Origin of the sequence: Flavobacterium sp. YO64 (assembly GCF_004119505.1) — a bacterium.
Lineage (GTDB): Bacteria > Bacteroidota > Bacteroidia > Flavobacteriales > Flavobacteriaceae > Flavobacterium > Flavobacterium oncorhynchi.
Genome location: NZ_NRQV01000001.1, coordinates 57672 through 115342, shown reverse-complemented (window position 1 = coordinate 115342; position 57671 = coordinate 57672). Strand labels below are relative to the sequence as shown.

Here is a 57671-nt window from a genome sequence, read left to right as displayed (position 1 = left end):
TACAACCGATTTTGAATATGCGATGTACAATTGTCAAAGCGACGAAATGGTGTATGGAAATTATATTTCTTTGTCTCAAAAAGCAAAAGCAAAAAAAACAGTTTCTTTTCCTAAACATAAAAATCTTGTTTACTACTTTGCAGTTCGTTTTCCTAACGAAACGACCTATTTATTCAGTTCAATGCGTTTTTGGTTTGTGCTTTCAACTGCTTTAATTTTGATTTTATTAATTTACGTATATTCAATTTTTAAACTTTTGCAACAAAAAAAATACTCTGAATTGCAGCGTGATTTTATCAATAATATGACGCATGAATTTAAAACCCCATTATCTTCTATTTTAATTGCATCGAAATATTTAATAGAACAAAATCCAATTAAGGAAATAAAAAACTGCATACTTATACTGATATTATAATCAATCAGAGTAATAAACTGAATAATCATATTGAAAAGATTTTAAATATTGCAAAATCAGATTACAAACCTTTAGAATTAAAAAAAGAAACTGTTTTAATTGTTCCAATTATTGAAGAAGCAATTGAAAACATTCAGCTGAAATACCCAGAAGCGGTTATCAAAATTGAAACCCTTTCAAAAGAGTATTTATTAGAAACAGATGTATTTCATTTCTCTAATATCATCTATAACCTTTTAGATAACGCGGTAAAATACTGCAATAGAAAACCAGAAATCACAATTAGAATATCTGACGAAAAGTCAATTTTAAAGATTGAAGTTATTGATAACGGAATTGGAATTTCTTCTAAAAAAATATCCTTTATATTTGATAAATTTTATCGAGTTCAAAATGAAAAAAGTAATGAAGTTAATGGTTTTGGACTTGGTTTATATTATGTAAAAGAAATTTGCGGACTACAAAACTGGAAAATTAAAGCCGAAAACAATACAACAAACGGAGTTACTATAACTTTATCTATTCCTTATAAAAAATGAAACATTACAAAATACTTTATACCGAAGATGATGAAACATTAGCCTTTTTAACCAAGGATAATTTAGAACAAAATAATTACGAAGTTGTTCATTGTATTGATGGTAAGTCTGGCTTGGAAACTTTTAAAAAAGAGAGTTTTGACATTTGTATTTTTGATATTATGATGCCAAAAATGGATGGTTTTGAATTGGCTTCGGAAATAAGAAAAATAGATTTAGATGTGCCTATTATTTTTCTATCGGCAAAAACCTTAAAAGAAGATCGTATAAAAGGACTGCGTTTAGGAGCCGATGATTATTTGGTAAAGCCTTTTAGTATCGAAGAATTAATGCTTAAAATTGAAATTTTTCTAAAACGTTCACAGCGAAATATCACGGTTGAGAAATCGATCTACGAAATTGGAAAATACCAATTTGATACTAAAAACTTCATTCTCTTTAATGATGATGAAAAAATTGGACTTACACAGCGCGAAGCCGAATTATTAAAACTATTCCTCGATAACAAAAACTCCGTATTAAAAAGAGAACAAATCTTAACATCTCTTTGGGGAACTGATGATTATTTCATGGGACGAAGTCTTGATGTTTTTATTTCTAGATTACGTAAAATTCTATCAAATGAAAAAGGTATTTCGATTGAAAATCTTCACGGAATTGGCTTTAGGTTTTCTATTGAATAAATTGTCAAAAATTCATATCACAATCAATAACAATCCTATTAAAAATAAAGAAAAATCTATAAATCAAATTTGAAAAATCTTTGTATTTTTAATATCTAATTTTCCAGATATGAAAATACATCATTTGCGAAATGCGACTTTAGTTATTGAAACAGAGAAGCATGTAATTTTGGTTGATCCAATGTTAGGAAAAAGAAAAACGATTCCTCCATTTACAATCTTTCGATACAAGCCAAAAAGAAATCCCTTGGTTTCTCTGCCCAAAAACAGCCGAGAAATTTTGAGCAAAGTAACTCATTGTTTAATAACTCATTTGCATCCTGATCATATAGACAAAGCTGGCGAAGTTTTTTTAAGACGAAAAAGCATCCCTGTAATTTGCAGTGCAAAAGATGAAAAAGTGCTTACAAAAAGAGGTCTTAACATTGTTCAAACTTTAAATTACTGGGAACCGCAATCTTTTCTAGATGGAAAAATTATTGGTATTCCGGCACTTCATGGTTATGGTTTTGTTGCAAAATTAATGGGAAACGTAATGGGATTTTACATTGAACTCGAAAATGAGAAATCTGTTTACATAAGCGCTGACACCATTTTTACCAATGATGTGCAAAAAGCGCTCATCGAGTTAAAACCTGATATTGCAACTGTTGCCTGTGGAACTGCCAGATTAGATTTTGGTCAGCCTTTATTAATGCGAATGAATGATATTTTGAAATTTACAACACTTGCTCCTGGAAATGTTTTTGCAAATCATCTTGAAGCTTTAAATCATTGTCCAACAACTCGTGAAGAACTCAAAACGGCTCTTGCTGAAAACAATCTTCTCTCTAAAACTGCAATTCCAAGCGACGGAACTTTTGTGGAATACTAATTTATAAAACCAACAATCCGAACTCGCGTAAAGTGTTTATTGGTTTTGAATACCAAAACAATTCAAAATCTTCTAAAAGAGTTTCAAAATCGTTTTTTACTTCGTGAAAAGTATAACTTTTAGAATTTGAAACTGAGATTTTAGTTAAAATTTCGATTAGCCATTTACCTTCTTCATTACTAGTTTGAATACTGAAACTTTGTTTTTTATCATGAAAAGTCAGCATCATCATTTCCCAGCTTCTTCCTTTTTTTGATTTAGTAAAAATCTCCGTTGAAGGTTTTCCGCCAAGCCAAACTACTTTTGCATTTGGTTTTGTGCTGAAATCATTTTGCTCTTCAAGTGCATTAAATATAAAATCGGGATGAATTTTTGTCTTCGGAATTTTGAAATCAAACCAATCTTGAAGTTCGTAATCAAAACAAATTCCGTGCATGAAATTAAAAAGCGATTTCTTTAATCCAAAACTAAATTTATCGTGATTGATTCCTGTCGAATCTGTATATTCAATATCATTATTAGCAAAAGTTCCAATAGTTTCAGAAGCCTTAGTTACACCAAACTTTTCAGGATATAATCCAACTGGACTATGAGCCGTTAATGCAAACTGATGCCAAAATCCAGACTGTAAAACTCCAGCTTCAAACAATTGACGAACCATTTCAAGACTATCAACTGTTTCTTGGATCGTTTGTGTCGGATATCCGTACATTAAATAGGCATGAACCATAATTCCTGCTTCGGTAAAATTGCGAGTTACTTTTGCAACTTGCTCCACCGTTACACCTTTGTCTATTAATTTCAATAATCGGTCTGAAGCAACTTCTAAACCACCTGAAACCGCAATACAGCCGGACGCTTTTAAAAGAAGACAAAGATCTTTAGAAAAACTTTTTTCAAATCTAATATTCGTCCACCAAGTAACTGCAAGTTTTCGCTTCAGAATTTCAAGTGCTAAAGCCCGCATTAAAGCCGGCGGCGCAGCTTCATCGACAAAATGAAAACCATTTTGACCTGTCTGCAAAATCATTTCTTCCATTCGATCGCAAAGTAAACTTGCCGCAACTGGTTCGTAAACTTTAATATAGTCTAATGAAATATCACAAAAAGTACATTTTCCCCAGTAACAGCCGTGTGCCATGGTAAGTTTATTCCAGCGTCCATCGCTCCACATTCTGTGCATTGGATTTACAATTTCAATTACCGAAATGTATTTATCCAAAGGCAGATCTGAGTAATCTGGAGTTCCTACTTGTGATTGTTTATAATCGTGTTTTAAAGAGTTATTTTTATAAACTACTTCTCCGTTTTCTAATAAAAAGGTTCTTTTATAATGCTTCTCGTCCCTCGACTCCGCTCGGGATGACATATTTTCAATAAGTTCTTCTATTGGAACTTCTCCATCGTCTAAAGTGATGAAATCGAAAAATTCAAAAACACGTTTATCAGAAAGGGATCGCAGTTCTGTATTTGGAAAACCGCCTCCCATTGAAATCTTAATTTCGGGGTGATTTTGTTTTACCCATTGTGCACATCTAAATGCGCTGTATAAATTTCCTGGAAAAGGAACAGAAATCAAAAAGAAAGTAGGCTTTACAGCTTCAATTTCTTCTTTTAAAATAGAAATTAAAACAGAATCAATATAAGTTGGTTCTTGTTGTAAAGCATTGTACAATTCATCAAAAGAATTGGCGCTTCGGCCTAAACGTTCTGCATATCGGCTGAAACCAAAATTTTCATCAACACATTCTACAATAAAATCCGAAATATCTTCAAGATATAAAGTCGCCAAATGTTTGGCTTTATCTTGGGTTCCCATTGTTCCAAAAGCCCAATCAAGCTCTTCCAACTGCGCAAAACGAGAAGCTTCGGGCAGAAAATCTTCCTGACAAATCTGCAAAGCCAAAGTTGGATTTTTTCCCTGCAAAAACTGAATTACAGCATCAATCGTTTTGATGTATTCGTCCTGCAAAGCAAAAATACGTTTAGAGTTATCTGAGATTTCAAAACCAGAAATCTCAAACTTAAAACTTGAAGTTTTAAACAAATTATTTAATCCTTTCTTTGAGAACAATTCCAAAATCACATCAATACCCAAATCTGCCTGAACCGATTCGATACTTTTAGTATTCAAAAAACCTTTTATATAAGCCGTTGCCGGATACGGAGTATTCAGTTGTGTAAATGGCGGTGTAATTACAAAAAGTTTCGTTTTCAAAGGGAATTATTTTTTGCAAAAATACGAGATATTTAGAGATTTTTATGGGAAAGATTTTATAAGCAGTCGTTTTAGATTTTTGATTTTGTTTTGTAAGATATTTAATTAATTTTACTGCTATCCAAAACAAACCTATGAAACATAAATTACTTTTATTTTTTTTGTTCATTGCAATTCAATTATATTCTCAAAACAAAAACCAATCCATTGGTTTTAAAGAAAATAAAGGTCAAATTGTAGATCAAAAAGGAAAACCCAATACCGCTGTAAAATATTTATTGAATTCTAATGGATTAAATGTTCAATTAAAGAAAAATGGATTCTCATATGATATTTACGAAGTAAAGAAAACACCTATTGTTTGTTCTAAAACAGCAAAAACACTTCCAGATTTAACTTTTGACAAAGAAAATAGCGAAAACCAAGAGTTTAGTTTAGAATATACATACCATAGAATCGATATTGAATTTGTAAACTCAAATTCAAAAGTAGAATTAGTTACTAAACAAAAGTTAACCGATTTTGACAACTACTACAATATCCCTAATAAACCTGAGGGAATTACCAACGTATATCAATTTAAAGAAATTACGTATAAAAACATCTATCCAAATATCGATGTTGTTTTTACAATTCCTGCCGATCCTCAAAAAACAGTCGAATATAATTTTGTAATTCATCCAAAAGGAAAAATTTCTGATATTCAATTAAAATTTACTGGAGCTGAAACTAATTTAGTTGATAATAAAATCCAAATGAATGTTCGTTTTGGAAAAATGGAAGAAACACTTCCCGCGAGTTGGATTGAAGACGGAAATAGTAAAAGGGAGATTGAGGTTGGATATAAAAAAATAAATAAAAACACTTATGGATTTAATTCAATTGATTCTTCTAATGAAAAAACGATTGTAATTGATCCTGTGCCAATAAGATTGTGGGGAACATACTATGGTGGTGCAGAGTTCGATTATGCGACCTCAATTTTCACAAAAGACGATTTTGTCTATATGGCTGGAGTAACCTACAGTATCAGCAATATTGCTTCTTCTGGCTCCTTTCAAACATCTTATAATTTAAGCACAGACTATGATGCTTTTTTTGTTAAATTTAATCCTGATGGTACTCGTATTTGGGGAACTTATTTTGGCGGTAATTTTGCTGATCAAATTATGAAAATTAAAGTCTCAAATAATGACAACATCTATATAGCTGGTAAAAGTCTAAGCCCTACAAATATTTCAACTTCAGGAACTCATCAACCAGTAAAAAATCGTTATTTTGATGGTTTCGTGGCCAAATTTGATTCGAACGGCATTAGAAAATGGGCTACCTATTACGGAGGATCAGACAACGAATCTATAAATAGTATTTTAATTGACTCAAATGAAGACTTTTACATTTTTGGAGAAACTAATAGTACCGCAAATATTGCGACACCCAATTCTCATCAAAGTAATGTTGGAAACACATCGGATGGTACACAAGATGGCTTCATAGCTAAATTTAATATTGCAGGTGTTCGTCAATGGGCAACATATTATGGAGGAAGTAAAGCAGATGCAATTTTTGATGCCGGATTTGATTCAGATGGAAATATTATTATTCTTGGCTCTACAGGAAGCAGCAACAATATATCAACCGTAAATTCTTATCAAGAAACAAATCTTAAATCAGATGGCTTCTTAGCAAAATTCACACCAAATGGAAATATACTATGGGGAACCTATTTTGGCGGAGAAGGTGATGATTATTTTTTCAACATAGGAGTAGACTCAAATCATAACATTTATTGTTTTGGAAAAACAAACAGTATCCAAAACATAAGCACTTCAGGTGTTTTTCAGGAAACCTATCTTCGAACTCAAATTTCAATTAATCAAAATACTAGTAATGGTTGCATTTTTAAATTCAACGGTAATGGTCAAAAGATCTGGGGATCTTACTTTTTTCCAGAAACATTAGGAGGATCTGTTTCAAAAAATGGCTCTATTTACTTTACAGGACGAGCTGAAAATGGGTTTTCACCTACAATAAATGCTTACCAAGAAACCCGTAATCCTGGAACAGAGTCTTATCTTGTAAAATTCAATACAAATGGACAAAGAGAATGGGCAACATACTTTGGCGGAGAAATGGCAGATAATGCATTGATCACAGATATAGATAACAAGTCAAATATTTATTTGGCAGGAGCAACAAATAGCACAACAAATATTGCAACCCCTGGTACATATCAACTAAATCTATATCCTAAAATTAATAGTTATACACCAAATATTGGAGATGCTTTTCTAGTAAAATTTAAAGATTGCCAATCGAACTTAACAGCCTCTAGTAACTCACCTGTATGTATTAGCAAAACATTAGAACTTACAGCCTCAGGAGGAACAAACTATTCTTGGACGGGACCAAACGGATTTGTATCTACTGATCAAAACCCAAAAATTACAAATGCAACAACTTCAAACTCCGGTGAATATTCATGCACAATTACGGGAAGTGGAGACTGTGATGACATTAAAAAAATCAATGTTATCATTGGTGATATAGAAGCTCCAGTTCCTAACATGAATATTTTACCAATAATAACTGGAGATTGCAACACTGTAATAAATACAATCCCAAGTGCTATAGATGCATGTGCCGGACAAATTACTGGAACAACTACAAGTCCATTATCTTACAGCTTATCTGGAACTTATACAATTGTTTGGAATTATAACGATGGAAATGGAAATTCATCAACTCAAAATCAAGTTGTAGAAATTACAAATGCTCCTATTCCTACAGCAAATTCTACTCAAGACTTCTGTATACAACAAAATGCAACATTAAACAATATTCAAATTACAGGAAATACTATAAAATGGTATAATGCCCTAACTGCTGGAACACTTTTACCAGATACAACTTTACTTCAAAATGGAATAACGTATTATGCATCGCAAACTATTAATGGATGTGAGAGTGAAAGAGTTCCAGTAACAATTACAATTCAAAATACTCTAGCACCAACAGGAACTGCAAATCAGCCTTTTTGTACAAGTCAAAATCCTACAATTACTAATATTCAAGTTATCGGAACTTCAATAAAATGGTACGATGCATCAACTAATGGTTCTTTGTTAGCAGAAACAACAAATTTGATTAACGGAAAAACTTATTATGCTTCACAAACAATTAATAATTGCGAAGGTCCGAGATTTGGAGTTACTGTTTCAATTGTAAATACACCTTCTGCTCCAACAGGAAACGAAAATCAGTCTTTTTGTAAAAACGAAAATGCAACCTTAAACAGTATTCAAATTTTAGGGCAGAATATAAAATGGTACGATACAAATATGTCTGCAGCCACTTTACCAAACACTACTTTATTAGAAGATAACAGAACATACTACGCTTCTCAAACTATTGGATGCGAAAGTGATAGAACTCCCTTTTTAGTTAGAATTTACGACACATCATTACCAACAGGAAGTAGTAATCAACAATTTTGTATAGACGAAATTGCTACTATCGAAAATTTAAATATAAATGGTACCAATATTAAATGGTATGATGCCGCAACAAACGGAAATATATTACCCGAAACAACTTTATTACAAAACAACATCTATTACGCATCGCAAACATTGAACAATTGCGAAAGCCCACGATTTGCCATAACTGTAAAAATTCAGGATACTCAAATCCCACTTGCTGATTCACCACAAGCATTTTGTATTCAGAAAAATGTAACCATTAATGATATTGATATTACAGGGCAAAATATAAAATGGTTCGAAAGTGCTTCTTCGACAATTGTATTATCGGAGTCAACTCCTTTAGAAAATGGAAATACTTATTATGCCACTCAAACCTTAAATAACTGCGAAAGCGACAGGATTCCTGTTACCATAAATATTCTTGAAGCGACACATAAAAATTGCATTAATTTAGTTGATGAACTTCCTTTTCCTAAATTTTTCACTCCAAATGATGATGGTTACAATGACACTTGGTCCATTAATTTTGATTATCTCGCACCAAATAGTAATATCAAAATATATGATCGTTATGGAAAACTCCTTAAACAACTAAGCAAAAATACTTCTTGGAACGGAACTTTCAGCGGTCAGGATTTACCTGCTTCCGATTATTGGTTTACGGTTACTCGAGCAAATGGAACAGAATTTAGAGGTCATTTTAGTTTGAAACGATAAAAAAATAACCGCAAAAGTATATTTTGCGGTTATTTTTAATTTACAACATTTTTTAATCTTATTTCGTTTGCAATAAAATCCAGCTTGAAATTTCTTCTAAAGCTATTGGAGAAAAAGTCTGTTCAATTTTTTCATATTCATCTGGCGAACCTGTTTTACACTCCTGAAACAAATGATTTAAATTAGGTAAAATTTTAGCCGTCACTTTTTTATTTCCCGCTTTTGCTAAAGTCTTTTCTATAACTTGTAAATTAACTTCTGCAGGAACTTGCAAATCTTTACTTCCATTTAGCGCTAAAACTGGGCATTTTACTTTTGCTAAAGCAACTGCTGGGTCCATTTTTATAAAAGTGTACCACCAATTACTTGTAATTTGGTGCGTCGCCGCTTTTGCTTGATTCTCATCAAATTTTGCATTAAAATAAGTGCCTACACTCTTTTTGAAATTTTCATCATTTGCAGAAGAAGCCAAAACAAGATCGTAAGCCCCTTTTAAAATTTCTTGTCTCTTTTTAATTTCCTCGTTAGAAACACCACTTTGTCTCTCTATTAATTCAGTTTGCAAAAGCAATAATGCATCGCCGCGCAGACCTGGACCTGCCAATAAAACAATAAAATCGATATCTTTAGAATTTCCAGCTATAATAGGTGCAATTAGTCCACCTTCACTATGACCAATTAATCCAATTTTCTTTTTATCAATTTCTTTTCTTGTTTTTAAATAATCAACTCCAGCCTGAACGTCTTTTGAAAAATCAATCGTGGATGCTTTGGAAAAATCTCCTGTTGATTCGCCTGCACCACGATCATCAAAACGCAATACGGCAATCCCTTTTTTAGTCAAATAATCAGCTAAAACAAGAAACGGTTTATGTCCCAAAAGTTCTTCATCTCTATTTTGTATGCCGCTTCCTGTAATTAAGATCACAGCCGGAAAATTACCCTCTTTTTTAGGAAGACACAAAGTTCCTGCTAAAACTACATTATCTGTTTTATTCTCGAATTTAACTTCTTCAGTATAATATGAATAATGCTTTTGCGGTTCCTGAGGTCTTGCATAAACTTGTTCTTGAATAGTTTCCCTAGATAAATCCAGTTCTAAAGATTGTCCGCCTTGCGTAAATTTCCCAACAACAATATTGTCTTTATTCAAGGTGCCCTCGTAAGAAATTTGAGCACTTGGAATTTCCAATTTCAAAATCGAATTTTCAAAAGCAACTTTTCCCAAAGGAATTCCTGTGACTTTCTGATCCGGACTATCCATTGTCCCATTATATCCATTTTCTGCTTTGTTGACATGAAAAATAACTCTTAACTGCCCGTTAGGAACTTTCAAAAGTCCATTCCATTGTCCTGTAATTTCTTGTCCGTTCATTATAAAAGAAATTAAAGCTGTAATTATAATAAGTACTGTTTTTAACATTTTTATTTGAATAAGTTATTGATTTAATTGATTTTCAACCTTTACAATTTTTCTTCTTTTTTCTCTAATTGCTTGAATTTGATAAAAGAATATGCAATCGGTACGAATGCTAAAACAACTCCGATAGCAATGAAAGCTTTAGCGAAAATAGGGCCTGAAAAAATAAGTGCCCCTAAAATGATAATTAGCCCCCCGCCAAACCAAAGCTTACCTGCAAATACGTGCGTAGCTTTCCAAACTTCAGGATTTTCTAATGTCCATGGTGTTCTAATTCCGATAAAATAATTGGGCTGAATTACTTTAAAATAATTTCCTAATGCCATTAATAAAGTACCAATCAAAATATACATTAAATTCGGGTTTGAAAAAGTTTGATTTTTTGAGATGTATACTATAAACAATGCAAGCAAAGACATAATCAAAACCAGAAAAAACTTCAATTGATAAAATTTAGAACCCATTAAAGAAATCCTTTTTTTAGGATCAAACTTTACAGCAGCAATCGTAATAAGATACATTAAGCCCGGCAGCATAAAAACCAGTACAATCAAGAAAGATTTATTTCCCCAATCGTCAATTTGTCCATTAATATTCCAATGTATCGGAACTCTTTCGGGAAGACTGTTCCAAATCATACCTAAATACACAAAAGGAGCCAAAACAATTCCAATAATTGGAAGCTCTTTTTTAAATTCTAAATTCATTTTTTATTTTTTAAAAGTTAATATCCATTGCAAGACGTCCTCCATTATGGTGGTATTGATGGAATAAATGATGAATTGCCCTTTTTTTTCGGATGTAATTAAATCCGCTCGTCTTAAAATATCTAAATGATGCGAAATACTTGGTTTTGAAATATTAAATGCATCTGCAATTTCGCCTGCAGACATATCTTTCTGTCTTAAAAGCTCAAGAATTTCTCTTCTTGTTGCATCATTTAATGCTTTAAAAATATCATTCATTCTATTTATATATTTAGACAAATATCTAAATACTTTTTAAACTGACAAAAAAAAGCAGTAATTTTTAAATTACTGCTTTTCTATATCTTTAGAAATATCCTAAAACTTATGTTCCTCTTTACTAATTACCAAAAATGAAAATAATGAAATACAAGCAGCAGCTGTTAAATACAACCCTACATAACTTACACTATATGTAGAAGCCAAATAAATGGCAATCATAGGCGCAAAAGCAGCACCAAGAATTCCCGCCATATTAAAAGTTAAAGAAGCACCTGAATAACGAACATTTGTTGGAAACAACTCTGATAAAAATGTTCCTAAAGGACCATAAGTGAATCCCATTAACCCCATTCCGATACAAGCAAAAGTGGTAATTAAAGCAATGTTTCCGGTACTTAAAAAATACGAAAAGAAAAACCCAAAAACTGCAATAGCTCCTGTGGCAACAATAAGCATTTTACGACGGCCAATTTTATCAGCAACTACCGCCGAAACTGGAATAAAAGCCGCAAAAAACAGCACCGAGAATAACTGCACTAATAAAGCATCTCTCTTTACAATTCCTAAATCTGAAGTAGCCCAACTCAATGTAAAAACAGTCATTAAGTAAAATACTAAAAAAGTTGTAATGGCAGCAAACGTTCCAAAAATCAACTGATTTTTATATGATTTTACCAATACTAAAAAAGGGATTTTAACTTCTTCTTTCTCTTTTTTAGAATTTTCGAACGAAGGTGTTTCAGTAATTTTTGTTCGAATATAAAAGCCGACTACTACCAAAAGTGAACTGGCAATAAATGGAATTCTCCATCCATAATCCATAAAATCCTCATTACTCATTGAATCGGTTAATAGTAAAAATGTTCCTCCCGAAAGTAATAATCCAATTGGAGCACCTAATTGCGGAAACATTCCGTACCAAGCGCGTTTATTTGGCGGTGCATTTTCTATAGCCAGCAAAACTGCTCCTCCCCACTCGCCTCCTAAACCAACACCTTGTCCAAAACGACACAGCATCAACAATAATGGCGCCGCAACACCTATACTGGCGTAACTTGGTAGAAATCCAATCGTAACTGTAGAAATACCCATTGTTAGTAAAGCTGCCACTAATGTAAATTTACGCCCGATTTTATCACCATAATGTCCAAAAAAAGCAGAACCTAAAGGACGTGATAAGAATGCAATTGAAAAAGTAGCTAACGATTCCAGAGTCGCCATAGTCGAATCTGAACTGGGGAAAAATAATTGTGGAAAAACCAATACAGCGGCATTGGCATAAATATAAAAATCAAAAAATTCAATTGTAGTACCAATTAGGCTTCCAAAAAGAACGTGTTTTAATGAGTTCTTCTTTTTTGGGTTAGTTTCCATGTAAAATAGATATATTTATTTCTGCTACAAAAATAGGTTTTCACCTCTAATAATTCAATGATACATAAATTAGTTTTAAACCATTTACACATTATTAACAAATTTAATACGTTTTTACATTTTTACAAACTCTTAAAAAACTTAATTAAAAAACTGATTTTAAGACATTTATCTTAAAATTTAAAAATCAATTCTTAAGCAATCGTTAAAACCAATTTTGACTGTATATTTTCATTAAATTTACAGCTGTCAAAAATAAATTTCAAATTATGCCTACAGACTGTATCAGCTACCAAACTTCAGGATATTTTTCTAAACTAATACAAGATTATTTAGATCAAAAATCAGAATTAAAGCCGCTGTACAATCATTTTCCTACTTTAGAAAATTTTCAGAAACAAATCACTGAAAAAACGGTCAACTTTGACAATAACAATCGAATTCCTTTAGTAGAGACATTAAAAAAGCAATATCAAAACATAGAAGTTTCGAATTCTACAAAACAGAACATTGAGCTTCTTGCACTCGACAACACCTTTACCATTACAACTGGGCATCAATTAAACTTGTTTAGTGGTCCATTGTATTTCTTATATAAAATTATTTCGACCATCAATCTTACTAAAGAATTAAAAGCGAAATACCCATCGCATAATTTTGTTCCGATTTACTGGATGGCAACAGAAGATCACGATTTTGAAGAAATTAATTATTTTAATTTTAAAGGAAAAAAATTCAGATGGAACAAAGAAAGTAGTGGTCCAGTTGGAAGACTTTCGACCGAAGGTTTGGCAGAATTTTTTGAAATTTATGCATTAGAATTAGGCTCAAGTACAAATGCCAATACATTAAAAAAGCTCTTCGCTGATGCCTATTTAAAACACGATAATCTAGCCGATGCAACTCGATTTTTAGCCAACAGCTTATTTGCAGACTACGGTTTAGTAATCTTAGATGCTGATGATGCGCACTTAAAACGTGCCTTTATTCCGTATGTAAAAGAAGAATTAGAAAAACAAACTTCATACAAAGCTGTTCAAGAAACAATTGAACATCTTACAGCATATACTGTTCAAGTAAATCCGCGCGAGATTAATTTATTTTATATTGAAGATAACATACGCGAAAGAATCATTTTTGAAAATGACAAGTATTTTGTAAACAATACTAAAATCTCGTTTTCAAAAGAAGAAATTCTTAAACTTTTAGAAAGCAATCCAGAAAAGTTCAGCCCAAATGTGATAATGCGTCCGCTTTATCAAGAAATCATTTTACCTAATTTATGTTATATTGGCGGAGGCGGAGAAATTGCCTACTGGCTTGAATTAAAATCTTTTTTTGATGCGGTAAAAGTTACATTTCCAATGCTTTTAGTTCGTAATTCAGTTCTTTTAACAACCGAAAAACAAGCTAAAAAAGCAGATCAGCTAAATTTAAGCTGGAAAGATTTATTTACCAAACAAGAGAATTTAGTTAACACTATCACACATAAAATTTCTACATTCCCTATTGATTTGACGCCGCAAAAAGATATATTGAAAACACAATTTCAATATCTTTACGAACTGGCAGATCAAACTGACAAATCATTTTCGGGAGCTGTTAAAGCACAGGAAATAAAACAGACAAAAGGTCTTGAAAATTTAGAAAAGCGTTTATTAAAAGCACAAAAACGAAAATTACACAATCAATTACAGCGTGTTATTGATTTACAATGCGAATTGTTCCCAAATAATAGTTTACAAGAACGTCAAACCAATTTTTCTGAGTTTTATTTAGAAAAAGGCGAAGAATTAGTACCACTTTTATTGGAGAATTTGAAGCCCTTAGAAATGAATTTTAACATCATAACAATATAAAAAAATAAAGTAATAATTCTGAGAACCAAATAACCACCTTCCTCTCGAAATTATTGCCTCTCTAAACCAAATAGAAAAATTTTATAAAAGCAAAAATTAACCTATTTACCAAAAACTATGACCAGAGAGCGCTTGATTTCGTTAGATGTCTTTAGAGGACTCACTATTTTATTGATGACTATTGTAAACAACCCCGGTGATTGGGGCAATGTTTATCCGCCTTTATTACATGCCGATTGGAACGGATGCACACCAACTGATTTAGTATTTCCGTTTTTCATTTTTATAATGGGAGTTGCCGTCCCTTTAGCGATGCCGGATAAATTTTATGACGGCTCCACTTTCAATAAAATTCTAGTTCGCTCTTTGCGAATGCTTTGTTTGGGAATTTTCTTTAACTTTTTTGGAAAAATTCAGTTATTTGGGCTGGAAGGAATTCCGCTTTTAATTGGCCGATTAGCCATTACAATTGCCGTAGGATATGCTTTAATGGGAAGTTTCAGCTCCAAAATTAAAAACATACTAGCCTTTTCAATTCTTTTTATTTATCTATTTCTAGCTTACAGCGGTATTGAAGCTTACAGCAGCGTAAGACTTCCGGGAGTTTTACAAAGAATTGCGATCGTTTATTTTGTCGTTTCTCTTTTGTATTTAAAAACCTCTCAAAAAACACAAATCATAACTGGAGTTATTCTACTATTAGGTTATTGGGCAATTATGACTTTAATTCCTGTGCCGGGAATTGGTGAAGCTAACCTTGAAAAAGGAACAAATCTAGCTTCTTGGATTGACAGTGTTTTACTAAAAGGACATATGTATCGCGGCACCATAACTTGGGATCCTGAAGGAATCTTAAGTACAATTCCGTCAATCGTAAACGGAATTATCGGTTTATTAATTGGGCAGGTTCTACAAACCAATAATATTAAAATTCAAAAAGCGCAGAAAATGGGTATCATCGGTACGATACTTATCTTTTTTGGTTTAATCTGGGACATCGTTTTCCCAATAAACAAATCACTTTGGACAAGCAGTTACGTGCTGTACACGACAGGATTAGCAACAGTATTTCTAACGATTTTATACTATATAATTGATATTAGCAATTACAAAAAAGGCTTCAAACCTTTCTTAATTTGGGGAGTAAATCCTATGATTGTTTTCTTTACTTCGCAGATTATTCCGCAGGCTTTAGTAATGATCGAATTTCAAAATCCGCACAATACCTCAGAGAAAATCAACTTATTAAATTACTTATATAGTTTCGGGATCGCACCATTTTTCAGCAATCCTATGACCGCTTCGCTGGCTGGTGCACTTACCTATGTTTGTATCTGGACTTTTATTTTATGGATCTTCTACAGAAACAAATTAATATTCAAAGTATAAAAATGTTCCACCATACAAGTAATATAAGTTCATTTTAGAAAATGGCAAAACTTCCTGAGCTATTTCCCACACAGATTTAAATGAACTTACATTAATTATATGGTTTAAAAGAGCTTTTATTCACCGAAACATCATTCTAACGTGTTTTAATTACGAATTAATTAAAATCAATTCATAAAAAAAGTATACTTTTGCACAAAATTTAATAAAATAAAAAATGGCAACAAATAGAACTTTTACAATGATTAAACCAGATGCTGTTGCAAACGGACACATCGGGAATATCTTAGCAATGATCACTAATGGTGGTTTTAAAATCGTTTCATTAAAATTAACTCAATTAACTGTAGCTGATGCTCAAGCATTTTACGCAGTTCACGCAGAAAGACCTTTCTACGGAGAATTAGTTGAATTTATGTCACGCGGACCAATTGTTGCTGCAATTTTAGAAAAAGACAACGCAGTAGAAGATTTTAGAACTTTAATTGGAGCTACAAATCCTGCTGAAGCTGCTGAAGGAACTATCCGTAAAGCATACGCTACTTCAATTGGAGAAAATGCTGTTCACGGTTCTGACAGCGACGAAAATGCTGCAATTGAAGGTGCATTCCACTTTGCTGGTAGAGAGCAATTCTAATTTATGACTTTAGGTTCAGTGCAATAATTACTGTACTTTGCACATAATAAAAAGCCGTTTCAAATTTGAAACGGCTTTTATTTTTATTTATATATCTGTACAACTAAGTGTTCGCTCTTTTTAAATTATTTTCCATTTCAACTAAATCGACTAAATTACTTTTCAAGTTTAACTTTAAAGCATCGAAATTGCTATGATAAAAACTAGAAATACAACCAACTCTCTTCCCTTCTTCGAGAACAAATACCGACTCATAAAGACTACCTTTTCCAGACTCGAACAAAGTAGCAAAACCATCTAATTCAGCATATTTATATACTTTAGATTTTCCTAATCCAAAATAACGCTTCACTAGTATACCATCTTCATACATTGTTATGCTGTTTGCCCGAGTTTTCAATATGGTTAGCCAGAAAACAACAACAAACAATAAAAACAAAACGGCTAATATTATATTTTCTTTTAGCGATATAAAACATAAATAAACAGCCAAAAGAGGCAAAGCACTCAAATATGAAATTAAAACAATTGGAAAAATTTTAAACTTCGATTTTATGATTATCATAATTTAACTATCAAGAATTCCAAATAAGTTTATCTTAAAACGACATCCTTCACAACCTCACGACCCAATTCTTCATTAATCATCTTAACGATTTTAGATTTTCCATGACTTAACTCTTCCCTTAAAACGGCTGACCCAAGTTCAACATAAAGCGTGCTTCCTTTTAAAACAACATTTCTAGTGTATGTGTTTACTCCATTTCCCATCAACTGTCTCCATGCCTCTTTTACATCAATTTGATCCATTCCAGGCTGCAATTTATTCACCTGAATAATTTGCTGTAAAACATCGCCAATTGTACTTTGATTATTTAGTCTTTTTGCCATTTTCTAAAATATTAACTGGTCCTGCTTTTTTATAATGATATTCTTTATTTTGATCGTTCTTTACAACAAAAGTTTCATCTGAAACAGAGATCAACTCCTCACTCCATTTGGCATAATCTGTTTTATAATCCAAAAAAATTCCTTTATCTGTAAATCTTACTGCAACATTTTCAAAAGTGTTTGTAGTTAAAAAAGTACCATCTAACTGCGCCATAACTTTCGTACGAGTACCCTTATTTCCTTTTATTTGAAAATAATCAAAGTTCTCATTCATTCCATATGCCTTTTCTTCACCTTTATCAAAAACTACTTTTTCAATTTCCCAGTAACCATTAAGTTTTTCAATATCTGCGGGTTTTATTTCTTGTTTACAGCTTATAAACAAAAGCGACAAAACCAAAATCATAAAAGTGTTTTTCATAATAATTTATAATATTAATTTGGAGCTGATTCCTGCTGTCTGCTATATCTTTTCCTGCCTAAAGAAGCCAGAAAAAGGATACCGCTCCCATCAGGGCTAGGGCTCCTATTTTCAAAAGAAGTTCATTGAATCACAAAGGTAACTTTATATCATTCAAAAGAGACAAAAATCTATAAAAACAAAAAACATTATCAAATTTAAATTTGACAATGCACTTTTGATACTTTTTAATTTAAAAAGTTAAATTTTACTGTTTAGTACGCAGTCTTTTAAGAACCCCCATAAAGAAGAAACCTATTCCTAAAACTAATAAAACGTAATAAAAAGAAAGACTATTGTCTCTTAAAACATTTGCTAAAACAAAACACACCACACTTGCAAAATAAAAAACAACTGCCGATATATTTTTTAAAGAAGAAAAACTCATTATTATTTTATTTAAAGAAACTGTCAACGAATTCATATTTATTAAAGACTTGTAAATCTTCAATTCCTTCGCCAACACCAATATATTTTACAGGAATTTGAAATTGGTCTGAGATACCAATCACAACACCGCCTTTTGCTGTTCCGTCTAATTTTGTAACTGCCAATGATGTTACTTCTGTTGCTGCAGTAAACTGCTTAGCTTGTTCAAAAGCGTTTTGACCTGTTGAACCATCTAAAACTAAAAGCACATCATGTGGAGCATCTTCAACCACTTTTTGCATAACACGTTTCACTTTAGAAAGCTCATTCATCAAATTAACTTTATTGTGTAAACGTCCAGCAGTATCAATAATTACAACATCGGCATTTTGAGCTACTGCAGATTGCAAAGTATCAAAAGCTACAGAAGCAGGATCACTCCCCATATTTTGTCTTACGATTGGAACATCAACACGATCAGCCCAAACTTGTAACTGGTCTATTGCAGCAGCACGAAATGTATCTGCAGCACCTAAAACCACTTTATAACCCGCTTTTTTAAACTGATAAGCCAGTTTACCTATTGTAGTAGTTTTTCCAACACCGTTTACTCCAACCACCATTAAAACGTATGGTTTTTTATCTTTTGGAATATCAAACTCTGTTCCTTCGCCTGTATTGGTTTCAGATAATAAACCACCTATTTCATCACGAAGAATTTGATTTAATTCGGCTGTACCTAAATATTTATCTTCGGCAACGCGTTTTTCAATTCTTTCGATGATTTTCAATGTAGTATTTACACCAACGTCTGAAGCTACCAAAACTTCTTCAAGATTATCTAAAACATCGTCATCAACTTTAGATTTTCCTGCAACAGCTTTGCTTAACTTAGAGAAAAAAGTAGTTTTCGTTTTTTCAAGACCTTTATCTAAAGTCTCTTTTTTTTCGGTAGAGAATAATTTTTTAAAAAAACTCATTTTTTATTTATTGTTAGTTGTAGATTGTTTCTTTAGGGCTTTAAAACAATCCTAATGCTTATAGAATACCTTTTGCTTTTAATTTAATCCCTACAGGAACAATATTCTTTACTTATCTTCTTTAGACGAGTAAAGATAAAGAGTATGACGGGAACTAATGTTTAAAAAAAACACAAATTGTATGGTTTCTACAAATTTTTAAACAAATATAAAAAATAAAAAAGCTACTTCCGAATGAAAGTAGCTTTTCTATATATTGTAAATGTAATTATTTCTTTTTCAAGAAATTATCAACTTCTTCAGGAGCCATAATAGATTCTACGAATGTATATGCACCAGTTTTAGGAGATTTCACCATTTTGATGGCTTTTGATAATCTCTTAGAAGATGTTTGTAACGATGCTACGGTTTTCTTTGCCATGATTCAAATGTTATTTGAAGTTTTATAAAACTCAAATGGCCAAACCACTGAGACTTATAAATCTCTAATTATTACTTAATTTCTTTATGAACAGTTACTCTTTTTAAGATTGGATTAAATTTTTTAATCTCTAATCTGTCTGGAGTATTTTTTTTGTTCTTAGTTGTAATGTATCTAGAAGTTCCTGGAACACCAGAAGTCTTGTGCTCAGTACATTCTAAAATTACTTGGATTCTATTACCTTTCTTTGCCATCTTGCTATATATTTATTTAGGAAAAGATTATTTGATAAATCCTTCTGACTGCGCTTTTTTCAAAACAGCAGTGATTCCATTTTTATTAATTGTTTTTATCGTAGATGCTGCTACTCTAAGAGTAATCCATCTATCTTCTTCTGGAAGATAAAAACGCTTTTTAACTAAGTTTACAGAAAATTTTCTCTTAGTTTTGTTCATAGCGTGAGAAACGTTATTTCCTACCATCGCTCTTTTACCTGTAAGGTCACAAACTCTTGACATTATACTTATCTTTTATCGTTATTCAAAATCAGGGTGCAAAGAAAAGAAAAATAAACCATTGTAGCAAAAAATTATTGCACAATTTTTAAAATTTCTTTCTGTAAAATTTCCAAACTCTTAATCGTGGCTCTATCTATCACTTTTTCACGTGGTTGACCAAAGTTAAATTCTTCTACAATTATCTCTGTTGGGGTAGCCAAAGCTATAAAAACAGTGCCAATTTCAGCATCTGAATCCCCTTTTGAGGGTCCGGCATTACCAGTTGTCGCAATTGCATAGTCCGTTTTCAGCATCTCTTTCACATTCAAAGCCATAGCTGATGCAACCTCAGCACTAACTACCGAAAATTGATCAATTAAACCTTGTGAAATCCCCAAAACATTGACCTTAGCCTCTGTTGCATATGAAACAACACTTCCTTTAAAATATTTCGAAGAACCTTCTACCGAAGTTAACAACGAAGCAATTCGTCCTCCTGTACAACTTTCTGCCGTTGAAATCGTTTTATTTTGTCGAGAAAGAAACTTAGCAATTACAGCTTCTATCGTTTCATTTTCTTCGTAACCAACTATTATATCATGAATTATAGCATCTAAAGATTTTACATTCTCTTCTATTGCTTTTTCTAACTCGGCTTTATCCGTTCCTCTGGCTGTTAATCGCAAACGCACTCTGCCTGGATTTGGCAGATACGCTAATTTTATAAAATCCGGCAGATTATTCTCCCAAGTTTCTATACGCTCTGCAACTAAACTCTCTCCTTGACCATAGGTTAAAATAGTTTTATGAATGATATAAGGACGCTTGTATTCTTTGACTATTTTCGGAATTATCTCTTCTTCGACTAAATATTTCATTTCATACGGAACTCCGGGAAGCGAAATAAATACCGTATTTTCTTTTTTCATCCACATACCCGGCGCAGTACCTACTTGATTATGAAGTACAGTACAAGTAGACGGAACGAGCGCTTGATCTTTGTTTAATTGCGAAATTGGTCTTTTATAAAAACCTTCTATTAACTGCGTTACATGAGCCAAAACTTCGGGATCAACAACTAATTCATCGTTAAAATATTCGCAAAAGGTTTTCTTCGTAACATCATCTTTTGTAGGCCCTAAACCACCGGTTACAATAACAACATCAACTTTGTTTTGCAATTGCTCAAAAGTATCTAAAATGTGTTTTTTGTCATCACTAATCGAAATCATTTCTGCAACTTCAACACCAATTCGATCAAGTGATTTAGCAATAAAACCAGAGTTTGTGTCAATAATTTGACCTATTAAAATTTCATCTCCAATAGTTATAATGGCTGCCTTCATACAAATATTATTTTCACTTGCAGTAATGCAAGTTGTTATTAGAAAGTAGATTGCTGTTTTTACTTTATTTATAAGGAAATAAAAACTGGATTCTTTTTACAACAAATACCAGATGTTGGCTAAACGAAGTTTTTAGAAATTGAAAAACAACCGCAACAATAGAAGAAATCCTTAATTCTTATTCTTTTCTTAAAAAAAATAAGAATTAAGAATGTTTAAATCTTACAAATCAAAATCTTTCTTGATTTCTTTGATAGCATCTTTTACCTGTACTTTTATACTCTTAAAAGTCTCTATAATATCCTTTTTCTTCCCCTCAGCCTTTGTCCAAGCTTCTACTTGCAGAATTTCTTCAAAAGCAACATTTAACCCCATTAAATCCAATGTAGGCTTTATCTTATGAGCATAAGAATAGGCATATTTATGATCCTTTTTCTTAATTCCTTCTTTTATTTGTTTTAGATCTTCAGGAACTTCTGTAACAAATAAATTAAGAATTTCGTTTACAAATTCAGGATCGTTATCTGAAAGCGCGTACACTTTCGAAAGGTTATACTTTAAGGCCATTATTTTACTTGTATTCTAAATAATTTTTTATCTTCTAAAAAGCCTTCTAAAACATCATTAGGCTTAACTGATGCAACACCCGCAGGCGTCCCAGTAAAAATAATATCTCCAATTTTTAGGGTAAAAAATTGTGATACGTACGAAATCAGTTCGTCAATTTTCCAAAGCATAAAGCTTGTATTTCCTTTTTGAACAGTTTCATTATTACTCTTGAGTTCAAACGTAAGATTTTCCAACGAAACAAAATCACTTTTTGGCAAAAAATCACCAATTACCGCAGAACCATCAAAAGCTTTTGCTTTTTCCCACGGCAATCCTTTTGCTTTCAATTTATCTTGTAAATCTCTGGCTGTAAAATCAATACCTACACTAATTTCTTCGTAATATTTATTAGCAAACTTTGGTTCAATATATTTTCCTACTTTATTAATCTTTACGATTACTTCTAATTCATGATGAACTTCTTCAGAAAATTCTGGAATTACAAACGGATGCTGCTTCAACAAAACTGCCGAATCTGGCTTCATAAAAACCACAGGCTCATCTGGTCGTTCGTTTTTTAGCTCCTCAATATGATTGGTATAATTTCTACCGATACAAATAATCTTCATTCTTTTTCTTAAGTTGCTAAGATACTAAGATGCTAAGGCACTAAGAAACTAAACTCAGAACCTTATTATTTTAGAACCTTATTTCGTATTTAATTTTCTTAATTTAATTGCAGTCAAAACTTTTTTGGTATACAAAGGAAAGTCTGCGTTTTGAATCCAGCTGAAGTAACCCGGCTCTGATTCCAGCACTTTCTCTACTTTCGCTCCTTTATGTTTTCCGAAAGTAAAAATCTCTTCGTTGTCTTTATCAAAAGCAATCATTCCAGCAAAGTCTGCTATTTTTTTTCGAGTTGTAAATTCAGACAATGATTTCATATCATTCTCTAATTCTGGATAACGATCTAATTGCGCTTTTAAAATTTCGTAAGTTGCCATTGTATCTGCCTCTGCAGAATGGGCATTTTCAAGACTTTTTCCGCAATAAAATTTCAAAGCGGCACTTAATGTACGCTCTTCCATTTTATGAAAAATCGTCTGAACATCAACAGAAACTTTATTTTTCATATCAAAATCAACTCCTGCACGAAGTAATTCTTCTGCCAATAACGGAATATCAAAACGATCTGAATTAAAACCTCCTAAATCACTATCCTTAATCATATTGTAAACCTGCGGTGCCAATTCTGTAAAAGTAGGTTCATTTGCCACTTTTTCATCAGTTATACCATGCACAGCTGTTGTTTGCGGCGGAATTGGGATAGTAGGATTAACTAACCATGTTTTACTTTCTTTATTTCCGTTTGGGAAAACTTTGAATATCGAAATTTCTACAATCCGATCTTTACCGATGTCAATTCCAGTAGTTTCTAGATCAAAAAAACAAATTGGTTTGTTAAGCTTTAATTCCATTTTTAAATTTTATAAGTTTACAAATGTAATTTTTAAAGCGGAATTTCCTTTGCAAATTTTTATTTTTTTGCCCAAAACAAGTCTCTTTTTTGCATTTTAACATCAAAATTTATCAGACAACAATTTCTTCTTAATTGTATCTTCTTATTTTCCTACAAACAAAAAACCCGAAAAAACTATTTTTCGGGTTTGTATCTAAATATCGATCGATTAAAAATCGCGATCTACATCAAAAGCTTCTAAATACTCTGCTACTCTTTTCACAAAACTTCCTCCTAAAGCTCCATCAACAACTCTATGATCGTAAGAGTGAGACAAGAACATTTTTTGACGGATTCCAATAAAATCACCTTCTGGTGTTTCGATAACCGCAGGCACTTTACGAATCGCACCAAGAGCTAAAATTCCAACTTGAGGCTGATTGATAATTGGCGTTCCAAAAACACTTCCAAATGTTCCAACATTTGTTACTGTATAAGTTCCTCCCTGTGTATCGTCTGGTTTTAATTTTCCAGCTTTTGCACGATTTCCTAAATCATTAACAGCTTTTGCCATTCCAACAAGATTTAATTGATCTGCATTTTTAATTACAGGAACAATTAGATTTCCGTTTGGCAATGCGGCTGCCATTCCTAAATTAATATTTTTCTTTTTGATGATATAATCTCCATCAACAGAAATATTCATTCCCGGAAAATCTTTTAAAGCTTTTGCAACAGCTTCCATCATAATTGGAGTAAAAGTAAGCTTCTCGCCTTCTCTTTTCTCAAAAGCGGTTTTCACTTTATCCCTCCATTTTACAATATTTGTTACGTCAACTTCAATAAATGATTGTACGTGAGCCGAAGTTTGAACTGAAGCCGTCATGTAACCTGAAATCAGTTTACGCATTCTGTCCATTTCGATGATTTCATCACCTCCATTAACAGAAACTGGAACTGCCTGCTGACTTTTTTGAACTATTGGCTCTGCAGCTTTTGGCGCAGCAGCAACAGTTTGCGGCGCAGGAGCACCTGATTTTCTATTTTCTATAAACTTTAGAATATCTTCTTTGGTTACGCGTCCATCTTTTCCTGAACCTGCAATATTGTTCAATTCAGCAACAGAAACCCCTTCTTCTTTTGCAATATTTTTCACTAAAGGAGAAAAGAATTTATCTGATCCAGAAAAATCTTGCGGTACAGAAACTGCTTCTTTAACTGTTTCTATTGTTTTTTCAATTTCTACTGCTTCTACAGGAACTGCAGTTTCTTCAACAGCTTGCACAGCTGGAGCATCACCTTCTGTTTCAATAATAGCAATGGTTTCTCCTACTTGAACTAAATCATCTTTACCAAACAATTGTTCAACTAAAACGCCCGACACTTCGCTTGGCACTTCGCTGTCAACCTTATCAGTTGCAATTTCTAGTACAGCTTCATCAGCTTCAATTCTGTCTCCAACTTCTTTCAACCAGTTTGTAATGGTTGCTTCAGCGACACTTTCTCCCATTTTTGGAAGTTTTAATTCAAATCTTGCCATATTGTTATCCTCAAGGGTGATTTTGATTATCAGATTGCGAAATTACTGAATATTTTAAATATAAATTACATTTAATATAATTTTTTACTCAATTTCTACAATTTGACCCATGTCATTTCGCGAATTGCTTCCAATTATAAAATTTGTATTTTTAGGGAAAATCTTAAAAGTAATGTTCTTATCTTTAAGAGTTTCTATGATTTTGATACATTTTTTGAATGAAACATACTGATTATCCAAAATTATCTCAATGTTTTTCCCCTTAAAAACCTGGCACGAATTTACCATTTTTTCTTTTTTGAAATCGAAAAACTGCACTTTATTTTTTAAAATAGATGGTAATTTTTCAGACAAATTTTGATTTGAGGAATAAAAAATAAAACTTTCAGGCGATGGTTTTACTTTTATTTTCGCTTGAAACATTTTGAAAAATGAAAAAGCAAAACTTCCTATTTGAATAAAAAATGTAAAAAACCAAGATTTCTTAAAATGCTTTTGATAAAAGTAATTCATTGCTTCTTGAAAACGCATCATATATTTTTCGTCCTTTACTGTACTTTCTCCTTTATAGTGTAAAACAGTAGTTTCATGAAAATAATAATTTGATTTTTGCTTTAAAAGTGCACGATAAGACAAGTCAATATCATCTGCATACATAAAACAATTTTCATCAAATCCTCCTAGTTCAAGGTAAAAATCTCGTTTCATAAACATAAAAGCTCCCACTAAAATCTCAACTTTTCCGCTTTGATCTTTATTTAAATGCTGTGCATAATAACGATTAAATATTCGTGATTTTGGAAATACTTTGTACAACCCAAAAATCTTTGTAAAAGCAACCCAAGGAGTTGGAATACCTCGTTTGCTTTCGGGCAGAAAACTTCCTGTACCGTCAATTAGCTTACAACCTATTATTCCTAAATCTTGTTTTTCTTCGGCGAAAGCCAAAATTTTAATAAATGTATCTTCTGCAACAACTGTATCCGGATTTAAAATACAAATATATTTTCCAGCCGTATATTGAACTCCAATATTGTTGCCTTTTGGAAAACCAAAATTGCGATCGTTCTGAATTAGTTTAATGTTAGGGAATTTATTTTTCATCATCAAACAACTATCATCAGATGAATTATTATCTACTACAATAATTTCGGCATCAAGTGTTAAAAGTGCTTCTTGAACACTCAAAATGCATTGTTCGAGAAAGTAACGCACATTATAATTAAGTATAACAACCGATAATTGCATGTAATTTTAAGTAATTTGATTTTTGGGGAAGTTAGAAATTTTCGGTCAAACCTAATCGCAACGACCAATCGTTTTTGCTGACTCCAAAATCCAGTACCAAATTACTATTATTCTGTTTATTCCATTTGATACGTAATCCTATTCCAACAGCGGGATTCCATTTACTAAACTGATAGGTGTCTAATTTTGAAACTGAGGAAATATTCGTAAAAAATACAGCGCCCCAAAAACCATTTTTTGAAATATCAGTACGATATTCGGTTTCAAAATAGATAAGTGCATTACTTCTAAATCTATTTCTGGTAAAACCGCGACCTGTTTTCCCGTCTCGATCCCAACCAATACTTGGCAGATCGAGATAATGCGGTTTTCCTCCAAAAGTTGACCAATAAAAGGCCCTGTAAGCTAAAACTCGATGTTTGTGTTTATTAAAGGAATGATATTTTCTGGCATCAAAATAAATAGAATTCCATTTTTTTCCATCAACTCCGCTTGTATTTATTCTATAATCTGCCTCGACATATAAACCTTGTTCTGGATTCACAATGTTTTCTCTGGAATCATACAACCCTTGAACAGCAAATCCTAACGAAGTTTCATCTGTAAAATCGCCGTTCATATATTTAGAATAATCTGTTTCTTCATCTATATAGGAATCTTCAGAAATATTTTGATAATTATCAAACAATACGCCCAATCCCATTCTGAAATTACCAATAACTTTTCGGGTCGTAAATTGATAAAATCTCCATTGCTGATAATCCAGAGTCGACATTTTATCTTCGGTATTATGCCTTCCCAATCCATAAGTATCCTGCGGATAAATCATATACCTATAATCTCCAATAAAATTCCACTTATTATCAGCCGTGTAAATATAAGACTGCACAGGAAAAACATATTGTTTCGTAAAACTAAAATAAGGAGAAAAAGTTATTTGAGACATTTTTGTTGTTTTGCTGTCTCCTAAATAAAATGTAGTTAAAAATGACACTACTAATCCGGCACTTTTATTTGCATCTATAGGAACTGGAAGCAAAGAAAAAGCTACTTTTTTTTCTGGTTTTATGCGAACAGAATCGTTTTTATGGAAAAGCTTATACAATACATCTAAAATGTCTTTTTGATTATTCGAAATGGAATCATTTTGTGCGTAACAAAATGATATCCAAAAAAAGAAAAATAAAACAAGTATTGATTTTGCTTTTTTCATTTCGTAAAGTTTTCGAAAACAAGTTCTTACAAATTTAAAATTTTATTTAGTATAGGTATCTCTTTCAAAATAATAAAAAAGAAAATTATATTTTTGAAGATAAAACCTATCTATTTTATGAAAAACAAACCATCGATTGTTCTGAGTTATTTTCTTTTTTCTTTAGTCTTGCTGTTCATGTATGGTTTTTCTCCATTAACCGTTTCTTCAAGCTCAAACTTAGATCTTGTAAAAACTTCGACATGGTATATTGCAGGCCCAACGAAAGAGACACAGGAAACCATTAATAAAATGAGAAAAGAAAAGGGTTTCATTAAAATTACCGCAAAAGAAAATCCTGTAGGCGCAATCGAGCTGAATGTAATGATTACTGAATCTGATTCGAATGACGGCGTTCCCACAAATCTATCTAAAAACTCAAAATATGTGAGTATTACCTATAAATCAAATGAATTAATAAAACTGCAGGCTCGCGAAGGAAATAAAGAAGGCACTGGATGCGTGCACGGCGGCTCACACCCAAGAGTTGATCTTCCGATATCTGCCAAAGATTTTACAACAATAAAAATTCCGTGGACAGAGTTCAAACAAGATGGTCTTGCACATGGAAAGATTTTAAACATTCATAACCTTTGCAAATTCAATTTTGTAAACTACAATCCAACATCAAACGCAGTTTTAGAAATAAAATCTGTTCGTATTCATTAACCGTTTATTACAAATAGATCTCTTGTTTGACTTACTATAAATGAAGCTGTATTTTATACTTATTACATACTTTCATAACAAAAAGCATAATTGTCGAAAACACAAGTGACCAAATTATTCCTGGAACTCCTACTCTAAAGTAACCTGGAATAATATGAAATCCCAAAGCTTTGCAGAAATAATAAATTACTCCGGGAAGAATATAAATTAATAAAGGATTTGCTGCAGCCGGCATAAAAAACGCACTCCATTTTGTTTGCTTCTTAACTTCCATTAACCAATACAAAAAGTAAAACAACACCGTACAAATCCCAGCAGAAAACATAGTCCAAGAAGGTGTTCCTTTTATTTTTGAAATTCCAAAATAAGGACGCAAAAAGCAGCCAATTGCAAAAAACAAAACGACAAAACCAATTACAGGCCAGTTTATTTTTAGCTGCGTTTTCCTGTCAAAAAACAATAAAGAGATTATTACTCCTGCGCTCACTAAAGCAGCGTGCGTTAAATGTCCGGCAATAAATTTAAACCAAGGCAGATTTGAAAGTGGAACATCGGCACTTAGATTTATTGAATTTGCAATTACACAAACAAACAAAAATGCGATCATCGCCCACAATCGTCCTGAAACAAGCCAATAATAAATTACCGAAAATAGATACGCCCAGCCAATTAATCCTAGAATACCCCACCATTTAGGCGTTATTCCAATTTCGCCGGTATCTCGCACATATAAAAAATAAAGAATAACCAGAACGAGCATTCCGCCGTAATGAAGACTATTTTTTAACCAAACTGGGAAATCTTTAGGATATTTATTCCAAATAGGAATTGGCATTGCATAGGCTAAAAGTGCCCAAAGAACTGGAGAAATAATCATTTTTGAAGCATCAAAACCATATTCGGCATTAAACATAAAAACGCCAATAATGATTAGAGCTAAAGCTCTTTTTAAGGTATGAATCCAAATTACTTTAGGACTGTCTCCTTTTAGTAATCTGGCATTGAAAGCAAACGGAATTGACATACCTACAATAAACAAAAAAGCAGGAAAAACTACATCAACAAAAGTCATCGCATCTGCATCTGCAGGCATATGTCTAAGCCATTGCGGGACTTCTTTTATACTTGCCAATTCATTTACAAATATCATTACAAAAATGGTAATTCCACGTAAAGCATCTATCGATATAATCCTTTGATTGTATAAATTTTCTTTAATTTTCATAAATTACTTTGTTTTTGGCAATAACAAATTTAAAATAATAGACGAGATCTCGTTTTTATTTCTCATAAATATTTCAAAAAAACTCTATCTTAAAACTGTATCTAAAATGAATTGCAAAAATCAAAATACAACAAAAAAGCCTTTTTCATGTTAATCTCTTAATACCGTATTTTTGTTTTTGTTAATGCCTATTTGTAAATGAAAAAAGTAATTTTCTTTTTCCTCATAATTTTCTCTTCAGCTTATTCGCAGGTTTCTGGCTGTACAGATCCTCTTTCTAAAAACTACAATCCAAAAGCAACTCAAAATGACGGAAACTGTCTTTACAAAAACATAAAAGTAAAACCTGCATATTCAATCAAATTAAGTGACTCTGTTAAAGAAACTTCAGGACTAATTGCATTCGACAACTTAATATGGACACACAATGACGATCATGATAAAACTATTTACGGATTGGACTCTATTGGGAAAATTAGACGGAAAATTATTCTTGAGCACGCTGTGAATAATGATTGGGAAGAAATATCACAAGACAGCACACATATTTACATTGGCGATTTCGGAAATAATACAAGCGGAAATCGAACTGACTTAAAGATTCTAAAAATAAACAAAACATCATTTTTAAATGAGAATCCAATTATTGAAACAATTTCATTTAAGTATTCTGATCAAACTGATTTTTCTGCAAAGAAGCCAAACACAACCAAATTTGACTGCGAAGCTTTTATAGTTTCAAAGGACAGTATTTATTTGTTTACTAAACAATGGAAATCATCTAAAACCAGCATTTACGTTTTACCTAATCAAGCTGGAAATTATATTGCACAATTTAAAAATACAATTAACACAAAAGGTTTAGTTACGGGTGCCGTTTTTCTTGAAAACAAAAAAGCAATTGTTCTTTGCGGCTATTCAAAACTCGGAAAGCCTTTTCTCTATTTATTATATGATTTTAAAAATGAATCCTTTTTATCAGGAAATAAGCGTCGAATAAATCTAAAACTCCCATTTCATCAAATTGAAGGAATTACCACAAAAGACGGACTTCATTATTTTATTACCAATGAATCTTTGGTTCGTAAACCCGTCTTAAATAATCCGCAGCAAATACATTATTTTGATTTGAGTTCTCTTCTAGGTTCGTATCTCCATAAATAATTCGCAAATGCAAGATAATAGTTTACTTTTGCAGAAAGTTATGTTTTTCAAAACATTCATAACTCATATTTTATAACTTATAATTACAAAAGTGAATTACTTATCTGTAGAAAATATATCAAAGTCATTTGGCGAAAGAGTCCTTTTTGACAACATTTCTTTTGGAATCAACAAAGATCAAAAAATTGCTTTTATTGCCAAAAATGGTTCTGGAAAAACAACTATTATGAGTATCATTAATGGTTTAGACGAACCAGATACCGGACAAGTTGTTTTGAGAAAAGGAATTAGAATGGCTTTTCTGTCGCAAGACAATAATTTGCAGGATGAACTTACGATTGAAGAAAGTATTTTCGCTTCAGACAATGAAACGCTTAAAATAATTGAAGCATATGAAAAAGCACTAGAAAACCCAAATGACGAAGAAGCGTACCAAAAAGCTTTTGACGGAATGGATCAGCATAATGCTTGGGATTTTGAAACGCAGTACAAACAAATTTTATTCAAGTTAAAACTTGAGGATTTTAAACTTAAAGTAAAAAATCTTTCTGGAGGGCAAAAAAAACGTCTTTCATTAGCCATCATATTAATCAATCGCCCTGATTTATTGATTCTAGATGAGCCAACCAACCATTTAGATCTTGAAATGATTGAATGGCTTGAAAGTTATTTTGCCAAAGAAAATATCACCTTGTTTATGGTAACGCACGACCGTTTCTTTTTGGAACGTGTCTGCAATGAAATTATCGAATTAGACAACGGGAAATTATATCAGTACAAAGGAAACTACTCTTATTATTTAGAGAAAAAAGAAGAGCGAATTACTTCTGAAAATTCTAGTATTGATAAAGCAAAAAATCTTTTTGTAAAAGAATTAGAATGGATGCGCCGCCAGCCAAAAGCGAGAACAACTAAATCTAAATCACGTCAGGACGATTTTTATGTAATTAAAGAAAAGGCACAAAGCCGACGTAAAGAAAACAAAGTCGAACTTGAAATTAATATGGAAAGAATGGGAAGCAAAATTATCGAGCTTCACAAACTTTCTAAAAAATTTAAAGACCGTGTTATTCTGGACAACTTCAGTTTTGATTTTCAGCGCGGCGAGAGAATTGGAATTATTGGTAAAAACGGAACAGGAAAGTCTACCTTTTTAAATTTACTAACCGGAACAATTCCGCCAGACAGCGGCAGGGTAGTAAAAGGCGATACTATTAAAATTGGATATTATACGCAGTCTGGAATTAATCCAAAACCAGGTCAGCGTGTAATTGATATTATAAAGGAGTACGGAGAATATATTCCGCTTGCAAAAGGAAAAATCATTTCGGCTTCGCAATTGTTAGAGCGTTTTCTTTTTGATGCCAAAAAACAATACGACTATGTTGAAAAATTAAGCGGAGGAGAATTAAAACGTTTGTATTTATGTACTGTTTTAATTCAGAATCCAAACTTTTTGATTCTAGATGAGCCAACAAACGATTTAGATATTGTAACACTAAACGTTCTGGAAAGTTTCCTTTTAGACTACCCAGGATGTTTATTAGTGGTTTCGCACGACCGTTATTTCATGGATAAAATTGTCGATCACTTATTTGTTTTTAGAGGAAATGGAGAAATCGAAAATTTTCCTGGAAACTATTCTGATTTCCGTGCTTATGAAGACAGTGCCGATGTAGCTCAAAAAGAAGAAAACAAAGCCGAAAAGAAAGACTGGAAACAAAACAATCCTACTGGAAATTTAAGTTTCAATGAGCAAAAAGAATATCAAAAAATCGAAAGAGAAATCAAAGATTTAGAAATAGAAAAAACTAAAATCGAACAACTATTCTCTGACGGAAAAGTTGCCGACGCCGATATTGAGAAAAAAGCAAACGAACTGCAAAACATCATAAACAAAATAGATAAAAAAGAAGAACGCTGGTTTGAACTTTCGGCTAAACTTGAAAGTTAATATTTCAGTTATAGATTTTCGTTTTCAAAAAAATCATTTTTTCGACTAAAACATAGACTAAAGACTAATTTTATATATTTACGATCTTTAAAAACAAATACCACATGAAAAAATTATTAGTTGCTTTTTCAATTCTTACCTTTTTTATCTCTTGTTCAAGTGATTCTGGATTAGAAAAAATTCCTGAAAAAATAGATTACAGCGTTGAAAACGAAAAAGAAATCACAGATTATCTAGTTAAAAACAATTTAACAGCAAAAAAAACAGACACTGGTTTACATTATATCATTACAGAAGAGGGAACCGGCAAACAACCCATTACACAATCATCTGTTACTGTTACCTACAAAGGCTCTCTTACCAATGGAAAAGTTTTTGATCAAAATGCTTCGGGCGCAACTTTCCCATTAAGCAAATTAATTTTAGGATGGCAGCAAGGATTACCCTTTTTTAAAGAAGGCGGAAGTGGTATTTTGTTTGTTCCAGCACATTTAGGATACGGCAGTTATTCTGTTTCTGACATTCCAGGAGGTTCTGTTTTAATATTTGAAATTAAACTGATTACCGTAAATTAATTCGCCTGAAAACGAAATATTATAAGAATGCTTTTTCAAATACAATCTTATCTAAAATTTCTTTGGAATTCTAAAAACGAACATGGTGTTCACTCCCCTTTCGTTTTTAGTCTGCTCACAAAATGTTTCTATGACAAGAAACCTAAACCAGAATATAAAATTCTAAAAAAATACAGAAAGTCACTTCTTGAAAATAAAAATTTCATTGAAGTAACTGATTTCGGTGCAGGTTCAAAAGTATTTAAATCCGATAAAAGACAAATTTCTAAAATTGCATTGACGGCTGGAATTTCTCCAAAACGTGCTGAATTATTATTTAGAGTAACCAATTATTTCAACCCAAATAACATTCTTGAAATAGGAACATCATTAGGTTTAGCAACTTCTGCCCTAGCTCTTGGAAACACAAAAGCAAAAGTTGTTACTATTGAAGGATGTGCACAAACTGGAGATATTGCCAAAAATCAATTAGAAAAATTTGATTGCAAAAACGTTGAAAACATAATTGCAGAATTTGAATCATTTTTAGTTTCTGAAAATCTAAATTCTAAAACATACGATCTAATTTACTTTGACGGTAATCATTCTAAAAAAGCAACTTTGGCTTATTTTGAAAGTTTATTGCCAACAATCAACAACGATTCGGTTTGGATTTTTGATGATATACATTGGTCTGCAGAAATGGAAGAAACTTGGGAAATCATAAAAAATCACCCAAAAGTAAAAGTTACTATCGATACCTTTCAATGGGGATTTGTATTTTTTAGATATGAACAAGAAAAAGAGCATTTTATAATTAGAGCATAAAAAAAGACGATCAGTGATGATCGTCTTTTTTATTTCAATAAAAAGTTTGAACATTATTTTTTAGCAGCTGCAGTTTCTTCAGACTTCGCTCCCATTCTATTTACTGTATACATAGGCGCAAACTTAAGTTTCAAACCGGCAATTTTTCTGTTATCTTCGGCAGTAAGACCTTCTTTTTCAACTGTATTTTTACGGCTGTCAAGTGCCTCATACATAAGTTTAACTTCATCCCAGTCTTCTCTCGAATACTTATCTTTATTATTCTCAACCGTATGAACAAATTGCTGGTAAACACTATGAATGTTTTTAGCATTTACCCAATCAAAATTCATATCATCACCAATCTTGCCTTCACCAAATAAGGCATTTCGTAATTGTTGTTTTGGGCTTGGACTTGGGGCAAAAAGGACAGCCATCTCATTTCTAAACTCTTCATATTTAACTTTACTCGTATTTATTTTCTCCGTTGCCGCAGTATTGTCTTTAATATCCGCCAAAGCCAATTGTGCTTCTTCTGCTCTTTTATCATATTCAGTTTCTACACCTTTCCAATTTTCTTTCAAATCATCAGCGGTTACATTTTTAACTGAATCGACATAAGCCACATAAGAATCTATTGTTTTTTGAGCTTTTTCTTGTTTCTCATCTTTACACGAAGTAAAAATTAATGCAATAAATGCAATTCCTGACACTAATTGTATATTTTTCATAATTCTGATTATTTAAGATTACATAACAAATATAGTTATAACCTTAAGCGTTTTATTACACAATTATCACTTTTACAGCGTTAAATACAATATAATTCAGTAAAATTTAAAAAACATGATAATTACATAAAAACAACTCAAAATGGTATAACAGCATTTTCGATTCTAATTTTATATTATCCAAACAAGCACAAAAACGTAAATCAATATAAAAAACTTCATTTTGTAACATAATTCAATTTAAAACTACTTATCGTTTATTGAAAAGTGTTTTGTACTTTTAAATCCAAAAATTGTAAAACGAAATGGCAAATCCATTAATTAAAATAACCGACATAAAACGAAATTTTGTTTTAGGTAATGAAATTGTATATGTTTTAAAAGGAATTAATTTAGAAATCAACAAAGGAGAATATGTTGCATTAATGGGGCCTTCGGGATCTGGAAAATCAACTTTAATGAATTTATTAGGTTGTTTAGATACGCCAACTTTTGGGCGATATATTTTAAACGGAAAAGATGTCAGCCAGATGAAAGACGATGAATTGGCAGGAATTAGAAACAAAGAAATTGGTTTCGTATTTCAAACCTTTAATCTTTTGCCAAGAACAACTGCCCTAGACAATGTTGCATTACCAATGATTTATGCCGGACATTCAAAATCAGAACGTAATGCGAGAGCAGTTGAAGTACTAACGCAGGTTAATCTAGCTGATAGAATGGATCACCAACCTAATCAGCTTTCTGGAGGACAACGTCAGCGTGTTGCTATTGCTCGAGCTTTGGTTAACAAACCTTCTATTATTTTGGCCGATGAACCAACAGGAAACTTAGACAGTAAAACTTCGGTAGAAATTATGAAGCTTTTTGGCGATATCCACGCACAAGGAAATACAGTAATTTTAGTAACACACGAAGAGGATATTGCAGCCTATGCGCATCGCGTTATTCGTTTAAGAGACGGATTAATTGAAAGTGATACCACGAAATAGTTTAACCGCTTATTTGGTTAAATGTTTAATCGGAAAAGAAAAGCCTTAGAATCTTAAAAAAACCAGATTAACACAAAGAGAAAAAACTTAGAATCTTAGAATCTTAGTATCTTAGAAACTTTCTTAGCATCTTAGCACCTCAGAACCTTAGTATCTTTAAAAAAATGAAAGTATATACAAAAACAGGTGACAAAGGAACTACGGCTCTTTTTGGAGGCACGCGAGTTCCTAAAGATCATATCAGGATTGACAGTTACGGAACTGTTGACGAATTAAATTCTTACATTGGATTAATTCGCGATCAAGAAATGGATTCTCATTATAAAACTATTCTAATAGAAATTCAAGATCGCTTATTTACTGTTGGAGCAATATTAGCAACTCCACAAGAAAAAGAAGTTTTAAAAAACGGTGAACTTCGTTTGAAAAACTTAGGCATTATTGATTCTGATATTGAATTACTTGAAAACGAAATCGACAAAATGGAGGAAAGTTTACCGCCAATGACTCATTTTGTTTTACCGGGCGGTCATCCCACCGTGTCACATTGTCATATAGCACGCTGCATTTGCCGCCGAGCAGAACGTTTGGCAGTGCATTTAAGCCATAATGAACACGTTCCTGAAGTAGCAATCAAGTACTTAAACCGACTTTCTGACTACCTTTTTGTCTTGGCACGAAAGTTGTCCTCAGACTTAAAAGCGGAGGAAGTGAAATGGATTCCTCGCAAGTAAAATTTTAGATTTTAGAGCTTCGTTTTTAGATTTTTTTCAATGTATCAATCTAAAATCAACAATCTAAAATCTGCAATTTAAAAGACGTTCTTAAATTTTATTAAAATAAATCAAAATTTACTTGTCTTTTTCAGTAAAAAATTTATTTTTGCACAAACTAAACAGATAACAGATGTATTGGACATTAGAATTAGCATCTTATTTAAGTGATGCGCCATGGCCTGCTAACAAAGACGAACTTATTGACTACGCTATTAGAGCTGGTGCTCCATTAGAAGTAGTAGAGAACCTTCAATCAATCGAAGATGAAGGCGAGATATATGAATCAATGGAAGAAATTTGGCCTGATTATCCAACAGACGAAGATTATCTTTGGAATGAGGATGAATATTAAAAAATAAACCAAAGGAAAAAGTCTCATCATCGAGGCTTTTTTTTTGGTTCAAATACACAACATATAATAAAGAAATACTAATAAATTATGAGTTTCATAAACAGCATCATCAAGGTCTTTGTAGGTGATAAATCTCAAAAAGATGTCAAAGCTTTACAACCTTATTTAAACAAAATTAAAACATTCGAAACCAGCTTAATGGCTTTATCTCACGATGACCTAAGAGCTAGAACTGTATATTTTAAAGATAGAATTAAAGAAGCCAGAGCAGATAAAGATGCTAAAATTGCTTCGCTTAAAGCTGAAGTTGAAAACATCGAAGACATCGACAAAAGAGAAGATCTTTATGATGCAATAGACAGTCTTGAAAAAGAAGCTTATGAAATTTCTGAAAAAACTTTATTAGAAATTCTTCCAGAAGCATTTTCTGTAGTTAAGGAAACAGCACGTCGTTTTAAAGACAATTCATTTATTGAAGTTACTGCCACTCCAAAAGACAGAGAATTCTCAGCTTCAAAAACATATGTTACTATTGAAGGTGATAAAGCAACTTGGGCTAACAAATGGAACGCAGCAGGTAAAGAAATTACTTGGGACATGATTCATTATGATGTTCAGTTAATTGGAGGAATGGTTTTGCACGAAGGTAAAGTTGCCGAAATGCAAACGGGTGAAGGTAAAACTTTGGTAGCAACACTTCCTTTATACTTAAACGCTTTGACAGGAAACGGAGTTCACTTGGTAACGGTGAATGACTACTTAGCAAAACGTGACAGCACATGGAAAGCGCCTTTATTCGAATTTCACGGTTTAACTGTTGATTGTATCGATAATCACCAGCCAAGTACTGAGCAAAGAAAAAAAGCATACGATGCTGATATCACTTACGGAACTAATAATGAATTTGGTTTTGACTACTTAAGAGATAACATGGCGCACTCGCCTAGCGATTTAGTTCAAAGAAAACACAATTATGCTATTGTCGACGAGGTCGATTCTGTATTAATTGATGATGCAAGAACACCGCTTATTATTTCAGGACCAGTTCCTCAGGGAGATCGTCATGAATTTAACGAGTTGAAACCAAAAATCGAAAATCTAGTTGCGCAACAACGTCAATTAGCAAACGGTTTCTTGGCAGAAGCTAAAAAATTAATTAAAGAAGGAAATACTAAAGAAGGCGGATTCTTATTATTAAGAGCTTACAGAAGTTTACCTAAAAATAAAGCATTAATTAAATTTTTGAGTGAAGAAGGAATCAAACAATTGCTTCAAAAAACCGAAAATCAATATATGCAAGATAACAATCGCGAAATGCATAAAGTAGATGAAGCTTTATACTTTGTGATTGAAGAAAAAAATAATCAAGTAGAATTAACAGATAATGGTATTAAATACCTTTCTGGAGATACAGATGCAGATTTCTTCGTTTTACCAGACATTGGTACAGAAATCGTTGCAATTGAAAAACAAAAATTAGATAAAGACGCTGAAGCGGAAGCTAAAGAAAGATTATTCCAAGATTTTGGAGTAAAAAGCGAGCGTATCCATACTCTTACACAACTTTTAAAAGCATATGCTTTATTCGAAAAAGATGTAGAATATGTGATCATGGACAACAAAATTATGATTGTCGATGAGCAAACAGGTCGTATTATGGATGGTCGTCGTTATTCTGACGGATTACACCAAGCGATTGAAGCTAAAGAAAATGTAAAAATTGAAGCTGCAACTCAAACTTTTGCAACTGTTACATTACAGAATTATTTCAGAATGTACAGCAAATTGGGTGGTATGACAGGTACAGCAGTTACTGAAGCTGGAGAGTTATGGCAGATTTACAAATTGGATGTTGTTGAAATTCCAACCAACCGTCCGATTGCTAGAATAGACAAAGAAGATTATATCTACAAAACAACAAGAGAGAAATTCAACGCTGTTATCGAAGATGTTACTGAATTATCAAACGCTGGAAGACCAGTTTTAATTGGAACAACTTCTGTAGAGATCTCTGAATTGTTAAGCCGAATGTTAAAAATGAGAGGTGTTACACACAACGTATTAAATGCTAAAATGCACAAGCAAGAAGCACAAATCGTTGAAGAAGCTGGTAAAGCCGGAGTTGTAACTATTGCTACAAACATGGCTGGTCGTGGTACCGATATTAAATTATCTCCAGAAGTAAAAGCTGCAGGAGGTTTAGCAATCGTTGGTACAGAACGTCATGATTCTCGTCGTGTAGACAGACAGTTACGTGGTCGTGCTGGTCGTCAAGGAGATCCAGGAAGTTCTCAATTTTATGTTTCTCTAGAAGACAACTTAATGCGTTTATTTGGTTCTGAAAGAGTAGCTAAAGTTATGGATAGAATGGGACTTCAAGAAGGTGAAGTTATTCAACATTCGATGATGACTAAATCTATTGAGCGCGCTCAGAAAAAAGTAGAAGAAAATAACTTTGGTGTTCGTAAACGTTTATTAGAATATGATGACGTAATGAACTCACAACGTGAAGTAGTTTACAAACGTCGTCGTCATGCATTGTTTGGTGAGCGTTTAAAACTAGATATCGCAAATATGCTTTACGATACGTGTGAACTAATCGTAAGCAATAATAAAGTAACAAACGATTTCAAAAATTTCGATTTTGATTTAATTCGTTACTTCGGAATTACTTCTCCAATCTCAGAAGCTGATTTTACAAAATTATCAGATGTTGAAATTACTGGAAAAGTATACAAAGAAGCACTTGCTTTCTACACTGAAAAAACAGAAAGAAGCGCAAGAGAAGCTTTCCCTATTATTAAAGGAGTTTACGAAGAGCCAAACAACCATTTTGAAAGAATCGTAGTTCCATTTACTGACGGAATCAAAACGCTTAATGTTGTTACAGACTTAAAGAAAGCATACGAAAGCGAAGGAGCTCAGTTAATTGCTGATTTTGAGAAAAACATCACACTTTCGATTGTTGATGAAGCTTGGAAAAAACATTTACGTAAAATGGACGAATTGAAACAATCTGTTCAATTGGCTGTTCACGAACAAAAAGATCCATTGCTTATTTACAAATTAGAAGCTTTCAATTTGTTTAGAGGAATGTTGGACAACGTTAATAAAGAAGTTATTTCATTCTTATTTAAAGGAGATTTACCTGCTCAAAACGTTCCTGAAATTCACGAAGCAAGAGAAGTTCGCCAGAAAGAAAATTTACAATTAAGCAAAGACGAAATTGTAAACAGCGAAGAAATTAATCGCGAAGCTGGAGAAACACAGCAACGTCAAGTTACAGAAACCATTGTTAGAGAAATGCCAAAAATCAATCGTAATGACAATGTAACTATTCAAGAAGTTGCAACTGGTAAAACAGAAACAATGAAATATAAAAAAGCAGAAACTCTTTTAGCTTCAGGAGCTTGGGTTATTGTTAAAGAATAATTTTTATTTCAAATTACATATTAAAGCCGACACGTTTTCAAAAACTTGTCGGCTTTATCATTTAAAAGAATCTTAATTACTTAAACCTCCTGAAGATTTTTTTTTGAAAAAAATTAAAATTAGTTCTTTCCAAAACGAATTAAATGTACTTTTGCATTCGAAACAACGAAATCAAGCCTTGAAGAATATCTTCATCATATTACTTTCCGGTATACTTTTACTGCCATCCTTTGGCAATTTCTTTGTTTATACTAATTTCAAACTAAATCAGGAAGAAATTATAAAAACCATTTGTGTACAGCGTAAACAAGTTTTCAATACCTGTAACGGTCGATGCGAACTTCAAAAAAGCTTGAAAAAATACGCCGATAACGAGAAAAAAATGGAGAACAATCTTAAAGAAAAATCAGAGATTGTTTATATTCAAAATACAATTACAGCACCTTATAGCTTAATAGTGCCTATTAAAACTAAAACACAAAACTTTTCTGTTTTAGACCAAAAACCTGTTTCGGTTTCGAACACTTCGTTTCGCCCTCCATCCTATTTTATATAATTTTTTAAATCTATTTTCAATTTTACAATTGAAATCATTTTTATTGCCCAAAAGCAATGAAACGTGCTTACGCACATCTCAAATTTAAATTATATAAAACTCATAAAAATGAAAAATACTTTATACAGAGCTTTAGCTATTGTAACACTATCTATATCTTTATTTTCTTGTTCAAACGATGATAACAACGAAACGATTACAGGAAACGGAAAAATCACTTTAAAATTTGACAACGCTTACGGAGCAAACGATTTAATTTTAAGCACACAAGGAAACACAACTTCTAACAATGAAGTATTAAAAATTAGTCTTGTAAAATATATTGTCAGCAATGTTGTTTTTACAAAAGCAGACGGAACTACTTTTACATACCCAAAAAGCAAAAGCTACTTTATTGCAGATGAATCTACTGCTGCTGGACAACAATTTCAACTTGCTGATATTCCTGCTGGAGACTACACAAAAGTAAAATTCGGAATTGGAGTTGACGAAGAACAATGGAAATTAGGTGCTGCAGGACAAGGCGATTTCTTAGCGCAAGCCGATGCCGCCGGAATGATGTGGTCATGGGCTGCTGGATATAAATTTCTAGCGCTTGAGGGCACATTTACTTCACCAACAGTTACAACTGCGACTCCTTTTATGATTCACACAGGAAAAACAGGAACAGACTATAACTATACTGAAGTAACTTTAGATTTTCCAACAAAAGCTTTAGTTCGTACAAACATTACTCCTGCGGTACACATTATCACAGATCTTTCGAAAATTATCGACGGAAAAAACAAAATCAAACTTTCTGACAACAACATGGGTGGAATGGGTGCGATGATTATGGGCGGTGCTAATTTGCCATTAATTACTCAAAACATCTCTGCAATGTTTAGAGTAGATCACGTACATAACGACTAAACTTATTTTCAGGAGCACAAAAGTTATGGTTTAACAGACCACCCGTCCTGCCATCCGTTAAATCTTTCACGGCAAACACCGCCGTAAAAGGATATCACTTCTGTCAGGGCTAAAAAACACCTTTTGTGCTTCTTAAAACCCAAAAAAACATGTTGAAAATAAAATATTTTCTTTGGCTGATCATTCCATTATTATGGAGCTGCTCAGATCAAGATGACGAATATATAAATGTGCCGCTGGAATTTAAAGTTCCGTCAAACTTTCCAGATCTTGCTTATAATATTGCCTTAAATCCGCCAACAGTAAAAGGATTCGAACTAGGAAAAAAACTATTCTACGATGGACGTTTAGCATCTGACGGAGTAGTTTCCTGTGGTTTCTGTCATATTCAAGCAAATGCCTTTACGCATCACGGACATACTGTAAGTCATGGTGTAGACAATGCTCAGGGAACACGAAACACACCATCCATTCAAAACCTAGGGTTTCAAACTACTTTTATGTACGACGGTGCTGCCGATCATTTAGATTTACAGCCGCTGATTCCGCTTAAAAGTGCGATCGAAATGAATGGTGATTTGAATGCTATTCTAAAAATGATGAAAGCCGACAAAGAATATCAAAAACTATTTGGGCAGGCTTTTGACGATGGTGCCATTACAACCGAAAATATGCTGAAAGCCCTTTCTCAATTTATGGTTATGGTGATTTCATCAAATTCAAAATTTGACAAATACAGACGAAATGAATCTGGCGGAACTTTAACTTCTGATGAATTGGCAGGTTACGATTTGTTCAAATCAAAATGTGCTTCATGTCATGCAACAGATTTACAGACTGATAATTCGTTCCGAAATAATGGTTTAGCTGTAAATCCAGCCGTTAATGATGTTGGACGATATAGAGTAACAGAACTGGCGAGTGATTATTACAAATTTAAAGTACCAAGTTTACGAAATGTAGAAGTTTCTGGTCCCTATATGCATGATGGTCGATTTGGGACTCTGGAAGGTGTTTTAGATCATTATGCAAGCGGAATTGAAGATTCTCCAACTTTAGATCCAATTTTAAAACAGAATGGAAAATTTGGAATTGCGCTTTCTGCTACAGAAAAAACACAACTAATCACTTTTCTAAAAACACTGACAGATAATCAATATTTGACAGATAAACGTTTCTCGGAATTTTGACAAAGTACATCATCAAAGTTTGTCATTTCGACGGAGGAGAAATCACACTAGAAACTCCGTAAAGAAAAGCGCAAATCTTTGTCGACCAACGAGTTTGATTTCTCCTCCGTCGAAATGACAAAATTGCCTTATCAAAAATGACAAAAAAAAATCTTATGAAAACAGGCGCCTAGCCCCGATTGAAGTGGAAAGCCTTTTTGAAGAAAGACCTTGTTTTTCTTGAGTTTATAGAGCGGCCAACGGAAGCTTTATAAACTTATAGAAAAATGAGATTTTGAAAAAAGCTTGAAACGAAAAGCGGGATTAGCTCCTAAAAACAATAAAAATGAAAAATTTAATAATACTTTGCACTTTTTTGGTTGGATTTTCAGCCTTTAGTTCTACTGTAAAAGACAGTATTTCGACATTCACCTTTCAGCGTTTGGCTCTTATGGAAGATTTTGAATGTGATGCCTGCGGGTGTTCTGCAAGCGGCGGAAGTATGGGTTTTAGCTCGATGTTGAATAACAATTTTGTTGGGCTTCGATATTTTAAACAAAGCTATACAAGCCGTGATGGTATTTTTGCAAATTCGCCTTGGATAGACGAAAATTTCAATACTGTTCAAGCTTGGACAAGGATTCCGATTTCAGAGAAAATTCAGATTTCCGCTTTACTTCCATATCATTTTCATGAAAGACAATTAACAGCAGGTACCCAAAGTATTGAAGGTCTAGGCGACATGACTGTTATGGGACTTTATACTGTTTATGAAACTCAAAAAGACAGTACGGTTTTTACTCATAAACTAAATCTTGGCGGTGGAGTTAAGATTCCAACGGGAAAATTCAAAGAAATCAACAATTTAGGAACTATAAATCAGAGTTTTCAATTAGGAACAGGAAGCTGGGATTTTCCTTTGGTTTCAGAATATGTAATCAAACACAAAAATCTAGGTCTAAACACTACTTTAAACTATATTTTTAAAACTGAAAACAGTAAAAATTACCAATACGGCGACCAATTTAATTATGCTGGTACTTTTTTCTATTTGTTTGATGCAAATAAATTTCAAATTGTTCCGCAGGTAGGACTTGCGGGTGAAGTTTACCAAACTAATAAGCAACACGGACTTGATTTACCAAATACTGCGGGAGATATTTTATTTGGAAAATTTGGCATTGAAGCAGGAAAAGATAAATTTTCGATTGGTGTAAATGCAATGCTTCCAATAACGCAGCATTTGTCAAATGGCAACATGGAAGCTAATTACCGATGGAGTATTAATTTGAATTATACTTTGTAAAAAAGGTACTGAGGTTCTGAGGTTCTAAGTTTTTTATCTTAGTATCTCAGAACCTTAGCACCTTAGTATCTTTAAAATTCATCTTGGATTTTCTTCATAATAACGCGCCTCAATTCGCTTAATATCTTTAATTGAATTTCTAGCCCAAGACAAACGTTTTTCTAGAATCTCTTCTTCAGACAACTGCCATTTAATATCAGAATTTCGCAGTCTATTGGTTAGGTTTTGAATAATGATCGCAGCTGAAACAGAAATATTCAAACTCTCTGTAAAACCAACCATCGGGATTTTAAGGAAACCATCGGCTTTTTCTAATATTTCTTCGGATAATCCATCTCGTTCTGTTCCAAAAAATAAAGCACTTGGTTTTGTAATATCAAAATCTTCCAGCAAACAATCATTCTCATGCGGAGTAGTTGCAATAATTTGATAACCTTGATTTTTTAAAGTAGAAATACAATTGCTGACAGAATCAAACTGATTAATATCTACCCATTTTTGAGCGCCCATGGCAATTTCCTTATCTATTTTTTTTCCGTAGCGCTGTTCAATAACATTTAATTCCTGAATTCCAAAAACTTCACAACTGCGCATCACGGCACTTGTGTTATGCATTTGAAAAACATCTTCAACTGCAATAGTAAAATGTTTAGTACGATTTCCAAGTACGTTTAAAAATCTTTCTTTACGATTATCCGTTAATATATTTTCAAGAAAAGCGAGGTAATCTAAATCAACCATTTTTTATTTGTTTGCCGCAAAAATACATTAGAAATAAACAAAACAAAAATTCATTTGTATTTTCAGTGTTCTAAATGCTCAAGCAATGTATTATTTAATTTTTCGTGCAAAAAATCAAGCTTTGAAAAATCAATTGAGAGTTCTTCTTCTTTAAATAAATCACCTTCAAAAGCAACGTCTTTATTTTTAGAGTGCTGTTTTAAACGTGACCACATTTTTTCGAGCTCATCATGTGAATAATCAATATTAATAAAGGAAATTAATTTTTCTAAAGCATTTTTCATTCCTTCATTATAATTTAAAAGTGTAACATTTTGATCTGTTTCGTAAAAATCCAGAAAACCCTGAAAATATTTCTCTAAAACCAAAGCTCCATACTGCGAAAAACTTGTTCCCTCCATTTCCTCAAATGAAATTCCAAAAACAGCTGGCGGAATTAAATTTGGAACCATATGCATTCCCATCATTTTTTGATGCGATTTTAAAACCTCAACAGGATTTCTATATAGTAATCCAAAAGGAGTTTCAGGAAAAACACTTCTAAAATAACTTGCATTGAATATATGCCAGGCATCGAGCTTTACAATTAAATATTTTTGTTCAGGTGATCTCTTTTGACCTAAAAATTGAAGTACCGCTTTTAAAAGATTTGTTTTTTTGTCAAGATCCAAATTAGGACATCTCAAAATTTGATCAATAATAGGTCCTTCAGAAATCATGATATTCTCAGAAGAAGTGGCTAAACATTGACTCAACATTGTAGAACCACATCTGGAAACATGAAAAACCAAAGTTTTTAACGGGACCGATTCTAGTTCTTGCGACCATTCGATCAAATTTTCAAGTGTACTTACAACTTTAACTCTTTTTGAGTTAAACTCATATGCTTTACATTTAGAAATAGTTTCCTGAAAAAAAGGCGCAATAATTTTTTCATCTGATAAATAAATCCATTCAAAAAAAAGTTCATTATCATTTTCAATTAATTTATACGGAATCCAGTTTGAAAGGGGATGATCTATATTTTTCATTTTTTTTGAATTTATTTAGCTTGAAGATCTGCAATAATTTTGGCATTTATTTCTGATGGATTACGAGAAAGTTCCTCAATAATAAGCTGTTTAACTTCATGTGAATACTCCTTTTGATTGGAAAAACTACTCGTATCAAAACCCATTTGCGCAAATAGTTTATCAGACCATTCGTTTCTTATACAGTCAATCGTAAGATGAATTCTAGGCTCGCCACTTTTATTTTCTACACTGTGCGGCAATTGAAAATTAGCGTACCAGCACTCCCCCATTTTCATTGGAACTCGTTTTTTGTCGACATAAAAGAAAACTTCAGAATTTGTTAAAATCGGAACATGAATTCTAAAAAAACCATCTTCATAAGACGTGTCGTTATCCACATGTTCTTTTATTTCGCTGTTTGGTCCCAAACGTAATAAGCGTACGGCTTCTTTCTCACATTGAAACCAATCCATAATTTCTTTAAAATAATAACAACGCTCTAACAAAGAAGTATTTATATACTCTATATTCGGAAAAGAAGTAATATCACTTACTAAACCCGACTGCGATCGCAAAGAAACACTTGTCCAGTTTCCTTCATACCGACCAGTATTAAAATGCGGCGTCCATAATTCACTTTCGCATAAAGCAAGTTCTTGTTGTAATTTATTCACTAAGAAAGCAATAGGAAGTATACTGGAGGAAGGATTCATATATTTTAAAATTTAAATTCAACATAATTTGTTTAGGTATATAAATATACAATTTGCAAGAACTATATTTTTTCGTCAATAAGTGAACTTTTAATAAATTCAAAAAAGCTCAAAACCCAAATCTGTTTTAAAGATTGGAAACAATAAAATGATAAAGTTTATTTGTTGAAAAAGTTTCTGATTCAAAATCTGTTTTAAGAATTAGATCTGGTTTTACAGGAACTTCAAAAACATCACTTATTCCGGTAAAGTTTTTAATTTTATCACTGTCATGATCTGGCAGCAAAGCTTTTTTATACAATCCTTTTGGATCTCTTTTTATTAAGCTTTCTACTGAACAATCCAAAAATACAGTTCTAACAAATTGATGTTGTCTTAGTTCCTTTCGTACACTTTCGTAAGGATTGATTACTGACATTAAAACAATAATATTTCTCTCCGTAATTTTTTTTCCGACATCAAAAAGACGTCTTACGTTCTCACATCTGTCTTTCTTAGAAAAACCCAAATCTTTACAAATTGTCTTTCGGTACACATCACCGTCAATTATTTCGACTTTATAATTATTTTGAACTAATAAATGTCGAACATTTTCGGCTAATGTCGTTTTTCCCGAACCCGATAGTCCTGTAAACTGTATTAAAATCATGTAGATTTTCTATTTCTAAATTGAACATTAAAACTAAATAATTTACGAAACCAAAACAATAAGTATAAGTACGGTTTATTTCTCTCGAATTTACTTAAAAAAGAGCATAATAAGCAAGTCTTACATTTTTGAAATTGTTATTTTTATCTTTTAATTGAAAACAAAAATGAAAAAGAAATTAGTTGTTCTAACCGGCGCCGGCATCAGTGCCGAAAGTGGTATTAAAACTTTTCGAGACAGCGATGGCTTATGGGAAGGCCACGACGTAATGGAAGTTGCAACTCCCGAAGGCTGGCATAAAAACCAAGATTTAGTTCTGGATTTTTACAACAAAAGACGCCAGCAGCTTAAGGAAGTAAAACCGAATTTAGGACATCAGATTTTAGCTGAATTAGAAAACCATTTTGATGTTTATATTGTTACTCAAAATGTTGATGATTTGCATGAACGCGCAGGAAGCTCAAAAGTTTTGCATTTACATGGAGAATTATTAAAAGTAAGAAGCACAAAAAATCGCGAATTAATTCTAGACTGGACCAATGATTTATTTACTGGTGATCTTGATAAAAACGGTCATCAATTGAGACCACATATTGTTTGGTTTGGTGAAGAAGTTCCTGCACTTGAAGAAGCCATTTCGATTGTAGAAGAAGCTGATTATCTGGCCGTAATTGGAACTTCGCTTCAAGTATATCCTGCTGCTGGATTAATTTCTTACACCTATAGTATTACCCCAGTTTTTTACATTGATCCTAAACCAATTTCTATTCCTAATATTCAGAACAAAGTCGAAGTTATTGCTAAAACTGCGACCGAAGGCGTTTCAGAAATGAGAAAAAAATTATTCGAACTGGAAAAAATATCATGATCGCAGAAAATCTTTTACAGCAATTATCGCAAATAGGTTTCTTGGCTCAATTACTTGTTTTTACAATAGAAAATGGAATTCTGTTGCTAATGGCGGTTTTAATTGGAAAAATAATTGAACCCAAAAACACTGTTTTAAATATAAAGGATCGTAAATGGGTTATTTCGACTTTGATCTGCAATATATTAGTTACCGCTTTAGGGTTTAAATTGTATCAACTACAAATAATTCGAATAGATTTTTCGGTTTCTTTAACTTCGGCTGTAATCGATACTCTTATACTCATTATTTTGATGGACTTTTTTATGTTTTGTTTTCATTTTCTGGCACATACTTTAAAATGGTTTTATCCTATTCATAAATTGCATCACACTCACATCAATACCAATGTTTATAGCTTATTTGTACTTCATCCTATAGAAACTCTGGGATTTGGTTTTATATGGCTTATTCTCATTTCTATTTTTCAATTTAATTACATCAGTATAATCATTTATCTGTTTTTAAATTTGATGTATGGAATATTTGGTCATTTACAGAAAAATCTATTTCCTGCATTCTGGCACAAAAACTTTATGACAAAATGGATTTCTACCACAAAATTTCATGGTGATCATCATAAAAATGAAGTTCATAATTTTGGCTTTTACTTTACCATTTGGGATAAAATTTTCAAAACTAGTATTTAATTTAAAAGTTCCTATATAATAACGCTTCGGTAATTTTCAGAAGTTTTAACAATAGCTTATATTTGCACCTTTCGAAAAACAACATAACAATGACTACTCTAAACGAACTGAATGCTATATCGCCAATTGATGGAAGATATAGAAATAAAACTCAAAATTTAGCACCTTTTTTCTCAGAAGAAGCTTTAATCAAATATCGCGTATTGGTTGAAATTGAATATTTCATTGCCTTATGCGAAGTGCCTTTGCCACAGCTTTCAGACATAGACTCTAGTTTATTTGACAGCTTAAGAGATATCTACAAAAATTTCTCTACAGAAGATGCGCTTTGGATTAAAGAAACTGAAAAAGTAACCAATCACGATGTAAAAGCGGTTGAATACTTTATTAAAGATGCCTTTGAAAAATTAGGTTTATCTAAATACAAAGAGTTTATTCACTTCGGACTGACATCTCAAGATATTAACAATACTGCAATTCCACTTTCTACAAAAGAAGCTTTTGAGCAGGTTTATATGCCATCGTTAATTGCTTTAATTTCTAAATTAAAAGAATTAAGTGTAGAATGGAAAGACATACCAATGCTTGCACGTACGCACGGACAACCAGCCTCTCCTACTCGTTTAGGAAAAGAAATTTTAGTTTTTGTAGAGCGTCTTGAAGAGCAAATGCGTTTGTTATTTAATGTTCCATTTGCAGCTAAATTTGGCGGTGCAACAGGAAACTTCAATGCACATCATGTAGCATATCCGCAAATCGACTGGAAACAATTTGGAAATAAATTCGTTGAAACAGATTTAGGTTTACACCATTCTTTTCCAACAACTCAAATTGAGCACTACGATCATTTTGCAGCATTCTTTGATGGTTTAAAAAGAATCAACAATATCATTATTGATTTAGACCGTGACATTTGGACTTATGTTTCAATGGAATATTTCAAACAAAAAATAAAAGCAGGCGAAATTGGTTCATCAGCAATGCCGCATAAAGTAAATCCTATTGATTTTGAAAACTCAGAAGGAAATCTAGGAATTGCAAACGCAATTTTTGAGCATTTAGCAGCCAAATTGCCTATTTCAAGATTACAACGCGATTTAACAGACAGTACTGTTTTACGTAATGTTGGAGTTCCAATGGGACACACCATTATTGCTTTTGAAGCAACTCTAAAAGGTTTAAATAAATTATTATTAAACGAAAGTAAATTTGCCGAAGATTTAGAGAAAAACTGGGCTGTTGTTGCAGAAGCTATTCAAACTATTTTACGCCGCGAAGCATATCCAAATCCATATGAAGCATTAAAAGGACTAACAAGAACAAATGAAGCCATTGATAAAAATGCAATTCACAATTTCATTGCAACTTTAGAAGTTTCTGATGCTGTTCGAACTGAATTAATGCAGATAACTCCTAGTAATTATGTAGGAATTTAAATAAAACCTAAAATATTTTCTAAAAAAAAGCTATCTTTATCGAGATAGCTTTTTTTTTAACGCAGGAAGTTAATCCAGATTCAAACAAAAATCCTTTTGCCGAAAAAATATTGTTTTTTTCATCACTGCTGAATGGCATACGAAAGCGCCATGAACCAATCTAAAAAGGGCTATTTAAGTAAACAGCTTAAATAAAAAATCGGACTAAGCTCCTTAAAACAAAATACCCTTTATGATTGCCTTAAACGCCGCTGCCGAAAGTACACACCATTTACAACCCTTAATCAGTGATCTGGGATTAATCCTGATGACTGCAGGAATCGCTGTTTTATTATTTAAAAAAATGAAACAACCTCTAGTTTTAGGATACCTGATCGCAGGATTCTTGGCTGGAAACCACTTTGATTTTTTCCCTTCAATAACCGACATGAAAAGTGTTGAAGTATGGGCCGAAATTGGGGTTATCTTTTTGTTGTTTAGTTTAGGACTCGAATTTAGTTTTAAAAAGCTGATGAAAGTTGGAGGCACCTCCTCCATCACTGCAATAACCCAGATTTTATTCATGACCATTATCGGCTATTGCGTAGGACAATGGATGGGCTGGGGAAAAATGGACAGCGTTTTTCTTGGAGCAACACTTTCAATTTCATCAACGACCATCATTATTAGAGCCTTTGATGAACTGGGAGTAAAAGGTAAAAAATTCGCCGGAATAGTATTTGGAGCCTTAATAGTCGAAGATATTGTAGCCATTTTAATGCTTGTTTTATTATCGACTATTGCAGTCAGCGATCAAGTTTCAGGCGCCGAATTATTACAATCAGTTCTAAAACTGGTTTTCTTTTTAATCATTTGGTTCCTAGGAGGAATCTTTATCATACCAACGATTCTTAAAAAAGCCAAACATCTTTTAACTGACGAGATGCTGCTTATTATTTCACTGGCATTATGTTTAATGATGGTAGTATTTGCCGCAAAAGTTGGCTTCTCGCCTGCATTAGGAGCTTTTATAATGGGTTCTATCATTGCAGAAACTACGATGGCAGAAAAAATCGAACACTTAATTCAGCCCGTAAAAGATCTATTTGGAGCCGTTTTCTTTGTATCAGTCGGAATGTTAATCAATCCAGACACCTTAATTACTTATGCACTCCCTGTTGCTTTGATTACACTTATTACCATTTTCGGGAAAGCATTTAGTTCCTCATTTGGTGCACTGCTTTCTGGTCAACCGCTTAAGCAATCAGTTCAAACCGGTATGAGTTTAGCACAAATTGGGGAATTTTCGTTTATTATCGCCACTCTGGGTATGACATTAAAAGTTACCAGCGATTTCTTGTATCCAATTATTGTTGCTGTATCAGCAGTTACAACCTTTACAACTCCATTTTTAATTAAATATTCAGATCCTTTCTCTGAACTTCTTGAGCGAAAGCTGCCAAAAAAATGGGTTAAAAACATAAACCGCTACAGCGTCAATGCACAAGCGATAAAATCAGTCAGTACTTGGCAAATTGTACTACGAGCGTCTATAACTCAAATCATACTGCATACTATAATTATTGTTGCTATAATTTTATTATCATCAAAATTTGTTGCACCTCTGGTTGCTGACACTCGTTTTGGCAACACCTTAGCTGCGCTTATTACACTTGTAATCATTGCTCCTTTTTTATGGGCGCTTTCGCTGCGTCGTGTAAAAGTTGATGAAGTTGAAACTTTATGGGAAGAACGTAAATATCGAGGCGCACTTTTAATGCTTATATTAATTAGAATGAGCCTTGGATTATTCTTTGTAGGTTTCTTGTTGAATATTTTCTTCTCTCCATTAGTAGCATTTGTTGCACTTATTATTGCGATTGGAGCATATCAAATTTTCCCTAAAAAGCTAAACGAACAATATCATAAAATTGAAAATCACTTTTTAAAGAACTTAAACGATCGTGAAAATAAAAAAATAGACAGAAGATATGCTAATCTAATGCCTTGGGACGGTCACATGTCAATTTTTGATATTGGAAAAGAATCAAACCTTGCAGGTAAAACACTTGAAGAGTTGCGAATTCGAGAAAATATGGGGATAAACATCGCTTTTATTCGTCGTGGAGAAATTACAATCCCGATTCCAACCAAAAATGAACGATTGTTTCCTGGCGATGAGATATGCGTTATTGGAACTGACGAACAAATTGCACAGTTTACTACTTATCTAAAAAATGAAATTGAGGCTCCTAACAACAGCGAAGAATCTGATATTGTACTTCGTCAATTAGAGATTTCTAACGAAGATTTTATTCAAAAAAGTATCGGTCAATTTAGAGGCAGAACCGGCGGACTTGTTGTAGGAATTGAACGTAACGGTAATCGAATCTTAAATCCTGAGTCTAATATCATTTTAGAAAAAAACGATATTATCTGGGTTGTAGGCGATAAAAAACGAATGAACGAATTAATGCAAAAAAGTACCCACGTTTCATTTTAAAATCTAATCATGTATATAAAAAAAAAAAAGCCACAGGAATTATTTTAATCTGTGGCTTTTTCTTTTTTATTTATTTGGCTGCGGTGTCATACGCAGATAAGGTTTTATAGGTGTGTGTCCTTTAGGAAACTTTGCAGGAATATCGCTGTCTGGAATTGCTGGTGCAATCACCACATCTTCTCCGTCTTTCCAGTTTGCTGGTGTAGCAACACTATAATTTGCCGTTAGCTGCAAACTATCAATAACACGAAGCAATTCGTCAAAATTTCTTCCTGTTGATGCTGGATAAGTCAAAGTCAATTTGATTTTTTTATCGGCACCAATTACAAAAACAGATCTTACGGTAAATTTATCACTTGCATTTGGATGAAGCATATCGTACAAAGTAGCTACCTTTTTATCCTCATCAGCAATAATTGGAAAATTAACTTCAGTATTCTGAGTTTCGTTGATGTCTTTAATCCAATCTAAATGTGATTGCAAACCATCTACACTCAAAGCAATAACCTTAGTATTTCTTTTTGTAAACTCAGGAACATAATTCGCTACCGTTCCTAATTCAGTCGTACAAACAGGAGTAAAATCTGCTGGATGCGAAAATAAAACTCCCCAAGAATCTCCTAACCATTCATGAAAATTAATTGGTCCCTGCGTGGTTTCTGCATGAAAATCTGGAGCTATATCGCCTAATCTTAATGTTGACATAATTTATATTTTTTAGTTCCTCTAAAATTAACTAAAAAATACATTTAGAAAACACGCAGGAATTAAAAAAAAGTTAAAATTCTATCTTATCTATCTAATTACTATCTTAAACTAAATAAAGCGCATCACAAAGTACCAGAATGCAAGGGTTAAAAACGAAATTGGAATTCCGAAACCAATCATCATACTACTCAATTTTGGTTTTAAACCATAAGTCGAAGCTAGAATTGCACCCGTAATCATGGGCGCCATTGCCGTTTCCATAATCGTTATTTTTATAGGCTCTGAATGTTGGTTAAAAACAAATACATACAAAACCATAATAATAAACGGTGTGAGAATCAATCTAAAAAAAAGACCAAGATGAAGAAATCGCCAATGTTGACTTCTTCTATCAAAAGTAAGCTGTAATCCTACCGAAAGCAAAGCAAGAGGTGTTACCAAACTGCCAATTTTTAATAAAAAAGATTGTACGTTTAGTTCTAAGTCATATTCAAAGACATTTAATAAACAGGCTGCAACAAAAGTAATAAAAGGCGGAAAAAAGATTATTTTCTTACAAATACTCCATGCGTCTGGACTTCCTTTAGAATAAAATGCAGCTACAAAAACACCTAAAGTAGAAACTACCACAAAAGTTCCAGGCTGATCTACCAATATCGCAGTTTCTAATCCTTTTTTGCCATACAAAGCTTCTATAATTGGATAGCCTAAAAAAGAGGAGTTACTTAAACCTGCAGTTAAAATTAAGCAGCCAATTAATTTATTCGACCAGCCTAACTTTTTTCCTAAGAAATGAAAAAAGACAAATGCCAATAAAAAAGCAATCCAGCCAGCTCCTATAGGAAACAGTAATTCGTTACTCCATTTTATTTTCGGAATATGATATAAGGTAATTGCAGGCAAACATAAATAAATGACAATTTTATTTAAAACCTTATAAATAGAAGTTGGAAATCGTTTTACATGCTGTAAAATCAAACCCAAAGCAAGAAAGAAAAATATAAGTATAAAATTATTCATGGCGCTAAAAGCCTCAAAAATACATTTTTATTGCATGTAAGTTTTTATAGAAGCTAAACATTTTAGCTTCCGTAATCCTTTTTTAATTTTCTCATTAATAATCTCACCCCATTAACTGTTGCTTCATTAAAAGAATTGGTAAAAATGATGTACGCGATAAACTTTTTTCGATCGATCGAAGCAATCGTATAATACGTTCCCGCAGTTCCAGAATGCGTCGAAAAGTCCTGATTGTTCTCGTAACTATTAAACCAACCCAAAGAATAACCTTCGATTCCTTTATGAATAAAATGATAAGTACTTGCTTTTAAATAATTATCCTGACCTTGAAGTCCCTGAATATTGAGCTGAATAAACTTAATATAATCAGTAAGTTTAATATTAATATCACCCGCAGGTTCTGTATAATCTAAATGATAATCTGTATTTGAAGGAACGGGACTTAATTTATTGTTTTCAAAAGAATGTCCCCATGTATCTTTTGCTTTTACATTTTCTGGCCATGACAATTTAACATCAAGTTTCAAATCTTTATTAAAAACCTCATCAACCAGTTTTTCCCAGCTTTTTCCACTCACTTTTTCGACCATCATTGTGGCGAGAGTGTAACCTGCATTAGAATAAACATATTTGTGGTCAGCCTCTATTTCTGCAGGATTTAAGGTAAGTACAAATTTCCCAAACTGATTTCTTTTCTCCTGATGTGTACCTGTAAAATTAGGAACTGCTGGGTCGTTTTCTCCCTGAAAAGGCTGAATTCTAGCTTGGTGCGACAATAATTTTTCGAGAGTTACAGCGTAATATTCTGGTTTTGAAGTTTGCTTTAAATCTGGAAATAAATCAAAAAATTTAGACGTCCATTTCAGTTTTCCTTTTTCAACATATTTTGCAATAATAAAAGCGGTCATCGCTTTCGTATTCGAACCAATATGAAATCGGTCATTTAACGAAGCTGCATCAGTTAAACTTATCGAATGCAATCCAGATGCATTAATTTCTAACGTTTTACTGCCATTAACAACGGCATAACTCAATTCTGGAATTGCATGTGCAGCACGAATAGAATCTGCATATTGCGCATGATTTTGTCCATACATCAAAGTTGAAAAACAATAAAAGAAAAGGAATCTTAATTTAAATTTCATTGTAATAAATTGAGAGTGTTACAAATTAATTACAAATCTAATACTAATAAAAAACACGCGAGTTCTCAAATCATTTTATTTTAATGCATTAGCCCCATTTCATTCAAAAATTAATTTTTAGTTAAAATCTTTTTTATTTCGTCAAAGCTTCTTACATTTGTAACATATTTTATTACAGTATGATTTCAGGTAAATTTGCCATAACGATTCACATTCTTACTTTGCTGACTAAATTCCCTAATGATTATTTATCATCAGAGTTTATTGCCGGCAGTATCAATTTAAATCCTGTTTTGGTTCGAAAAGAAATTGCAAACCTAAAAGCACATCATATTGTAGAAAGTAAAGAAGGGAAAAATGGCGGAACAAAATTGGCCGTAGATGCTGCGAAATTGACTTTAAAAGAGATTTTTGAGATGACTTTTGAAACTATTAATTTGGGGTATGCAAAAAATGAACCTAACCCAGATTGTCCTGTTGGAAAAAAAATCAATCAAAATCTAGCTGATTTATATCGAGAAATGAATCAGAAAGTGAGTGCACAATTAGAGAATATTTCGCTTGAAGATTTTTCGAACCAATTTTAAAACTATTTTTTTAACCTAAACTGTAACATTTTTTATTACTAAATAAATTTATATATTATGAAAATCGCAATTATTGGAGCTACAGGATTTGTTGGCTCAGCCATCTTAAATGAATTAGCAGACAGAAAACATGAAATTTCGGCAATTGCCCGAAATCCAAAAGACACTACAAATGCAACTTGGATTGCAGCGGATGTTTTTAATGTTGATGCTTTGGCAGAAGCTTTAAAAGGACACGATGTTGTAGTAAATGCTTTTAATCCAGGATGGACGAATCCTAATATTTATGATGATTTCCTTAACGGATCAAAGGCACTACAAGAAGCTGTAAAAAAATCAGGTGTAAAACGTTTTATTACCATTGGAGGCGCAGGAAGTTTATTTGTTGCTCCAGATTTACAAGCAGTAGATACTCCAGATTTTCCAAAAGAAATCTTTAATGGTGCAAATGCAGCCAGAAACTACTTGAATATAATTAAAGAAGAAAAAGATTTAGACTGGGCATTCTTTAGCCCGGCGTTTGAAATGCACGCAGGAACTAAAACAGGAAGAACTGGTAAATACCGTTTAGGTTTAGAAAACCCAGTTTTTAATGACGAACAAAGAAGTATCTTATCTGTAGAGGATCTAGCAGTTGTTATCGCTGATGAAGTTGAAAACCCAAAACATCATCAAGTACGATTTACAGCTGGATACTAATTTTAAGGTGCTAAAGCCCTAAGATTCTGAGATACTATGTTTTTTTATATTAAAGCTAAGTTCTGTATGTCATTCTGAGCCAGAAACTCTGTAATACTAATCAGACCCGACAGGTTTTAAAAATTTGTCGGGTCTCTTTGTGTCAAAAAAATGCTGCTAAATAATCTTTGCCGAGCTGTTTGTGTCAATTCTTTGACTTCATTCGGGAAGAAAAAAATATGATAACAAATTCGTGTAAATTCGTGTAATTCGTGGCAAACTAACTTTTTGAAACTGTTTTTGTTTTCAGTACTTTTACATTATTAAAAAAGTACTTTGTCAAGTTTAAAGAAACAGTCGAGCAGTTTAACTGAAAAAGCTGGGATTTCATCTCCTGAAATCACCAATGTTTCGGCTATTAATCAAATTAAAAACAAACGCAGACAACAACCTTCTGCCGGCGAATTAATCTCTGGAATTCTTTCTGGAAATAGAACGGCTCTCAGCCGTGCCATTACTCTTGTAGAAAGTACAAATCCTGAGCATTCTGAGAAGGCAAATGAAATTATAAACGGCTGCCTGCCTCATGCAAATAAATCTGTCCGAATAGGAATTACGGGAGTTCCCGGAGTTGGGAAAAGTACTTTTATAGAAGCATTTGGAACCTATCTTACACAGACAGGAAAAAAAGTGGCAGTTCTAGCCGTTGATCCAAGCAGTTCTATTTCACACGGAAGTATTCTTGGAGAT

56 protein-coding genes (2 of these 56 cut by a window edge) are annotated in these 57671 nt (G+C 32.6%); 28 read left to right on the top strand and 28 right to left on the bottom strand.

Going from position 1 to position 57671, the window contains the following annotated elements:
- The 4 genes from BOW57_RS21025 to BOW57_RS00555 form a co-directional block, all read left to right on the top strand.
- A protein-coding gene (locus BOW57_RS21025; RefSeq protein ID WP_371413494.1) for a hypothetical protein crosses the window boundary here: on the top strand, positions 1-418 show its 3' portion. 305 nt of this gene lie to the left of the window's left edge; the window shows 418 of its 723 coding nt (coding positions 306-723); its start codon lies off the left edge, out of view; its stop codon occupies positions 416-418.
- Positions 394-957, top strand: a complete 564-nt coding sequence (locus tag BOW57_RS21020; protein ID WP_371413503.1) for a sensor histidine kinase — start codon at positions 394-396, stop codon at positions 955-957. Before BOW57_RS21025 ends, BOW57_RS21020 begins: the two co-directional genes overlap by 25 nt.
- Positions 954-1640 (top strand): response regulator transcription factor, encoded by a 687-nt coding sequence (locus BOW57_RS00560; RefSeq protein WP_089052942.1) that lies wholly within the window; start codon positions 954-956, stop codon positions 1638-1640. The genes BOW57_RS21020 and BOW57_RS00560 overlap by 4 nt, the downstream gene beginning before the upstream one ends.
- A gap of 109 nt (positions 1641-1749) precedes the next feature.
- On the top strand, positions 1750-2514 hold the full coding sequence (locus tag BOW57_RS00555) for an MBL fold metallo-hydrolase (protein ID WP_129052668.1): 765 nt from the start codon (positions 1750-1752) through the stop codon (positions 2512-2514).
- Position 2515: 1 nt separating this feature from the next.
- Here the strand turns inward: BOW57_RS00555 and BOW57_RS00550 are convergent, their stop codons facing one another.
- Positions 2516-4732 (bottom strand): radical SAM protein, encoded by a 2217-nt coding sequence (locus BOW57_RS00550; RefSeq protein ID WP_129052667.1) that lies wholly within the window; start codon positions 4730-4732, stop codon positions 2516-2518.
- A 134-nt stretch (positions 4733-4866) separates the two neighbouring features.
- Here BOW57_RS00550 and BOW57_RS00545 point away from each other — a divergent pair, with 134 nt between their 5' ends.
- Positions 4867-8934 carry a T9SS type B sorting domain-containing protein gene (locus tag BOW57_RS00545; RefSeq protein ID WP_129052666.1) on the top strand — a complete coding sequence of 1356 codons (4068 nt, stop codon included), beginning with the start codon at positions 4867-4869 and terminating at the stop codon, positions 8932-8934.
- A 58-nt stretch (positions 8935-8992) separates the two neighbouring features.
- On the opposite strand, the gene BOW57_RS00540 is transcribed toward BOW57_RS00545, so the two are convergent.
- From BOW57_RS00540 to BOW57_RS00525, 4 genes are all read right to left on the bottom strand, one after another.
- Positions 8993-10357 (bottom strand): S9 family peptidase, encoded by a 1365-nt coding sequence (locus BOW57_RS00540; protein ID WP_129052665.1) that lies wholly within the window; start codon positions 10355-10357, stop codon positions 8993-8995.
- A 41-nt stretch (positions 10358-10398) separates the two neighbouring features.
- Positions 10399-11061 carry an SdpI family protein gene (locus BOW57_RS00535; RefSeq protein WP_129052664.1) on the bottom strand — a complete coding sequence of 221 codons (663 nt, stop codon included), beginning with the start codon at positions 11059-11061 and terminating at the stop codon, positions 10399-10401.
- Positions 11062-11064: 3 nt separating this feature from the next.
- Entirely contained in the window at positions 11065-11319 is a 255-nt protein-coding gene (locus BOW57_RS00530) for an autorepressor SdpR family transcription factor (RefSeq protein WP_089056237.1), read from the bottom strand.
- A gap of 99 nt (positions 11320-11418) precedes the next feature.
- Positions 11419-12696, bottom strand: a complete 1278-nt coding sequence (locus tag BOW57_RS00525; RefSeq protein ID WP_129052663.1) for an MFS transporter — start codon at positions 12694-12696, stop codon at positions 11419-11421.
- 269 nt (positions 12697-12965) lie between these two features.
- Between BOW57_RS00525 and bshC the strand changes: the two genes are divergently transcribed.
- The 3 genes from bshC (at position 12966) to BOW57_RS00510 (ending at position 16581) form a co-directional block, all read left to right on the top strand.
- Complete coding sequence (bshC, locus tag BOW57_RS00520) at positions 12966-14555, top strand: bacillithiol biosynthesis cysteine-adding enzyme BshC (RefSeq protein WP_129052662.1); 1590 nt, start codon at positions 12966-12968, stop codon at positions 14553-14555.
- 117 nt (positions 14556-14672) lie between these two features.
- Entirely contained in the window at positions 14673-15944 is a 1272-nt protein-coding gene (locus BOW57_RS00515) for an acyltransferase family protein (RefSeq protein WP_129052661.1), read from the top strand.
- Positions 15945-16161: 217 nt separating this feature from the next.
- A complete protein-coding gene (locus BOW57_RS00510; protein WP_129052660.1) occupies positions 16162-16581 on the top strand; it encodes a nucleoside-diphosphate kinase in 420 nt (139 codons plus the stop codon).
- Between the two features lie 103 nt (positions 16582-16684).
- On the opposite strand, the gene BOW57_RS00505 is transcribed toward BOW57_RS00510, so the two are convergent.
- The 14 genes from BOW57_RS00505 to BOW57_RS00435 all read right to left on the bottom strand — a co-directional run bounded on the left by BOW57_RS00505 (position 16685) and on the right by BOW57_RS00435 (position 27554).
- Entirely contained in the window at positions 16685-17146 is a 462-nt protein-coding gene (locus BOW57_RS00505) for a hypothetical protein (protein WP_129052659.1), read from the bottom strand.
- Positions 17147-17175: 29 nt separating this feature from the next.
- On the bottom strand, positions 17176-17472 hold the full coding sequence (locus tag BOW57_RS00500) for a DUF721 domain-containing protein (protein WP_089056243.1): 297 nt from the start codon (positions 17470-17472) through the stop codon (positions 17176-17178).
- A complete protein-coding gene (locus BOW57_RS00495; protein WP_129052658.1) occupies positions 17453-17893 on the bottom strand; it encodes a hypothetical protein in 441 nt (146 codons plus the stop codon). Before BOW57_RS00495 ends, BOW57_RS00500 begins: the two co-directional genes overlap by 20 nt.
- A 434-nt stretch (positions 17894-18327) precedes the next feature.
- The gene (ftsY, locus tag BOW57_RS00485; protein ID WP_089052932.1) at positions 18328-19281 is read right to left on the bottom strand and encodes a signal recognition particle-docking protein FtsY; all 954 of its coding nucleotides are present in this window, start codon (positions 19279-19281) and stop codon (positions 18328-18330) included.
- Positions 19282-19549: 268 nt separating this feature from the next.
- Entirely contained in the window at positions 19550-19702 is a 153-nt protein-coding gene (locus tag BOW57_RS00480; protein WP_071634818.1) for a DUF4295 domain-containing protein, read from the bottom strand.
- Between the two features lie 71 nt (positions 19703-19773).
- Entirely contained in the window at positions 19774-19956 is a 183-nt protein-coding gene (rpmG, locus tag BOW57_RS00475; protein WP_008253902.1) for a 50S ribosomal protein L33, read from the bottom strand.
- 27 nt (positions 19957-19983) lie between these two features.
- Entirely contained in the window at positions 19984-20220 is a 237-nt protein-coding gene (gene rpmB, locus BOW57_RS00470) for a 50S ribosomal protein L28 (protein WP_008468080.1), read from the bottom strand.
- 71 nt (positions 20221-20291) lie between these two features.
- Positions 20292-21545 carry a competence/damage-inducible protein A gene (locus BOW57_RS00465; protein ID WP_129052657.1) on the bottom strand — a complete coding sequence of 418 codons (1254 nt, stop codon included), beginning with the start codon at positions 21543-21545 and terminating at the stop codon, positions 20292-20294.
- Positions 21546-21767: 222 nt separating this feature from the next.
- Positions 21768-22112, bottom strand: coding sequence for an Hpt domain-containing protein (locus BOW57_RS00460; RefSeq protein ID WP_089052930.1), 345 nt, complete (start codon positions 22110-22112; stop codon positions 21768-21770).
- Complete coding sequence (locus BOW57_RS00455) at positions 22112-22723, bottom strand: fumarylacetoacetate hydrolase family protein (RefSeq protein WP_129052656.1); 612 nt, start codon at positions 22721-22723, stop codon at positions 22112-22114. The genes BOW57_RS00460 and BOW57_RS00455 overlap by 1 nt, the downstream gene beginning before the upstream one ends.
- Positions 22724-22801: 78 nt before the next feature.
- Positions 22802-23572 carry a 3'-5' exonuclease gene (locus tag BOW57_RS00450; RefSeq protein ID WP_089052928.1) on the bottom strand — a complete coding sequence of 257 codons (771 nt, stop codon included), beginning with the start codon at positions 23570-23572 and terminating at the stop codon, positions 22802-22804.
- A gap of 210 nt (positions 23573-23782) precedes the next feature.
- Entirely contained in the window at positions 23783-25093 is a 1311-nt protein-coding gene (locus BOW57_RS00445; protein WP_129052655.1) for a dihydrolipoamide acetyltransferase family protein, read from the bottom strand.
- An 84-nt stretch (positions 25094-25177) separates the two neighbouring features.
- The gene (locus BOW57_RS00440; protein WP_129052654.1) at positions 25178-26341 is read right to left on the bottom strand and encodes a glycosyltransferase family 2 protein; all 1164 of its coding nucleotides are present in this window, start codon (positions 26339-26341) and stop codon (positions 25178-25180) included.
- A 31-nt stretch (positions 26342-26372) separates the two neighbouring features.
- Positions 26373-27554, bottom strand: coding sequence for a hypothetical protein (locus tag BOW57_RS00435; RefSeq protein ID WP_241687354.1), 1182 nt, complete (start codon positions 27552-27554; stop codon positions 26373-26375).
- Between the two features lie 117 nt (positions 27555-27671).
- On the opposite strand from BOW57_RS00435, the gene BOW57_RS00430 reads away from it, so the two are divergent.
- Positions 27672-28262 carry a hypothetical protein gene (locus tag BOW57_RS00430; protein ID WP_129052653.1) on the top strand — a complete coding sequence of 197 codons (591 nt, stop codon included), beginning with the start codon at positions 27672-27674 and terminating at the stop codon, positions 28260-28262.
- Between the two features lie 34 nt (positions 28263-28296).
- Here BOW57_RS00430 and BOW57_RS00425 read toward each other — a convergent pair whose 3' ends face one another.
- Positions 28297-29487 carry a DUF5009 domain-containing protein gene (locus tag BOW57_RS00425; RefSeq protein WP_129052652.1) on the bottom strand — a complete coding sequence of 397 codons (1191 nt, stop codon included), beginning with the start codon at positions 29485-29487 and terminating at the stop codon, positions 28297-28299.
- A 198-nt stretch (positions 29488-29685) separates the two neighbouring features.
- On the opposite strand from BOW57_RS00425, the gene BOW57_RS00420 reads away from it, so the two are divergent.
- The 4 genes from BOW57_RS00420 (at position 29686) to BOW57_RS00405 (ending at position 33987) form a co-directional block, all read left to right on the top strand.
- Entirely contained in the window at positions 29686-30651 is a 966-nt protein-coding gene (locus BOW57_RS00420; RefSeq protein WP_129052651.1) for a T9SS C-terminal target domain-containing protein, read from the top strand.
- 91 nt (positions 30652-30742) lie between these two features.
- On the top strand, positions 30743-32605 hold the full coding sequence (locus BOW57_RS00415; protein ID WP_089052922.1) for an ABC-F family ATP-binding cassette domain-containing protein: 1863 nt from the start codon (positions 30743-30745) through the stop codon (positions 32603-32605).
- A gap of 104 nt (positions 32606-32709) precedes the next feature.
- The gene (locus tag BOW57_RS00410; protein ID WP_129052650.1) at positions 32710-33180 is read left to right on the top strand and encodes an FKBP-type peptidyl-prolyl cis-trans isomerase; all 471 of its coding nucleotides are present in this window, start codon (positions 32710-32712) and stop codon (positions 33178-33180) included.
- 27 nt (positions 33181-33207) lie between these two features.
- Positions 33208-33987 (top strand): O-methyltransferase, encoded by a 780-nt coding sequence (locus BOW57_RS00405; RefSeq protein WP_129052649.1) that lies wholly within the window; start codon positions 33208-33210, stop codon positions 33985-33987.
- A 53-nt stretch (positions 33988-34040) separates the two neighbouring features.
- On the opposite strand, the gene BOW57_RS00400 is transcribed toward BOW57_RS00405, so the two are convergent.
- Entirely contained in the window at positions 34041-34697 is a 657-nt protein-coding gene (locus BOW57_RS00400) for a DUF6565 domain-containing protein (protein ID WP_089052919.1), read from the bottom strand.
- 305 nt (positions 34698-35002) lie between these two features.
- Here BOW57_RS00400 and BOW57_RS00395 point away from each other — a divergent pair, with 305 nt between their 5' ends.
- The 8 genes from BOW57_RS00395 (at position 35003) to BOW57_RS00360 (ending at position 44192) form a co-directional block, all read left to right on the top strand.
- Positions 35003-35689 (top strand): ABC transporter ATP-binding protein, encoded by a 687-nt coding sequence (locus BOW57_RS00395; protein ID WP_129052648.1) that lies wholly within the window; start codon positions 35003-35005, stop codon positions 35687-35689.
- A 164-nt stretch (positions 35690-35853) separates the two neighbouring features.
- Entirely contained in the window at positions 35854-36423 is a 570-nt protein-coding gene (locus BOW57_RS00390) for a cob(I)yrinic acid a,c-diamide adenosyltransferase (RefSeq protein ID WP_089052917.1), read from the top strand.
- 172 nt (positions 36424-36595) lie between these two features.
- Positions 36596-36817, top strand: a complete 222-nt coding sequence (locus BOW57_RS00385; protein ID WP_007138072.1) for a DUF2795 domain-containing protein — start codon at positions 36596-36598, stop codon at positions 36815-36817.
- Positions 36818-36904: 87 nt separating this feature from the next.
- Entirely contained in the window at positions 36905-40249 is a 3345-nt protein-coding gene (gene secA / locus BOW57_RS00380) for a preprotein translocase subunit SecA (protein ID WP_129052647.1), read from the top strand.
- Between the two features lie 103 nt (positions 40250-40352).
- Positions 40353-40805, top strand: coding sequence for a hypothetical protein (locus BOW57_RS00375; RefSeq protein ID WP_241687353.1), 453 nt, complete (start codon positions 40353-40355; stop codon positions 40803-40805).
- A gap of 108 nt (positions 40806-40913) precedes the next feature.
- Entirely contained in the window at positions 40914-41717 is an 804-nt protein-coding gene (locus BOW57_RS00370) for an MbnP family protein (protein ID WP_129052646.1), read from the top strand.
- Between the two features lie 149 nt (positions 41718-41866).
- On the top strand, positions 41867-42907 hold the full coding sequence (locus tag BOW57_RS00365) for a cytochrome-c peroxidase (RefSeq protein ID WP_129052645.1): 1041 nt from the start codon (positions 41867-41869) through the stop codon (positions 42905-42907).
- A 325-nt stretch (positions 42908-43232) separates the two neighbouring features.
- Positions 43233-44192 carry a transporter gene (locus tag BOW57_RS00360; RefSeq protein ID WP_129052644.1) on the top strand — a complete coding sequence of 320 codons (960 nt, stop codon included), beginning with the start codon at positions 43233-43235 and terminating at the stop codon, positions 44190-44192.
- A 78-nt stretch (positions 44193-44270) separates the two neighbouring features.
- On the opposite strand, the gene BOW57_RS00355 is transcribed toward BOW57_RS00360, so the two are convergent.
- The 4 genes from BOW57_RS00355 to cysC form a co-directional block, all read right to left on the bottom strand.
- On the bottom strand, positions 44271-44933 hold the full coding sequence (locus BOW57_RS00355; protein WP_129052643.1) for an RNA methyltransferase: 663 nt from the start codon (positions 44931-44933) through the stop codon (positions 44271-44273).
- Between the two features lie 62 nt (positions 44934-44995).
- Positions 44996-45964, bottom strand: a complete 969-nt coding sequence (locus tag BOW57_RS00350; RefSeq protein WP_129052642.1) for a sulfotransferase family protein — start codon at positions 45962-45964, stop codon at positions 44996-44998.
- An 11-nt stretch (positions 45965-45975) separates the two neighbouring features.
- Entirely contained in the window at positions 45976-46659 is a 684-nt protein-coding gene (locus BOW57_RS00345; RefSeq protein ID WP_129052641.1) for an aspartyl/asparaginyl beta-hydroxylase domain-containing protein, read from the bottom strand.
- A gap of 127 nt (positions 46660-46786) precedes the next feature.
- Positions 46787-47308, bottom strand: a complete 522-nt coding sequence (cysC, locus tag BOW57_RS00340) for an adenylyl-sulfate kinase (protein WP_129052640.1) — start codon at positions 47306-47308, stop codon at positions 46787-46789.
- Positions 47309-47474: 166 nt separating this feature from the next.
- On the opposite strand from cysC, the gene BOW57_RS00335 reads away from it, so the two are divergent.
- From BOW57_RS00335 to BOW57_RS00320, 4 genes are all read left to right on the top strand, one after another.
- Positions 47475-48176 carry an NAD-dependent deacylase gene (locus BOW57_RS00335; RefSeq protein WP_129052639.1) on the top strand — a complete coding sequence of 234 codons (702 nt, stop codon included), beginning with the start codon at positions 47475-47477 and terminating at the stop codon, positions 48174-48176.
- Positions 48173-48865, top strand: coding sequence for a sterol desaturase family protein (locus BOW57_RS00330; protein ID WP_129052638.1), 693 nt, complete (start codon positions 48173-48175; stop codon positions 48863-48865). Before BOW57_RS00335 ends, BOW57_RS00330 begins: the two co-directional genes overlap by 4 nt.
- 89 nt (positions 48866-48954) lie before the next feature.
- Positions 48955-50301 carry an adenylosuccinate lyase gene (gene purB, locus BOW57_RS00325; RefSeq protein WP_129052637.1) on the top strand — a complete coding sequence of 449 codons (1347 nt, stop codon included), beginning with the start codon at positions 48955-48957 and terminating at the stop codon, positions 50299-50301.
- Between the two features lie 232 nt (positions 50302-50533).
- Positions 50534-52783: a cation:proton antiporter gene (locus BOW57_RS00320; RefSeq protein ID WP_129052636.1), complete on the top strand. Its 2250-nt coding sequence runs from the start codon at positions 50534-50536 to the stop codon at positions 52781-52783.
- Between the two features lie 66 nt (positions 52784-52849).
- Here BOW57_RS00320 and BOW57_RS00315 read toward each other — a convergent pair whose 3' ends face one another.
- From BOW57_RS00315 to BOW57_RS00305, 3 genes are all read right to left on the bottom strand, one after another.
- A complete protein-coding gene (locus tag BOW57_RS00315; RefSeq protein WP_089052906.1) occupies positions 52850-53488 on the bottom strand; it encodes a peroxiredoxin in 639 nt (212 codons plus the stop codon).
- Positions 53489-53599: 111 nt separating this feature from the next.
- Entirely contained in the window at positions 53600-54511 is a 912-nt protein-coding gene (locus BOW57_RS00310; RefSeq protein WP_129052635.1) for an AEC family transporter, read from the bottom strand.
- A gap of 62 nt (positions 54512-54573) precedes the next feature.
- Positions 54574-55656 (bottom strand): serine hydrolase, encoded by a 1083-nt coding sequence (locus tag BOW57_RS00305; protein WP_129052634.1) that lies wholly within the window; start codon positions 55654-55656, stop codon positions 54574-54576.
- A 179-nt stretch (positions 55657-55835) separates the two neighbouring features.
- Between BOW57_RS00305 and BOW57_RS00300 the strand changes: the two genes are divergently transcribed.
- The 3 genes from BOW57_RS00300 to meaB all read left to right on the top strand — a co-directional run.
- On the top strand, positions 55836-56243 hold the full coding sequence (locus BOW57_RS00300; RefSeq protein ID WP_129022928.1) for an Rrf2 family transcriptional regulator: 408 nt from the start codon (positions 55836-55838) through the stop codon (positions 56241-56243).
- A gap of 57 nt (positions 56244-56300) precedes the next feature.
- Complete coding sequence (locus tag BOW57_RS00295) at positions 56301-56942, top strand: NAD(P)-dependent oxidoreductase (protein ID WP_129052633.1); 642 nt, start codon at positions 56301-56303, stop codon at positions 56940-56942.
- Positions 56943-57257: 315 nt separating this feature from the next.
- Positions 57258-57671, top strand: the beginning of a protein-coding gene (gene meaB, locus BOW57_RS00290; protein ID WP_129052632.1) for a methylmalonyl Co-A mutase-associated GTPase MeaB. It continues 681 nt past the right edge of the window; only the first 414 of its 1095 coding nucleotides appear in the window; it begins with the start codon at positions 57258-57260; its stop codon lies beyond the right edge, outside the window.

Bases quoted from the DNA above. Each gene is read 5' to 3' on its own strand.
- BOW57_RS00560 (WP_089052942.1), top strand. From the start codon at position 954: ATGAAACATTACAAAATACTTTATACCGAAGATGATGAAACATTAGCC.
- BOW57_RS00555 (WP_129052668.1), top strand. From the start codon at position 1,750: ATGAAAATACATCATTTGCGAAATGCGACTTTAGTTATTGAAACAGAG.
- BOW57_RS00545 (WP_129052666.1), top strand. From the start codon at position 4,867: ATGAAACATAAATTACTTTTATTTTTTTTGTTCATTGCAATTCAATTA.
- BOW57_RS00540 (WP_129052665.1), bottom strand. From the start codon at position 10,357: ATGTTAAAAACAGTACTTATTATAATTACAGCTTTAATTTCTTTTATA.
- BOW57_RS00535 (WP_129052664.1), bottom strand. From the start codon at position 11,061: ATGAATTTAGAATTTAAAAAAGAGCTTCCAATTATTGGAATTGTTTTG.
- BOW57_RS00530 (WP_089056237.1), bottom strand. From the start codon at position 11,319: ATGAATGATATTTTTAAAGCATTAAATGATGCAACAAGAAGAGAAATT.
- BOW57_RS00525 (WP_129052663.1), bottom strand. From the start codon at position 12,696: ATGGAAACTAACCCAAAAAAGAAGAACTCATTAAAACACGTTCTTTTT.
- bshC (WP_129052662.1), top strand. From the start codon at position 12,966: ATGCCTACAGACTGTATCAGCTACCAAACTTCAGGATATTTTTCTAAA.
- BOW57_RS00515 (WP_129052661.1), top strand. From the start codon at position 14,673: ATGACCAGAGAGCGCTTGATTTCGTTAGATGTCTTTAGAGGACTCACT.
- BOW57_RS00510 (WP_129052660.1), top strand. From the start codon at position 16,162: ATGGCAACAAATAGAACTTTTACAATGATTAAACCAGATGCTGTTGCA.
- BOW57_RS00505 (WP_129052659.1), bottom strand. From the start codon at position 17,146: ATGATAATCATAAAATCGAAGTTTAAAATTTTTCCAATTGTTTTAATT.
- BOW57_RS00500 (WP_089056243.1), bottom strand. From the start codon at position 17,472: ATGGCAAAAAGACTAAATAATCAAAGTACAATTGGCGATGTTTTACAG.
- BOW57_RS00495 (WP_129052658.1), bottom strand. From the start codon at position 17,893: ATGAAAAACACTTTTATGATTTTGGTTTTGTCGCTTTTGTTTATAAGC.
- ftsY (WP_089052932.1), bottom strand. From the start codon at position 19,281: ATGAGTTTTTTTAAAAAATTATTCTCTACCGAAAAAAAAGAGACTTTA.
- BOW57_RS00480 (WP_071634818.1), bottom strand. From the start codon at position 19,702: ATGGCAAAGAAAACCGTAGCATCGTTACAAACATCTTCTAAGAGATTA.
- rpmG (WP_008253902.1), bottom strand. From the start codon at position 19,956: ATGGCAAAGAAAGGTAATAGAATCCAAGTAATTTTAGAATGTACTGAG.
- rpmB (WP_008468080.1), bottom strand. From the start codon at position 20,220: ATGTCAAGAGTTTGTGACCTTACAGGTAAAAGAGCGATGGTAGGAAAT.
- BOW57_RS00465 (WP_129052657.1), bottom strand. From the start codon at position 21,545: ATGAAGGCAGCCATTATAACTATTGGAGATGAAATTTTAATAGGTCAA.
- BOW57_RS00460 (WP_089052930.1), bottom strand. From the start codon at position 22,112: ATGGCCTTAAAGTATAACCTTTCGAAAGTGTACGCGCTTTCAGATAAC.
- BOW57_RS00455 (WP_129052656.1), bottom strand. From the start codon at position 22,723: ATGAAGATTATTTGTATCGGTAGAAATTATACCAATCATATTGAGGAG.
- BOW57_RS00450 (WP_089052928.1), bottom strand. From the start codon at position 23,572: ATGGAATTAAAGCTTAACAAACCAATTTGTTTTTTTGATCTAGAAACT.
- BOW57_RS00445 (WP_129052655.1), bottom strand. From the start codon at position 25,093: ATGGCAAGATTTGAATTAAAACTTCCAAAAATGGGAGAAAGTGTCGCT.
- BOW57_RS00440 (WP_129052654.1), bottom strand. From the start codon at position 26,341: ATGCAATTATCGGTTGTTATACTTAATTATAATGTGCGTTACTTTCTC.
- BOW57_RS00435 (WP_241687354.1), bottom strand. From the start codon at position 27,554: ATGAAAAAAGCAAAATCAATACTTGTTTTATTTTTCTTTTTTTGGATA.
- BOW57_RS00430 (WP_129052653.1), top strand. From the start codon at position 27,672: ATGAAAAACAAACCATCGATTGTTCTGAGTTATTTTCTTTTTTCTTTA.
- BOW57_RS00425 (WP_129052652.1), bottom strand. From the start codon at position 29,487: ATGAAAATTAAAGAAAATTTATACAATCAAAGGATTATATCGATAGAT.
- BOW57_RS00420 (WP_129052651.1), top strand. From the start codon at position 29,686: ATGAAAAAAGTAATTTTCTTTTTCCTCATAATTTTCTCTTCAGCTTAT.
- BOW57_RS00410 (WP_129052650.1), top strand. From the start codon at position 32,710: ATGAAAAAATTATTAGTTGCTTTTTCAATTCTTACCTTTTTTATCTCT.
- BOW57_RS00405 (WP_129052649.1), top strand. From the start codon at position 33,208: ATGCTTTTTCAAATACAATCTTATCTAAAATTTCTTTGGAATTCTAAA.
- BOW57_RS00400 (WP_089052919.1), bottom strand. From the start codon at position 34,697: ATGAAAAATATACAATTAGTGTCAGGAATTGCATTTATTGCATTAATT.
- BOW57_RS00395 (WP_129052648.1), top strand. From the start codon at position 35,003: ATGGCAAATCCATTAATTAAAATAACCGACATAAAACGAAATTTTGTT.
- BOW57_RS00390 (WP_089052917.1), top strand. From the start codon at position 35,854: ATGAAAGTATATACAAAAACAGGTGACAAAGGAACTACGGCTCTTTTT.
- BOW57_RS00385 (WP_007138072.1), top strand. From the start codon at position 36,596: ATGTATTGGACATTAGAATTAGCATCTTATTTAAGTGATGCGCCATGG.
- secA (WP_129052647.1), top strand. From the start codon at position 36,905: ATGAGTTTCATAAACAGCATCATCAAGGTCTTTGTAGGTGATAAATCT.
- BOW57_RS00370 (WP_129052646.1), top strand. From the start codon at position 40,914: ATGAAAAATACTTTATACAGAGCTTTAGCTATTGTAACACTATCTATA.
- BOW57_RS00365 (WP_129052645.1), top strand. From the start codon at position 41,867: ATGTTGAAAATAAAATATTTTCTTTGGCTGATCATTCCATTATTATGG.
- BOW57_RS00360 (WP_129052644.1), top strand. From the start codon at position 43,233: ATGAAAAATTTAATAATACTTTGCACTTTTTTGGTTGGATTTTCAGCC.
- BOW57_RS00355 (WP_129052643.1), bottom strand. From the start codon at position 44,933: ATGGTTGATTTAGATTACCTCGCTTTTCTTGAAAATATATTAACGGAT.
- BOW57_RS00350 (WP_129052642.1), bottom strand. From the start codon at position 45,964: ATGAAAAATATAGATCATCCCCTTTCAAACTGGATTCCGTATAAATTA.
- BOW57_RS00345 (WP_129052641.1), bottom strand. From the start codon at position 46,659: ATGAATCCTTCCTCCAGTATACTTCCTATTGCTTTCTTAGTGAATAAA.
- cysC (WP_129052640.1), bottom strand. From the start codon at position 47,308: ATGATTTTAATACAGTTTACAGGACTATCGGGTTCGGGAAAAACGACA.
- BOW57_RS00335 (WP_129052639.1), top strand. From the start codon at position 47,475: ATGAAAAAGAAATTAGTTGTTCTAACCGGCGCCGGCATCAGTGCCGAA.
- BOW57_RS00330 (WP_129052638.1), top strand. From the start codon at position 48,173: ATGATCGCAGAAAATCTTTTACAGCAATTATCGCAAATAGGTTTCTTG.
- purB (WP_129052637.1), top strand. From the start codon at position 48,955: ATGACTACTCTAAACGAACTGAATGCTATATCGCCAATTGATGGAAGA.
- BOW57_RS00320 (WP_129052636.1), top strand. From the start codon at position 50,534: ATGATTGCCTTAAACGCCGCTGCCGAAAGTACACACCATTTACAACCC.
- BOW57_RS00315 (WP_089052906.1), bottom strand. From the start codon at position 53,488: ATGTCAACATTAAGATTAGGCGATATAGCTCCAGATTTTCATGCAGAA.
- BOW57_RS00310 (WP_129052635.1), bottom strand. From the start codon at position 54,511: ATGAATAATTTTATACTTATATTTTTCTTTCTTGCTTTGGGTTTGATT.
- BOW57_RS00305 (WP_129052634.1), bottom strand. From the start codon at position 55,656: ATGAAATTTAAATTAAGATTCCTTTTCTTTTATTGTTTTTCAACTTTG.
- BOW57_RS00300 (WP_129022928.1), top strand. From the start codon at position 55,836: ATGATTTCAGGTAAATTTGCCATAACGATTCACATTCTTACTTTGCTG.
- BOW57_RS00295 (WP_129052633.1), top strand. From the start codon at position 56,301: ATGAAAATCGCAATTATTGGAGCTACAGGATTTGTTGGCTCAGCCATC.